This is a genomic window from Propionivibrio dicarboxylicus, assembly GCF_900099695.1.
Taxonomy (GTDB): Bacteria; Pseudomonadota; Gammaproteobacteria; order Burkholderiales; family Rhodocyclaceae; genus Propionivibrio; species Propionivibrio dicarboxylicus.
The window spans coordinates 1-57,671 of record NZ_FNCY01000018.1 but is presented as its reverse complement, the minus strand read 5'-3'; the positions used below and the strand labels follow the sequence as shown (position 1 = coordinate 57,671).

At 62.9% G+C, this 57,671-nt stretch carries 54 protein-coding genes, 1 tRNA gene and 1 rRNA gene; 40 read left to right on the top strand and 16 right to left on the bottom strand.

The genetic code is table 11. The features are described 5' to 3' along the window. Window positions 1-4: 4 nt before the first annotated feature. Together BLR25_RS17070 and BLR25_RS17065 are read right to left on the bottom strand one after the other, a co-directional pair. A complete protein-coding gene (locus BLR25_RS17070; protein ID WP_091939315.1) occupies window positions 5-589 on the bottom strand; it encodes a phosphatase PAP2 family protein in 585 nt (194 codons plus the stop codon). Window positions 590-914: 325 nt separating this feature from the next. After that, window positions 915-991 (bottom strand) — tRNA-Met (locus BLR25_RS17065). Window positions 992-1,076: 85 nt separating this feature from the next. Here BLR25_RS17065 and BLR25_RS17060 point away from each other — a divergent pair. The 16 genes from BLR25_RS17060 (at window position 1,077) to gloA (ending at window position 18,385) form a co-directional block, all read left to right on the top strand. Next, window positions 1,077-1,436 carry a hypothetical protein gene (locus BLR25_RS17060; RefSeq protein ID WP_143009902.1) on the top strand — a complete coding sequence of 120 codons (360 nt, stop codon included), beginning with the start codon at window positions 1,077-1,079 and terminating at the stop codon, window positions 1,434-1,436. A gap of 7 nt (window positions 1,437-1,443) precedes the next feature. Next, window positions 1,444-2,781: a tRNA (N6-isopentenyl adenosine(37)-C2)-methylthiotransferase MiaB gene (gene miaB, locus BLR25_RS17055; protein WP_091939311.1), complete on the top strand. Its 1,338-nt coding sequence runs from the start codon at window positions 1,444-1,446 to the stop codon at window positions 2,779-2,781. Window positions 2,782-2,801: 20 nt separating this feature from the next. Continuing rightward, window positions 2,802-3,833, top strand: coding sequence for a PhoH family protein (locus BLR25_RS17050; protein WP_091939310.1), 1,032 nt, complete (start codon window positions 2,802-2,804; stop codon window positions 3,831-3,833). After that, entirely contained in the window at window positions 3,814-4,299 is a 486-nt protein-coding gene (gene ybeY, locus BLR25_RS17045; RefSeq protein WP_091939308.1) for an rRNA maturation RNase YbeY, read from the top strand. Before BLR25_RS17050 ends, ybeY begins: the two co-directional genes overlap by 20 nt. Next, entirely contained in the window at window positions 4,299-5,144 is an 846-nt protein-coding gene (locus BLR25_RS17040; RefSeq protein WP_091939306.1) for a CorC family transporter, read from the top strand. The genes ybeY and BLR25_RS17040 overlap by 1 nt, the downstream gene beginning before the upstream one ends. Next, complete coding sequence (lnt, locus tag BLR25_RS17035; RefSeq protein ID WP_091939382.1) at window positions 5,128-6,639, top strand: apolipoprotein N-acyltransferase; 1,512 nt, start codon at window positions 5,128-5,130, stop codon at window positions 6,637-6,639. Before BLR25_RS17040 ends, lnt begins: the two co-directional genes overlap by 17 nt. A 24-nt stretch (window positions 6,640-6,663) precedes the next feature. Beyond that, complete coding sequence (locus tag BLR25_RS17030) at window positions 6,664-7,074, top strand: bacteriohemerythrin (RefSeq protein ID WP_091939304.1); 411 nt, start codon at window positions 6,664-6,666, stop codon at window positions 7,072-7,074. A 35-nt stretch (window positions 7,075-7,109) separates the two neighbouring features. Beyond that, window positions 7,110-8,021 (top strand): D-hexose-6-phosphate mutarotase, encoded by a 912-nt coding sequence (locus BLR25_RS17025; protein WP_091939302.1) that lies wholly within the window; start codon window positions 7,110-7,112, stop codon window positions 8,019-8,021. Between the two features lie 182 nt (window positions 8,022-8,203). Beyond that, window positions 8,204-9,106, top strand: a complete 903-nt coding sequence (gene glyQ / locus BLR25_RS17020) for a glycine--tRNA ligase subunit alpha (RefSeq protein ID WP_091939300.1) — start codon at window positions 8,204-8,206, stop codon at window positions 9,104-9,106. A 1-nt stretch (window position 9,107) separates the two neighbouring features. After that, window positions 9,108-11,192: a glycine--tRNA ligase subunit beta gene (gene glyS / locus BLR25_RS17015; RefSeq protein ID WP_091939298.1), complete on the top strand. Its 2,085-nt coding sequence runs from the start codon at window positions 9,108-9,110 to the stop codon at window positions 11,190-11,192. Beyond that, on the top strand, window positions 11,189-11,743 hold the full coding sequence (gmhB, locus tag BLR25_RS17010; RefSeq protein ID WP_091939296.1) for a D-glycero-beta-D-manno-heptose 1,7-bisphosphate 7-phosphatase: 555 nt from the start codon (window positions 11,189-11,191) through the stop codon (window positions 11,741-11,743). The genes glyS and gmhB overlap by 4 nt, the downstream gene beginning before the upstream one ends. A 6-nt stretch (window positions 11,744-11,749) precedes the next feature. Beyond that, the gene (locus BLR25_RS17005) at window positions 11,750-12,487 is read left to right on the top strand and encodes a lysophospholipid acyltransferase family protein (RefSeq protein WP_091939294.1); all 738 of its coding nucleotides are present in this window, start codon (window positions 11,750-11,752) and stop codon (window positions 12,485-12,487) included. 13 nt (window positions 12,488-12,500) lie between these two features. After that, on the top strand, window positions 12,501-13,283 hold the full coding sequence (locus BLR25_RS17000; RefSeq protein WP_091939292.1) for a M48 family metallopeptidase: 783 nt from the start codon (window positions 12,501-12,503) through the stop codon (window positions 13,281-13,283). A gap of 164 nt (window positions 13,284-13,447) precedes the next feature. Beyond that, entirely contained in the window at window positions 13,448-14,569 is a 1,122-nt protein-coding gene (locus BLR25_RS16995; RefSeq protein ID WP_091939290.1) for an ABC transporter substrate-binding protein, read from the top strand. A gap of 8 nt (window positions 14,570-14,577) precedes the next feature. Then, window positions 14,578-17,958, top strand: a complete 3,381-nt coding sequence (locus BLR25_RS16990) for a PAS domain-containing hybrid sensor histidine kinase/response regulator (RefSeq protein ID WP_091939288.1) — start codon at window positions 14,578-14,580, stop codon at window positions 17,956-17,958. A 34-nt stretch (window positions 17,959-17,992) separates the two neighbouring features. After that, window positions 17,993-18,385, top strand: a complete 393-nt coding sequence (gene gloA / locus BLR25_RS16985; protein WP_091939287.1) for a lactoylglutathione lyase — start codon at window positions 17,993-17,995, stop codon at window positions 18,383-18,385. Between the two features lie 83 nt (window positions 18,386-18,468). Here gloA and uxaC read toward each other — a convergent pair whose 3' ends face one another. Beyond that, window positions 18,469-19,893 carry a glucuronate isomerase gene (gene uxaC / locus BLR25_RS16980; protein WP_218122793.1) on the bottom strand — a complete coding sequence of 475 codons (1,425 nt, stop codon included), beginning with the start codon at window positions 19,891-19,893 and terminating at the stop codon, window positions 18,469-18,471. Window positions 19,894-20,192: 299 nt separating this feature from the next. On the opposite strand from uxaC, the gene BLR25_RS16975 reads away from it, so the two are divergent. The 5 genes from BLR25_RS16975 to BLR25_RS16955 all read left to right on the top strand — a co-directional run bounded on the left by BLR25_RS16975 (window position 20,193) and on the right by BLR25_RS16955 (window position 25,319). Further along, entirely contained in the window at window positions 20,193-21,107 is a 915-nt protein-coding gene (locus BLR25_RS16975; protein WP_176785959.1) for a LysR family transcriptional regulator, read from the top strand. Between the two features lie 155 nt (window positions 21,108-21,262). Then, window positions 21,263-22,222, top strand: a complete 960-nt coding sequence (locus BLR25_RS16970) for a Gfo/Idh/MocA family protein (protein ID WP_091939283.1) — start codon at window positions 21,263-21,265, stop codon at window positions 22,220-22,222. 206 nt (window positions 22,223-22,428) lie between these two features. Continuing rightward, window positions 22,429-23,397 carry a TRAP transporter substrate-binding protein gene (locus BLR25_RS16965; protein WP_091939282.1) on the top strand — a complete coding sequence of 323 codons (969 nt, stop codon included), beginning with the start codon at window positions 22,429-22,431 and terminating at the stop codon, window positions 23,395-23,397. A 78-nt stretch (window positions 23,398-23,475) separates the two neighbouring features. Next, the gene (locus BLR25_RS16960) at window positions 23,476-23,970 is read left to right on the top strand and encodes a TRAP transporter small permease (protein ID WP_091939280.1); all 495 of its coding nucleotides are present in this window, start codon (window positions 23,476-23,478) and stop codon (window positions 23,968-23,970) included. After that, window positions 23,961-25,319, top strand: a complete 1,359-nt coding sequence (locus BLR25_RS16955; protein ID WP_091939278.1) for a TRAP transporter large permease — start codon at window positions 23,961-23,963, stop codon at window positions 25,317-25,319. The genes BLR25_RS16960 and BLR25_RS16955 overlap by 10 nt, the downstream gene beginning before the upstream one ends. A gap of 79 nt (window positions 25,320-25,398) precedes the next feature. Here BLR25_RS16955 and BLR25_RS16950 read toward each other — a convergent pair whose 3' ends face one another. Next, window positions 25,399-25,893: a hypothetical protein gene (locus BLR25_RS16950; RefSeq protein ID WP_143009901.1), complete on the bottom strand. Its 495-nt coding sequence runs from the start codon at window positions 25,891-25,893 to the stop codon at window positions 25,399-25,401. 35 nt (window positions 25,894-25,928) lie between these two features. Beyond that, entirely contained in the window at window positions 25,929-26,786 is an 858-nt protein-coding gene (locus tag BLR25_RS16945; protein WP_091939378.1) for a DMT family transporter, read from the bottom strand. Window positions 26,787-27,013: 227 nt separating this feature from the next. Between BLR25_RS16945 and pta the strand changes: the two genes are divergently transcribed. Together pta and BLR25_RS16935 are read left to right on the top strand one after the other, a co-directional pair. Then, a complete protein-coding gene (gene pta, locus BLR25_RS16940; RefSeq protein ID WP_091939274.1) occupies window positions 27,014-29,071 on the top strand; it encodes a phosphate acetyltransferase in 2,058 nt (685 codons plus the stop codon). 61 nt (window positions 29,072-29,132) lie between these two features. Continuing rightward, on the top strand, window positions 29,133-29,876 hold the full coding sequence (locus tag BLR25_RS16935; protein ID WP_091939272.1) for a YdcF family protein: 744 nt from the start codon (window positions 29,133-29,135) through the stop codon (window positions 29,874-29,876). 8 nt (window positions 29,877-29,884) lie between these two features. Here BLR25_RS16935 and thpR read toward each other — a convergent pair whose 3' ends face one another. The 3 genes from thpR to BLR25_RS16920 are packed head-to-tail and all read right to left on the bottom strand — an operon-like array spanning window position 29,885 to window position 33,947. Beyond that, complete coding sequence (gene thpR, locus BLR25_RS16930; RefSeq protein WP_091939269.1) at window positions 29,885-30,415, bottom strand: RNA 2',3'-cyclic phosphodiesterase; 531 nt, start codon at window positions 30,413-30,415, stop codon at window positions 29,885-29,887. Window positions 30,416-30,426: 11 nt separating this feature from the next. After that, a complete protein-coding gene (ggt, locus tag BLR25_RS16925) occupies window positions 30,427-32,190 on the bottom strand; it encodes a gamma-glutamyltransferase (protein ID WP_245715594.1) in 1,764 nt (587 codons plus the stop codon). Between the two features lie 17 nt (window positions 32,191-32,207). Next, window positions 32,208-33,947, bottom strand: coding sequence for a bifunctional metallophosphatase/5'-nucleotidase (locus BLR25_RS16920; protein ID WP_218122792.1), 1,740 nt, complete (start codon window positions 33,945-33,947; stop codon window positions 32,208-32,210). A gap of 266 nt (window positions 33,948-34,213) precedes the next feature. Between BLR25_RS16920 and BLR25_RS16915 the strand changes: the two genes are divergently transcribed. The 7 genes from BLR25_RS16915 to BLR25_RS16885 all read left to right on the top strand — a co-directional run bounded on the left by BLR25_RS16915 (window position 34,214) and on the right by BLR25_RS16885 (window position 43,613). Continuing rightward, on the top strand, window positions 34,214-34,714 hold the full coding sequence (locus BLR25_RS16915; RefSeq protein WP_091939267.1) for a DUF3124 domain-containing protein: 501 nt from the start codon (window positions 34,214-34,216) through the stop codon (window positions 34,712-34,714). Window positions 34,715-34,731: 17 nt separating this feature from the next. Continuing rightward, window positions 34,732-35,889 (top strand): efflux RND transporter periplasmic adaptor subunit, encoded by a 1,158-nt coding sequence (locus BLR25_RS16910; protein ID WP_091939265.1) that lies wholly within the window; start codon window positions 34,732-34,734, stop codon window positions 35,887-35,889. 9 nt (window positions 35,890-35,898) lie between these two features. Next, a complete protein-coding gene (locus BLR25_RS16905) occupies window positions 35,899-36,597 on the top strand; it encodes an ABC transporter ATP-binding protein (protein ID WP_091939263.1) in 699 nt (232 codons plus the stop codon). Continuing rightward, a complete protein-coding gene (locus BLR25_RS16900; protein WP_091939261.1) occupies window positions 36,579-37,787 on the top strand; it encodes an ABC transporter permease in 1,209 nt (402 codons plus the stop codon). Before BLR25_RS16905 ends, BLR25_RS16900 begins: the two co-directional genes overlap by 19 nt. A gap of 4 nt (window positions 37,788-37,791) precedes the next feature. Beyond that, on the top strand, window positions 37,792-38,994 hold the full coding sequence (locus tag BLR25_RS16895) for an ABC transporter permease (protein WP_091939372.1): 1,203 nt from the start codon (window positions 37,792-37,794) through the stop codon (window positions 38,992-38,994). Window positions 38,995-39,201: 207 nt separating this feature from the next. Further along, window positions 39,202-41,394, top strand: coding sequence for an HDOD domain-containing protein (locus BLR25_RS16890; protein ID WP_091939259.1), 2,193 nt, complete (start codon window positions 39,202-39,204; stop codon window positions 41,392-41,394). Beyond that, window positions 41,391-43,613, top strand: coding sequence for a putative bifunctional diguanylate cyclase/phosphodiesterase (locus BLR25_RS16885; RefSeq protein WP_091939257.1), 2,223 nt, complete (start codon window positions 41,391-41,393; stop codon window positions 43,611-43,613). The genes BLR25_RS16890 and BLR25_RS16885 overlap by 4 nt, the downstream gene beginning before the upstream one ends. Before the next feature lie 49 nt (window positions 43,614-43,662). Here BLR25_RS16885 and BLR25_RS16880 read toward each other — a convergent pair whose 3' ends face one another. Continuing rightward, complete coding sequence (locus BLR25_RS16880; protein WP_245715593.1) at window positions 43,663-44,592, bottom strand: DMT family transporter; 930 nt, start codon at window positions 44,590-44,592, stop codon at window positions 43,663-43,665. Window positions 44,593-44,790: 198 nt separating this feature from the next. Here BLR25_RS16880 and BLR25_RS16875 point away from each other — a divergent pair, with 198 nt between their 5' ends. The 6 genes from BLR25_RS16875 (at window position 44,791) to BLR25_RS16850 (ending at window position 48,481) form a co-directional block, all read left to right on the top strand. Next, window positions 44,791-45,684, top strand: coding sequence for a LysR substrate-binding domain-containing protein (locus tag BLR25_RS16875; protein ID WP_091939254.1), 894 nt, complete (start codon window positions 44,791-44,793; stop codon window positions 45,682-45,684). 58 nt (window positions 45,685-45,742) lie between these two features. Continuing rightward, window positions 45,743-46,108, top strand: coding sequence for an arsenate reductase (glutaredoxin) (gene arsC, locus BLR25_RS16870; protein WP_091939252.1), 366 nt, complete (start codon window positions 45,743-45,745; stop codon window positions 46,106-46,108). A gap of 23 nt (window positions 46,109-46,131) precedes the next feature. After that, window positions 46,132-46,473 (top strand): hypothetical protein, encoded by a 342-nt coding sequence (locus tag BLR25_RS16865; protein ID WP_218122791.1) that lies wholly within the window; start codon window positions 46,132-46,134, stop codon window positions 46,471-46,473. A gap of 72 nt (window positions 46,474-46,545) precedes the next feature. Further along, window positions 46,546-46,752: a hypothetical protein gene (locus BLR25_RS16860; protein ID WP_091939250.1), complete on the top strand. Its 207-nt coding sequence runs from the start codon at window positions 46,546-46,548 to the stop codon at window positions 46,750-46,752. Continuing rightward, entirely contained in the window at window positions 46,749-47,612 is an 864-nt protein-coding gene (gene ypfJ, locus BLR25_RS16855; RefSeq protein ID WP_091939249.1) for a KPN_02809 family neutral zinc metallopeptidase, read from the top strand. The genes BLR25_RS16860 and ypfJ overlap by 4 nt, the downstream gene beginning before the upstream one ends. Continuing rightward, a complete protein-coding gene (locus BLR25_RS16850) occupies window positions 47,609-48,481 on the top strand; it encodes a M23 family metallopeptidase (protein ID WP_091939247.1) in 873 nt (290 codons plus the stop codon). The genes ypfJ and BLR25_RS16850 overlap by 4 nt, the downstream gene beginning before the upstream one ends. On the opposite strand, the gene BLR25_RS16845 is transcribed toward BLR25_RS16850, so the two are convergent. Next, window positions 48,453-49,235, bottom strand: a complete 783-nt coding sequence (locus BLR25_RS16845) for a hypothetical protein (protein ID WP_176785957.1) — start codon at window positions 49,233-49,235, stop codon at window positions 48,453-48,455. The genes BLR25_RS16850 and BLR25_RS16845 overlap by 29 nt on opposite strands. A 255-nt stretch (window positions 49,236-49,490) precedes the next feature. Here BLR25_RS16845 and BLR25_RS21570 point away from each other — a divergent pair, with 255 nt between their 5' ends. Both BLR25_RS21570 and feoB read left to right on the top strand, forming a co-directional pair. Continuing rightward, window positions 49,491-49,811: a FeoA family protein gene (locus BLR25_RS21570; protein ID WP_218122790.1), complete on the top strand. Its 321-nt coding sequence runs from the start codon at window positions 49,491-49,493 to the stop codon at window positions 49,809-49,811. Further along, complete coding sequence (gene feoB / locus BLR25_RS16835; protein ID WP_091939241.1) at window positions 49,808-51,700, top strand: ferrous iron transporter B; 1,893 nt, start codon at window positions 49,808-49,810, stop codon at window positions 51,698-51,700. The genes BLR25_RS21570 and feoB overlap by 4 nt, the downstream gene beginning before the upstream one ends. Before the next feature lie 39 nt (window positions 51,701-51,739). Here the strand turns inward: feoB and fur are convergent, their stop codons facing one another. From fur to BLR25_RS16820, 3 genes are read right to left on the bottom strand one after another with little or no spacing between them, the layout of a single operon-like run. Then, window positions 51,740-52,189: a ferric iron uptake transcriptional regulator gene (gene fur / locus BLR25_RS16830; protein ID WP_091939368.1), complete on the bottom strand. Its 450-nt coding sequence runs from the start codon at window positions 52,187-52,189 to the stop codon at window positions 51,740-51,742. A gap of 9 nt (window positions 52,190-52,198) precedes the next feature. Further along, window positions 52,199-53,206: a pseudouridine synthase gene (locus tag BLR25_RS16825; protein WP_091939238.1), complete on the bottom strand. Its 1,008-nt coding sequence runs from the start codon at window positions 53,204-53,206 to the stop codon at window positions 52,199-52,201. Beyond that, window positions 53,199-53,552, bottom strand: coding sequence for an FKBP-type peptidyl-prolyl cis-trans isomerase (locus BLR25_RS16820; RefSeq protein ID WP_091939236.1), 354 nt, complete (start codon window positions 53,550-53,552; stop codon window positions 53,199-53,201). The genes BLR25_RS16825 and BLR25_RS16820 overlap by 8 nt, the downstream gene beginning before the upstream one ends. Window positions 53,553-53,680: 128 nt before the next feature. On the opposite strand from BLR25_RS16820, the gene BLR25_RS16815 reads away from it, so the two are divergent. Together BLR25_RS16815 and tcdA are read left to right on the top strand one after the other, a co-directional pair. Next, complete coding sequence (locus tag BLR25_RS16815; RefSeq protein WP_091939234.1) at window positions 53,681-54,787, top strand: HD-GYP domain-containing protein; 1,107 nt, start codon at window positions 53,681-53,683, stop codon at window positions 54,785-54,787. Continuing rightward, on the top strand, window positions 54,787-55,560 hold the full coding sequence (gene tcdA / locus BLR25_RS16810) for a tRNA cyclic N6-threonylcarbamoyladenosine(37) synthase TcdA (RefSeq protein WP_091939231.1): 774 nt from the start codon (window positions 54,787-54,789) through the stop codon (window positions 55,558-55,560). The genes BLR25_RS16815 and tcdA overlap by 1 nt, the downstream gene beginning before the upstream one ends. Here the strand turns inward: tcdA and BLR25_RS16805 are convergent. The 3 genes from BLR25_RS16805 to rrf all read right to left on the bottom strand — a co-directional run bounded on the left by BLR25_RS16805 (window position 55,542) and on the right by rrf (window position 57,535). Then, window positions 55,542-56,492, bottom strand: a complete 951-nt coding sequence (locus BLR25_RS16805; RefSeq protein WP_091939229.1) for an MBL fold metallo-hydrolase — start codon at window positions 56,490-56,492, stop codon at window positions 55,542-55,544. The genes tcdA and BLR25_RS16805 overlap by 19 nt on opposite strands. Before the next feature lie 55 nt (window positions 56,493-56,547). Then, window positions 56,548-57,297 carry a DUF2189 domain-containing protein gene (locus tag BLR25_RS16800; protein ID WP_091939227.1) on the bottom strand — a complete coding sequence of 250 codons (750 nt, stop codon included), beginning with the start codon at window positions 57,295-57,297 and terminating at the stop codon, window positions 56,548-56,550. A gap of 124 nt (window positions 57,298-57,421) precedes the next feature. Continuing rightward, window positions 57,422-57,535 (bottom strand): 5S ribosomal RNA (gene rrf / locus BLR25_RS16795). Window positions 57,536-57,671 lie beyond the last annotated feature (136 nt).

Below are 57,671 nucleotides of genomic sequence, written 5' to 3'. Positions count from 1 at the left end.
ATGATCACCACGTTGAACTGACTTGCGCGTATGCAGATTTCTGACCGAATAGAACACTAAATTTTGTTTTTTCGTTGGTATCGGTAAAGTAATAGCTTGTACCAATCCCGAGTGCCGCGCCGGCTACTACATCCTTCCAACGATGCTCATTTGAGTGGACGCGACTGTATCCAACCGCTGTCGCAGCGATATAAGCCGGAACACCAAACTCCCACCCGCCTTTCATTTGCATAAATTGCGCAGCGGAGAATGCAACTGCTGCATGTTCGGACGGAAAACTCTTGTTGTCGCTGCCATTTGGCCGCGTCTCGTGAACCGTATGCTTGAGGGCTTGGGAAGCGAGGATCGTTGCCGCCTCAGATTTCATTAACTGGAAGAAACCAGAAGCGTCATCTTGCGCAACAGATATGCCAGCGGCAACCACAGGCAGTCCCACTGAGAGAACACTTCCAGCAGTCTTTAACCCTCCGTCCGCCACCGATACACCAGGCAAAGTAGAAAGCCCCACTAAAACAAGCGCTACACAAGAGAATCGCAAGAACATATAGAAGTCACTCAAGAATGGAATAACGGAAGGACGTTGATGCATTAAGTTTTAGCTTTCCGACAACGGCTTACTGTCTCTGGGAGAAAAAGGACAAATACTAGCGCCTTGTCATGACATCGTCGATACCATCGGTATGTTCACGATGTCAGAAAAACATTCAAAGCATCGAACAGAGGGGGAATAAGAGAGCGCCCCGAACCATTCAAATACCAAAGTCCTGCCCTCGATCCGCAAGACCGGCGGGTATCGCCAATTTTGTCTGCCTCGCGTCACTTCGCGTTGGTTCGCAAAACCTACACCTTGCCTACACGAACGCAAGAAAGCAAAAAGGCCAACCCAACGGGTCGGCCTAAGTGCTTGAATATACTGGTGGTGATGGGCAGAATTGAACTGCCGACCTATGGGTTATGAATCCATCGCTCTAACCGACTGAGCTACATCACCACGAAGGGCGCGAATTATACGAGCAGCAACCGGGTTCGGTCAAGCCCACAAAAACAGGTGGCTTGACTATAATACGGCGATGCCATTGTCCGCCACGCTCATTGCTTCGATCGTCAGCGCCGTCCTCGAAGCGGCGTCGCTCAGCGCGACTACGCCAACCCGGAGTCCGCAGCAGTACGAAAGCTATGTGATGAAGCGCAAGCTTCCTCCCGAAGCAAAGCTCGGCGTCATGGCACCGCCGGCCGGAAACGGCCGGATCGTCATCAATGGAACAGACCTCGCGCTTTCGCCAGTGGCACAATTCCGGAATTCGCAGAATCTGATCGTCCAGCCCATGACACTGCAGGAAAACCAAACCGTCGTTTACATCAACGATCCCTTCGGCGCGGTCTTCCGCGTCTGGATGGTCAGCCAGGCCGAGCTATCGGCGCTTCAACAGAACTGAACCTTTTATGGCAAAAAAATTGTTCATCCGCACTTTCGGGTGCCAGATGAACGAGTACGACTCGGACAAGATGGCCGACGTACTCGGCGCTTCCGAAGAAATCATCAAGACCGACCGCCCCGAGGATGCAGACATCATCCTGTTCAACACCTGCTCGGTGCGCGAGAAGGCACAGGAACGCGTCTTCCACGACCTCGGCCGCGTGCGCCTGCTGAAACAGGAAAAACCCGACCTGATCATCGGCGTCGGCGGCTGCGTCGCCAGCCAGGAAGGCGACGCGATCATCCGCCGCGCGCCCTATGTCGACGTCGTTTTCGGCCCGCAGACGCTGCACCGCCTGCCGCAACTGATCGCCGAAAAACGCCGCCAGGGCAAGGCCCAGGTCGACGTCTCCTTCCCGGAAATCGAGAAATTCGACGCCATGCCGCCGGCCAAGGTCGAGGGCGCCGCCGCCTTCGTCTCGATCATGGAAGGCTGCAGCAAGTTCTGCACGTACTGCATCGTCCCCTACACCCGCGGCGACGAGGTCTCGCGCCCCTTCGACGACATCCTCACCGAAGTCGCCGGCCTTGCCGCGCAAGGCGTCGGCGAAGTGACGCTGCTCGGGCAGAACGTTAACGCCTACCGTGGCGCCATGTCCGGCAGCGACGAACTCGCCGACCTCGCCATGCTCATCGAATACATCGCCGAAGTACCAGGTATCGAGCGTATCCGCTACACCACCTCGCACCCCTGCGAGCTATCGCAGCGGCTGATCGACGTCTACGCCCGTGTGCCGAAGCTCGTCTCGCACCTGCACCTGCCGGTCCAGTCCGGTTCGGACCGCATTCTGGCGGCGATGAAGCGTGGCTACACCGCACTCGAATACAAGAGCCTCGTGCGCAAGCTGCGCGCGGCGCGCCCCGACATCTCGCTGTCGTCCGATTTCATCGTCGGTTTTCCGGGTGAAACGGAGGAGGATTTCGAGAAGACCATGAAGCTGATCGAGGACGTCCGCTTCGATGCCTCCTTCTCGTTCATCTTCAGCCCGCGCCCCGGCACGCCGGCCGCCGAAATGCACGACGACACTCCGCGCGAACGTCATCTCGAACGCCTGAACCGCCTGCAGCAACGCATCGACGCGCTCGCCCAGGAGGTGTCCGAATCGATGGTCGGCACGATCCAGCGCGTCCTCGTCGAAAGCCTGTCGAAAAAGGACGAGAACGAACTCGCCGGACGCACCGACAACAACCGCATCGTCAACTTCGAGGGCCCGCGCCGCCTGCTCCACCGCTTCATCGACGTGCGCATCACCGCCGCCCTGCCGCATTCGCTGCGCGGCGAGGTGGTCACCCGCGAATCGTGACCGAAAGGAATGCCACAGGAATGAGTCCCAGAAACGGGGGCGCCCCCGCCAAACCGCGCGCCATCGAGTTGCTGCTGTCGCCCGTCAACAATCTGCACCTCGCCAATCTCTGCGGCGCGCTCGACGAGAACCTGCGCCAGATCGAAACGGCGCTCGATGTCACCATTGCCCGGCGCGGCGAGCGCTTCACGCTGCGCGGCGAACCGGCACACACCGCCCGCGCCTCCGAAGCCCTGCAGACTTTCTATGCGCAGGCCAAGGACCCGATCTCGATCGATGACATCCAGCTGGGCCTGATCGAGCTGATCAACCGCCCGCCCCGCCGCAATAGCACAACGCCGAGCGCCTCGCCCGGCGCCGCACCGACGCTGATGACACGCAAGACCGACCTGCACGGCCGCACGCCGCGCCAGGTCGACTACCTGAAGCAGATCCAGGAACACGACATCACCTTCGGCACCGGCCCGGCCGGCACCGGCAAGACCTACCTGGCCGTCGCCTCGGCCGTCGATGCCTTCGAGCGCGAACTGGTGCAACGAATCGTCCTCACCCGTCCTGCCGTCGAAGCCGGCGAACGACTCGGTTTCCTGCCCGGCGACCTCACCCAGAAAGTCGATCCCTACCTGCGCCCGCTCTATGACGCGCTCTACGACCTGATGGGCTTCGACAAGGTCGGCAAGCTGTTCGAGCGCGGCGCCATCGAAATCGCCCCGCTCGCCTACATGCGCGGCCGCACCCTCAACCATGCCTTCATCATTCTCGACGAAGCGCAGAACACGACGCCGGAACAGATGAAAATGTTTCTCACGCGCATCGGCATCGGCGCCAAGGCAGTCGTCACCGGCGACGTCACCCAGATCGACCTGCAACGCGGCCAGAAGAGCGGCCTGATCGAAGCCCGGCAGATCCTGCGCGAAGTGCGCGGCATCGCCTTCACTGAATTCCAGAAGGACGACGTCGTCCGTCATCCGCTCGTCGCCCGTATCGTGTCGGCCTATGAAGCGCATACCGCCGCCGAGGAGAGCAAGCACCATGGCAAGCAAACGTCTTAACCTGAGCGTGCAGTACGCCTGCGGCGGCGAACTTCCCTTGCGCCCGGCGATCCGTGCCTGGGTGCGCCAGGCGCTCGACATCGACGCGCCGCGCGGCGGCCAGATCACGATCCGCTTCGTCGACGAGGAAGAATGCCGCTCGCTCAACCGCGACTTCCGCCACAAGGACTACGCCACCAACGTGCTGTCCTTCCCGTATGACGACGATCCCGTCGTCTGCGGCGACCTCGTCATCTGCGCCCCGGTCATCTGGCGTGAGGCCGAGGAGCAAGGCAAGACGCCCGAAGCCCACTGCGCTCACCTGATCGTGCATGGCGTCCTGCATCTGCAAGGCTACGACCACGAAACCGGCGACGCCGATGCCAAGATCATGGAAGACAAGGAGCGCATCATCCTCGCGGCGCTCGGCTTTGGCGACCCTTACGCAGAAGAAGCCGCCTCGTCGCCGGCCCGGAAACGCCGCTGATGGAAAAGCCGAATTTCTTCGAACGCCTGTCGTCGCTGCTGCTGCGCGAACCGGAAGACCGCGAGCAGTTGATGGCGCTGTTGCACTCGGCGCACGAGCGCAAACTGCTCGACGCCGATGCCCTGTCGATCACCGAAGGCGCGCTGGCGGCCTCCGAGGTCAGCGTCCGCGACGTCATGGTGCCGCGCCCGCGCATGGAGGTCATCAGCATCGACGATCCGCTCGACAAAATCGTCGCGCAGATCAACCGCACCGCCCATTCGCGCTTCCCGGTCATCGACGGCGACCGCGACAACATCATCGGCATCCTGCTCGCCAAGGACCTGCTGCGCGTCGAGGCCGGCAGCGCATTTCACCTGCGCGACTGGCTGCGCCCGGCGATCTTCATTCCCGAATCGAAGCGCCTCAATGTGCTCCTGCGCGAGTTTCGTGTCTCGCATAACCACATGGCCATCGTCGTCGACGAATATGCCGGCGTCAGCGGTCTGATCACGATCGAGGACGTGCTCGAGCAGATCGTCGGCGAGATCGAGGATGAATACGATTTCGACGACACCGAGGACAACATTCGCATCGATCGCACCGGCCGCCACCGCATCAAGGCGCACACCCCGATCGGCGACTTCAACGCGTCGCTCGGCACGCAATTCGACAGCGCCGATTACGAAACCGTCGGCGGCTTGATCCTCAGCCACCTTGGCCGCGTGCCCCGTCGCAACGAACTGATCGAGATCGACGGCATCCTCTTTCAGGTACTGCGCGCCGACAGCCGACGCATCTACACGCTTTTCGCCAGCCCGATCGCCTGCCCGCTACCGCCGGATGACCATGCCAAGGCTGACTGAGCTGCGCTGGCGTCCGTTGCTGCTCTCTTTCGCACTCGGCCTGCTGAGCGTGGCGGCTTTTGCCCCGGTCGGCGCCTTTCCGCTCATCGTCGCGACGCTGGCCGGGCTGTTCCGGCTGCTCGACAATGCGGCGCGCGAGACACAGGCGATGCCCGGCGCGAAGATCGGATTCGCCTTCGGCACCGGCCTGTTCCTCGGCGGCGTCTCCTGGATCTATGTCAGCCTCAGCACCTTCGGCGGCATGCCGGCGCCGGTCGCCGGCCTGGCGACGCTGCTTTTCTGCCTCTTTCTCGCGCTCTATCCGGCCCTCGCCGGCGCCGTTTTCACCCGTTTCGCTCCCGCCCCCGGCTGGCGGCGCCCGCTCTTCTTCGCCGCACTCTGGGCGCTCAGCGAGTGGCTGCGCGGCTATCTGCTGACCGGTTTCCCCTGGCTCGCGGTCGGCTACACGCAGACGCCGCCGAGCCCGCTCGCCGGTTTCGCCCCGATCCTCGGCGTATTCGGCATCTCCGCGGCCGCCGCCTGGCTGGGCGCCAGCCTTGCTCTGGCATACGCGACCTGGCGCGCGCGCGGCACGACCGCTGCGCTGCGCGGGCCGCTGCTGGCCATCGTCCTGGTCCTCGCCAGCGGCGCCTTGCTGCGCGAAATCCGCTGGACCGAAGCGCGCGGCGAGCCGCTCAGCGTGACGCTGATCCAGGGCAACATCCCGCAGGAACTCAAGTGGCGGCCCGAGTGGTTCAACGAGTCGCTGCGCACCTATTTCCGCCTGGCCGAAGAGAATCCCGCCCAGCTGACCGTCTTGCCGGAAACCGCGATTCCCGCGCTTTACGACCAGTTGCCGCCCGGCTTTATCGACGCCCTGCGCGGCCTGGCACTGCGCCAGAACGGCGAACTGATCCTCGGCGTCGCTACCGGAAACGCCCAAGCCTATGCCAACTCGGCCATCGCCGTCGGCGCCGCCGGGCTACAGCGCTATGACAAATCGCATCTCGTCCCCTTCGGTGAATTCGTCCCGCCCGGCTTCCGCTGGCTGATGGATCTCGCGCAGATTCCGATGTCCGACTTCACGCCGGGCGCCGCCAGACAAGCGCCCATCCGCATCGGCGCGCTGAACGCCGCGCTCGATATCTGCTACGAAGACGCCTTCGGCGAGGAAATCATCCGCGCGCTGCCCGACGCCGATCTCCTGATCAATCTCTCCAACGTCGCCTGGTTCGGCGATTCGCTGGCACCGGCACAGCACCTGCAGATCGCCCGCATGCGCGCGCTCGAGACCGGTCGCATGATGCTGCGCGCCACCAACACCGGCATGACGGCGATCATCGCCGCCGACGGCCGCGTCGTCGCCAAGCTGCCGCCATTTACCCGCGCGGCATTGCGCGGCGAAGTCCGCGCCTACATCGGCACCACGCCTTTCGTCCGCGGCGGAAATGGGCCGATCGTCATGCTCTGCCTGCTTTGCGTCGCTTTGCTCTGGCGCCGCAACACGGTATCCTGAGCGCCCACCCCAGGAGAATCACCGATGGCCCTGATGTCATGGTCGCCGCAACTTGGTATCGGCGACACCACGATCGACGCCGAACACCAGGAACTGTTCCGCCTCATCAACACGTTTCACGACCACTGGCTCGAAAACCGCGACCGTCAGGAAATCGCGAAAGTCCTCAACCAGCTGATTACCTATGCGCAGAATCATTTCCAGCACGAGGAAGCGATCATGCAGCGTCACGGCTATCCGCAACTCGCCGACCATCAATTCATCCACGAACTCATGGTCGACACCATCTTCAAGCTGAGGAAGTCGTTCGAGGAACATGACCACCACCTCGAAATCGATACGATGCACTTCGTCCGCAGCTGGCTCGTCGATCACATCGCCAACCACGATTTTCTTTTCCGCAACTTTCTGGCGCGCAAAAAAGCCGCCGCGTGAGCTGCTCATTTTCCCCGCCCCAAGAGACCCTCATCATGCCCAATCCAACCACCCTGAAGCAGATCTCCCAGACCTCCGGACTGAGCCTCGTCTCCTCGACCGCGCTCTATCCCGCCCAGCATGCGCCCGGTGACACCGGTCTGCCGATGCTGGTCGTCGAGAACGCGCTCGGACGCGCGGTCATCGCGCTGCAAGGCGCCCACCTGATGTCTTTCGTGCCGGCCGGCCAGGCTGAAATGTTCTGGGCATCGCCGAAAACCGCACTCAAGGAGGCCACGCCGATCCGCGCCGGCATCCCGCTCTGCCTGCCCTGGTTCGGCCCCGGCCCCGACGGCAAGAGCATGCACGGCTTCGCGCGCACCGCCGAATGGACGCTCGTCGAGGCCTGCCTGCTCGACTCGGGCGAAACCGAACTCGCGCTGGAACTCGCCGGCGATGCGACGACCAATGCGCTCTGGCCGCATGCTTTCGTCTTCCGCCTCGATGTCCGCGTCGGCAAGACACTGACGCTCGGCCTGACGGCGACCAATACCGGCGCCCTCGACGCCCCGCTGGCCTTCGCCTTCCACAGCTATTTCGCCGTCCCCAACGTCGCCGCCGCGCGCGTCAGCGGCCTCGAAGGCACGACCTACATCGACAAGATGGACAACTTCGCGCGCAAGCAACAAAACGGCGAGGTCGTCATCACCGGCACCACCGACCGCATCTACCTCGACGTGCCGGCACAACAGACGGTCCGCTCCGCCGCCGGCGACATCCTCGTCGAGTCCGACGCCCGCTGCGCCGTTGTCTGGAACGCCTGGACCAACGACAAGAACATCGCCGATCTCGGCGAGGGCAACCACGTCGGCTACCTCTGCGTCGAACGCGGCGACGTTGCCGACTACGCCGTGACGATCGCACCGGGCGGCCGCTATCGCACCTGGATGATCCTGGCACGCGCCTAAGCAGTCGCACCGAGGCCGCCGGCCGCGCGCCGGCGGCAGCGTCTGTCAGACGCCACGCCAAATTTTCCTGCCGTTTTCCCGTCCCGCCGACCGGCGCAGCGCCTCGATCGGCGTCGGCGCGTTCTCGTCATGTCAAAAACCAAGTAAAATCGCGGTTTTTCCGCGTTTTCACGAAGCCTGACATGCCTACCATTCAGCCGACTTTCCAGGAAGTCATTCTGCGTCTCCAGAAATTCTGGGACAAACAGGGATGCGCGCTGCTCCAACCTTATGACATCGAGGTCGGCGCCGGCACCTTCCACACCGCCACCTTCCTGCGCGCAATCGGTCCGGAACCGTGGAACGCCGCCTACGTGCAACCCTCGCGTCGCCCGAAAGACGGCCGCTATGGCGAAAACCCGAACCGGCTGCAGCACTACTACCAGTATCAGGTGGTGCTCAAGCCTTCGCCCGACAACATCCAGGACCTCTACCTGCAGTCGCTCGAAGCGCTCGGCATCAACCTCAAGGAACACGACATCCGCTTCGTCGAGGACGACTGGGAATCGCCGACCCTGGGCGCCTGGGGCCTCGGCTGGGAAGTCTGGCTCGACGGCATGGAAGTGACGCAATTCACCTATTTCCAGGAAGTCGGCTCGCTCACCTGCAAGCCGGTACTCGGCGAAATCACCTACGGCCTCGAGCGCCTGGCGATGTACCTGCAGGGCGTCGAAAACGTCTATGACCTCGTCTGGACCGAAGCCAACGGCCAGGTGCTGACCTATGGCGACGTCTATCACCAGAACGAAGTCGAGCAATCGAAGTACAACTTCGAGCACTCGAACGTCGAGATCCTCTTCCGCCATTTCAGCGACCACGAATCGGAAGCCAAGCGCCTGATGGGCCTCAACCTGGCGCTGCCGGCCTTCGAACAGGTGATGAAGTGCTCGCACTGTTTCAACATGCTCGACGCCCACGGCGCCATTTCGGTGACCGAACGCGCCGCCTACATTGGCCGCGTCCGCGCCCTGGCGCGCGAAGTCGCGCAGTCCTACTACAACTCCCGCGAAACGCTCGGCTTCCCGATGTGCAAGGGGGACAAATAACATGACCACCGCCACCCTCCTCGTCGAACTCCTGACCGAAGAACTGCCGCCGAAGGCCCTGTCGAAGCTCGGTGAAGTCTTCTCCGCCCAGATCCACACCGGCCTCGCCGCGCGCAAGCTGACCACCGCCGGCGACGCCTACCAGTGGTTCGCCACGCCGCGCCGTCTGGCCATCCAGGTCCCCGGCGTGCTCGCCGTCGCCCCCGACGCCAAGGTCACCGAAAAGATCATGCCGGTCGCTGTCGCGCTTGACGCTGCCGGCCAACCGACCCAGGCGCTGCTCAAGAAACTCGAAGCCAAGGGCATCCCGACCAGCGAAATCGCCAAGTTCGAGAAGCGCATGGACGGCAAGGCCGAAGCGCTGTTCTACGAAGCCACGGTCAAGGGCGTTGCGCTCGACGACGTGCTCGCCGGCATCGTCGCCGACGCGCTCAAGAAGCTGCCGATTCCGAAGCTCATGCGCTGGGGCGATTCCGACCACCAGTTCGTGCGCCCGGTGCACGGCCTCGTCCAGCTGCACGGCAGCCGCGTCGTTCCCGGCGAGGTGCTCGGCCTCAAGAGCCGCGCGATCACGCTCGGCCACCGCTTCCTGTCGTCGGGCGAGATCGCCATCGGCAATGCCGATGCCTATGCCGACCTGCTCAAGACGCAAGGCAAGGTCGTCGTCAGCTTCGCCGAACGCAAGTCGATCATCGCCGCCCAACTCGATGCCAAGGCCGCCGAACTCAAGGCGACGATCAACCCCTCCGAGGGCCTGCTCGACGAAGTCAGCTCGCTGGTCGAATGGCCGGTCGTGTATGTCGGTGAATTCGAGGCTGAATTCCTCGATGTGCCGCAGGAATGCCTGATCCTGACGATGCAGCAGAACCAGAAGTATTTCCCGCTGCTCGACGCCGGAAAGAAGCTGCTCAACAAGTTCCTGATCGTCTCGAACATGCAGGTCGACGATCCCAAGCACATCGTCGGCGGCAATGCCCGCGTCGTGCGCCCGCGCCTTTCCGACGCCCGCTTCTTCTTCAACCAGGACCGCAAGGCGACGCTCGCCTCGCGTCTCGACAAGCTGGCCAACGTCGTCTACCACAACAAGATCGGCTCGGTGCTGCAGCGCGTCGAGCGCCTCGAAGCGCTGGCGCAGAAGATCGCCGTCCGGCTCGGCGCCAACGCCTCGCTGGCAGCCCGCGGCGCGCGCCTGGCCAAGGCCGACCTCGTCACCGACATGGTCGGCGAGTTCCCCGAACTCCAGGGCATCATGGGCCGCTATTACGCCTTGCATGACGGCGAAGACGCACAGGTCGCCGACGCGATCCAGAGCCACTACCAGCCGCGCTTTGCCGGCGACGCTCTGCCGCAAGGCCCGGTTGCCTGCGCCGCCGCCCTCGCCGACAAGCTCGACGCGATGACCGGTTTCTTCGGCATCGGCCAGGTACCGACCGGCGACAAGGATCCCTTCGGCCTGCGTCGCGCCGCGCTCGGCGTGTTGCGCATCCTGATGGAAACGCCGCTGCCGCTCGACCTCGCCGACCTGATCGCCGACGCACAAGCCGGTTTCGCCGCCGGCGTGCTGACCCAGCCGGTCGCCGAACCGCTGCTCGACTTCATGCTCGACCGCCTGCGCGGCCTGCTCAAGGACGCCGGCTACGCCCAGGACGTCATCGACGCCGTGCTCAGCCAGCGTCCGACGCGCATCGACCTCGTCCCGGCCAAGCTGTCGGCCGTGCGCGACTTCCTGCAACTGCCCGAAGCGCTGGCTTTGGCCGCAGCCAACAAGCGGATCGGCAACATCCTCAAGAAGGCTGAAGGCGCGACGCCGGCACCGGTGTCCGACCTGCTCAGCGAGGACGCCGAGAAGGCGCTGTTCGCGCGCGTCGAGGCGATCGCCCCGGTCGTCGCCGCTCACGTCGCCGCCGGTTCCTATGCCGATGCGCTGAAGGTGCTGGCGACGGTGCGCGCCGAAGTCGACCATTTCTTTGATAAAGTGATGGTTAACGTCGACGACGCCGCGGTCCGGGCCAACCGCCTCGGCCTGCTCAAGGCGCTGTTCGATCAGCTCAACGCAGTCGCTGACATCTCGAAACTGGGCGTATGAAACTCGTCATCCTCGACCGTGACGGCGTCATCAACTACGACTCCGATCACTTCGTCAAATCCGCTGCCGAATGGAAAGCCATTCCCGGCAGTCTCGAAGCGATTGCCCGCATGAACCAGGCGGGCTTCAAGGTCGTGGTGGCGACCAACCAGTCCGGCATCGGCCGCGGGCTGTTCGACATGGATACGCTCAACGCGATGCACGAAAAAATGCATCGCGCCGCGCAGGCCGTCGGCGCCCGCATCGATGCCATCTTCTACTGCCCGCACGCGGCCGACTCCAACTGCGAATGCCGCAAGCCGAAGCCCGGTATGTTCCGTCGCATCGCCTCGTGCTTCAACATCGACCTGCACGGCGTCTTTGCCATTGGCGACTCGCTGCGCGACCTGCAGGCCGCCGCAGCCGCCGGCGCCACGCCGGTGCTGGTGTTGACCGGAAAGGGGCAGGACACCCGCGACAACGAAACGCTGCCGGAAAGCACGCTGGTCTTCGACAGCCTCGCGCACGCTGTCGATCACGTCCTCGCGAACACACCGCGCACGAGCAAATAAGGCCGCATGATCGCATTCCTCCGCACCCTGGTTTTCGCCCCTTTCGCCATTGCCGTCACGGCGCTCGCCAGCGCGCTGGTAGCGCTCGGCATCGTTTTGCCGCTCCGCGTCCGCTTCGCCTTCATCCGCATCTGGTACGACGTGCTGCTCGGCCTCTGCGCCCTGATGCTCGGCCTGCGCTATCGCATCGTCGGACGCGAGAACATCCCGAAGCAGGCCTGCGTCGTCCTGGCCAAGCATGAGTCCGCCTGGGAAACCATCGCCCTGCAGCAGATCTTTCCGCCGGTTGTCTTCGTCCTCAAGAAATCGCTGATGTCGATTCCGCTGCTCGGCTGGGCCTTCGCCGCCTGCCGCATGATCTCGATCGATCGCAGCGCCGGCAAGGACGCCTTGCGCCAGGTCGCCGTGCAAGGCAAGGCCTGTCTGAAGGACGGCATCTCGGTCGTCGTCTTCCCCGAAGGCACACGCACCGCACCCGGCGAATTCCGCCGCTTCAAGCCCGGCGGCGCCCATCTGGCGGTCAGCGCCGGCGCCCTCGCCATCCCGGTCGCCCACAATGCCGGCGAATTCTGGACCAAGCGCTTCGCCAAGCGCGCCGGCGAAATCGTCGTCAGCATCGGCCCGGCGATCGACACCACCGGAAAAACGACCGAAGAAGTGAACCAGTTGGCAGAAGCCTGGATACACGAGGAAATGCGGCGGATCGCCCCGCACCGGTACCCGGCCACGCCCGCCCAGGCCTGACGGGTGTTCGCAATTGAGCCCCCTCTCCGGGCAAACTGAACTGCCCTTCGGCGACCGAACGCCGCTGGCCGAAAACGAAGTCGCACGCACGATCGCCCTCGGCGACCGCATCGTCCCCTATGTCCTGCGCCGCAGCCGGCGTCGCAGTATCGGCCTGCAAATCGATCATCGCGGCCTGCGCATCGCGGCGCCGGTGCGCGCCTCGCTCGTCGACGTCGAAGCGCTGATCCGCAAACACGGCGACTGGGTCGCGCAAAAACTCGACGCCTGGCGCAGCCGGCGACGCGCCGAGCCGCTCAGCATTAGCGACGGCGTCCAGCTACCGCTGCTCGGCGAAACACTGACGATCCGTACCGCGCCGGGCAACAACCGTTTCGTCTGGCATGATGGCGAGAACGGCTCGCCGCCCGGCCTGACGCTCCAGTTGCGCGCCCCGACCGACGCCGGCCGCGTGCTGGAACGCGCGCTGCGAGAGCGAGCGCTCACCCTGTTTCCCTCGCGCCTGGCCGAATACGCCCGCCGTCTCGAGCTGCCGACGCCGCCGCTGGCGCTGTCCTCGGCGCGCACGCGCTGGGGCAGCTGCAGCCGGGCGACCGGCATCCGCCTCAATTGGCGCCTCGTCCATTTCCCGCTGCACATCGTCGATTACGTCGTCGCCCACGAGCTCGCCCACCTGCTCGAAATGAATCACAGCCGCCGCTTCTGGGCGCACGTCGCGACGCTCTATCCCGACTATCGCGCCGCCCGCGCCGAACTCAACGCGCTGGCTGCCACCTGCCCGCAGTGGCAGCGCTGAACGCCCGCACGTCGCGCCAGCCCGTCGCACTTCAACTACGTAGTTTCCGAAATTCGCTGCATAAACTACGGATGCACAGCGACCCGGAGTTCTGACACGATTGACGGGCGATAGGCTTTTCCGCGTCTGCCAACCACGACACTTCTACCGACATAACACCCTCCATGATCGCCGTGCGACACCTGCCGATGTTGCTGACCGTGCTGACCGTGCTGATCGGGCTGGCTGCCTGCGCGCCGCCGGAACCCGTCCGTGTCGGTTATATCGGCGGACTCTCCGACCGCGTCTCCGACCTCGGCATCGGCGGTCTCCAAGGCGTGCGGCTGGCCGTCGAACTGCGCAACAAGGCCGGCGGCATCAAGGGACGCCCGATCGAACTGATCGAAAGCGACGACCAGCAAACCGCGGATATCGCCGTTCAAGCCTTCGATTCGCTCGTCGAACGCCACGTCCTCGCCGTCGTCGGCCCGATGACCAGCTCGATGGCGATGGCCATCGTCCCGCGCGCCAACGCCGCAAAGATGCTGATCATGAGTCCGACCGTCACCACCGGCGACCTGCTCGGCATCGACGATTATTTCTTCCGCGTCATCCCGGCGACACAGGAATTCGTGCGCACCAACGCTGAATACTACTATCAGGTTCTCGGCCTGCGCCGCGTGCGGCTGGTCTTCGACATCCGCAACCGGTCCTACAGCCAGAGTTGGCTCGACGAATTCAGCAAATCCTTCTCGGCGACCGGCGGCACCCTGTTGACGCCGCTGCCATTCACCTCAAGCGAGGAGACGGCCTTCTCGACACTGGCCCGACAGGCACTCGCCGACCGGCCCGACGGCATCGTCCTCGTCGCCAACTCGGTCGACGCGGCGATGATGAGCCAGGCGATTCGCCGCCTCGACACGCGCGTCGCGGTCGGCACCTCGGAATGGGCAGCCACCGAACGACTCGTCGAAATCGGCGGCAAATGGACCGAAGGCATCACCGTCGCCCAGTTTTTCGAACGCGATGGCCGCATGCCGACCTATGTCACCTTCCGCAATGCCTTCATCAGCCGATTCAACCGGGAACCCGGCTTTCCCGAGACGTTCAGCTACGACGCTGCCAATGTCATTTTCGACGCGCTCGCGGCCCGGCAAGGCAATCAAACGATCAAACAAGCGATCCTGGCGCGTCGTCACTTCGTCGGCGCGCAACGACCGATCGATTTCGATGACTATGGCGACACGCAGGGAAAGACTTTCATGGTCGGCATCCGTAACGGGGCCTTCGTGCCCATCAAACACTGACTGACGACGTGACGCCCGACGAGCCGCTCGCCCCAGACCGACTGTCCGCATTCGCGGCGAGGATCGCCGTTTTCGCCGCCCTGCTCTGCCTCGCCATCGGCAGCATGGTGCTGACAGGCTACCTGCAGAACGACCCGGGATTGAAAAACCTGCTATCAGGCTGGATCCCGATGAAGCCGAACACCGCACTCTGCTTCATCTTCAACGCCATTGCGCTGCTCTGTTTGCAGGCCCCCGACGCCAGGTCCGGAATCCGGCGCGGCACGGTCCTGGCCATCTTGCCGATCAGCATCGGACTCGCCACCCTCGCGGAATATGCCAGCGGAAAAAGCCTCGGAATCGATTCCCTGCTGGTTCAGTGGCCTTACGACCAACTCCCCCCGGAACAGAACTATCGCATGACAATCGAAACCGCCGTGTGCCAGATCTTCATCGGCAGCGCGCTCATCCTCAACGTCATCCGCCGCCGTCGCCGCTCCGCCGTCCTGACCGCCACCGTCCTCGCGCTGATCGTGCTTGCCGTCGCCACCGCCGCGCTCGGCACCTATCTGTCGCCGCTGCTCGGTATGCTCGGCTGGATCGGCCTGCCGATGATGGCCGCCGACACGGCCTTGCTGTTGCTCGTCCTGAGCCTCGCGGTATTCCTGGTGTCCTGCACACGACGCGCCTTTTCCTGGATGCTGAGCCGGCGCGTGACCGGCGCGTTCATCGTCGGACTGGTCACCCTGGTCGTCATTTTCCTGACCGCTTTGCGCTCCCAATACCAGGTAACGGCCATCAACGCGCAAATCGAAAACGGCGAATCCCTGTTCGCCAAAGCCGCCGACACGCTCGCCATGGCCTCGCAGCAGCACAGCCTGACGCTCGTCTTTCTGGTCAGCGACGACCTCAACCACCTCAACGCGGCCCTGATCAATGCCGACCTGACGCGCATCCGTCTCGACGAATTCGACCAGTACCGGCAACACCACGGCGACAGCGAAACCTGGCAGTTCCTGCCCATCGTGACGCGCGCGCAGGCCATGCTCGAATGGTCGTCGGCGGCGCTCGACAGCCATCGCCGGGGCATCTCCGCCGCCGAATCGCGGGCACTGATGCGTCGCGGCAATGCCCTGCTCGCCCAGATGAAGCTCAGCTTCGACCAGACCGAGAGCGAGCACCGGCATATCGTCTCGGAAATGCGCTACAAATCCGATCACGTCCGCCGCACTGCCTTCCTGACGATTGCCGGCGGCATGCTCGGCAATCTGCTGGTGTTCAGCCTGGTCTGCCTCCACCTCAACCGCGTGATGGCCGAGCAACACCGGATCAAGAACGAACTCATCGAAAACGAGCAGCGTTACCGCACGCTCGCCAACACGGGGCAGGCACTCATCTGGACGGCCGGCACCGACGCCTTGTGCAACTACTTCAACTCCATCTGGCTCGAATTCACGGGACGCACGCTGGAACAGGAACTCGGCAACGGCTGGGCCGAGGGCGTCCATCCCGACGACATGCAGCGCTGCCTGGAGATCTATCTCGGCGCCTTCGAGAAACGGCAGAAGTTCAGCATGGACTACCGGCTCCGGCGCCACGACGGCGAATATCGCTGGATCCAGGACGAAGGCAGCCCACGCTACGACGCGCAAGGCAACTTCATCGGCTACATCGGCTTCTGCCTCGACATCACCGACCGCAAACTCGCCACGGCGGCGATGGAAGAGAGCGAACAGCGCTTCCGCAAGCTTTTCGGCGAGATCCCCTCGGTCGCCGTTCAAGGCTATGGCCCGGACCTCGTCACCCACTACTGGAACCGGGCTTCGGAACGCCTGTACGGCTACACGGCCGAGGAAGCGATCGGGCGCAAACTCACCGACCTCATCATCCCGCCGGAAATGCGCGCCGCGGTGCATTCGGCGGTCAGCGCGATGATGGCCTCCGGCCAGGCCAACCCGACCGAGGAACTGGCCCTGATGCGCAAGGACGGCAAGCCTGTCAATGTCATTTCCAGCCACGCCGTGGTAACCGTCCCCAGCAAGCCGCCAGAACTCTTCTGCGTCGACATCGACATCTCCGAGCGCAAGAAGGTCGAGGCCGAACTCAGCCAATACCGCGAACATCTCGAAACGCTGGTCGAGGAACGCACGGCCGAACTTGAGAACGCGCTCGACGCCGCCGAAGCGGCAAACCGGGCGAAGAGCAGTTTCCTCGCCAACATGAGCCATGAAATCCGCACACCGATGAACGCCATCATCGGCTTCGGCCATCTGCTGCGGCGCGATCTTGCCAACACTCTTGCCAACACGCATGGCAATGCTAATGGCGGCACGCCCGGCGACAATTCGGCGCAGGCCAAGGTCGACAAAATCATGGATGCGGCGCAGCACCTGCTCGGCATCATCAACAACATCCTCGACTTGTCGAAGATCGAAGCCGGCAAGCTGAGCCTCGAGAAGAAACTGTTTTCGCCGGCGCAGACGCTCGCCAACACGCTGACGATGGTCGACGAGCGCGCCAACGCCAAGGGCCTGCGTATTCTCCGGGCGATCCATCCAAACGTTCCGGCCGAGGCCATCGGCGACGAACTGCGCGTGGCACAAATCCTCCTCAATTACTTAAGCAACGCGATCAAGTTCTCTGAACAAGGCACGATCCGCGTCCGCCTGACGGTCCAGCATGAAAACATCCACAGCATCCTGCTCCGCCTCGAAGTCGAGGACGAAGGCATCGGGCTGACGCCCGAGCAGCGCGACAGCCTGTTCCAGGCCTTTGTCCAGGCGGACGGATCGACCACCCGGCGCTTCGGCGGCACCGGTCTCGGCCTCGTCATCAGCCGGCACCTGGCGCGCAACATGGGCGGCGATGTCGGCGTCGACAGCACGCCGGGCGTCGGCAGTACCTTCTGGGCCACCTTCCGTCTGGGCAAGACGACCGTTGCCGCGCGCCCGGTCGCCGCTTCCGAGCACCCGAAGAACGCCGAAGACATCCTCCGGCAACGCTTCGCCGGCATGCGGGTGCTGCTCGTGGACGACGATCCGACCGGACGCGAAATCGCCACCGAACTGCTGTCGATCGCCGATTTTCACGTCGACACCGCCTGCGACGGCTTCGACGCGGTGCGCAAGGCGACGCAAACCGCCTACCCGCTGATCCTCATGGACATGCAGATGCCCGGCATGAGCGGCATCGAGGCGACGCAAACGATTCGGCGACTGTCCGGCGAGTCGGCCAAGGCGATCGTGCTGGCCATGACGGCCAACGCCTTCGACGAAGACCGCCGCGATTGCCTCAATGCCGGCATGAACGACCACATCGCCAAACCGCTCGATGCCGACGTCCTGTACGCCACGCTGCTGAAGTGGCTCGACTGGGCGGCAGCCGAACTGTCGCGGCCGCGATCGCAGTAAAATCGCGCTTTACCCCATCGGAGACCGTCTTTTCATGAGAATCCTGCACACCATGATCCGCGTCGGCGACCTCGACCGGTCGATCGCTTTCTACACTGAAATCCTCGGCATGCGAGTACTGCGCCGCACCGACTACCCCGAAGGCCGCTTCACGCTGGCGTTCGTCGGCTACGGCGAGGAAAGCGATGGCGCCGTCATTGAATTGACGCTTAACTGGGACACGCCGTCCTACGATCTGGGCAACGGATTCGGGCACATCGCGCTGGAAGTTCCCGATGCCTACGCGGCCTGCGCCGAGATCAAGAAGCGCGGCGGTCGCGTCACGCGCGAAGCCGGACCGATGAAGCACGGCACTACCGTCATCGCGTTCGTCGAAGACCCCGACGGCTACAAGATCGAACTGATCGAGCGCAAGCCCGCCGCATAAAAAAGGCGGCTCGCCTGCCGGCCAGCCGCCTCTCTCGAAACACATCGTCCCGACCGGATCGCTCCGTTCGGGACGTTTCCTTTTCAGTCCTCGACGCCCGGAATGGCGAAGTACTGCTTGGCGTTGCGGAAACAGATGTCCTGAACGTAACCGCCGAAGGTCTCGAAATCGGCCGGGACCTCGCCGTTCTCGATCCAACCGCCGATCAGCGCGCACAGAATGCGACGGAAGTACTCGTGGCGCGGGAACGAGAGGAAGCTGCGCGAATCGGTCAGCATGCCGACGAAGCGCGACAGCACGCCGAGATTGCCGAGACTGACCATCTGGCGGCGCATGCCGTCGATATGGTCGTTGAACCACCAGGCCGAGCCGCACTGGATCTTGCCCGGCACGGTGTCATCCTGGAAGCAGCCCATGATCGTGCCGAGCACCTCGAGATCGTTCGGGTTGAGCGAATAGAGAATGGTCTTCGGCAACAGGCCATCGACCTGCAAGGCATTCATGAAGAGACCGAGATTGCGCGCGATGCGCTCGTCGGTGACCGCGTCGAAGCCGGTATCCGGCCCGAGCTTTGCAAACATCGGCGCGTTGAGGTTGCGGATGCAGCCCATGTGCAACTGCATGGCCCAGCCGCGACGCGCATTCATGCGCCCGACTTCGAGCAGCAGCGCCGTGCGGAAGGCATCGATCTCGTCCTGGTCGGGCGTCACCTTGTTGAGCAGCTTGGCAAAGATCGCCTGCAGGCGCTCCGCCGTGACGAAGGTCGCCACCGGCGCGATCAGCGCATGGTCGGAGGCACGGCAGCCGAGCGCATGGAACGCGGCATGCCGCTTGTCGAGCGCCGATACCAAATCGGCATAGCTGCCGATCGTCTGGTCGGCGGCGATCGCCAGACGGGCGATGTAGGCATTCCAGGCAACGGGGTCTTCCGCCGCCAGCGCCTTGTCGGGACGATAGCTCGGCACCATGACGGGATCGCCGGGCTGGCGCTTGGCCGCGTAGGCGATGTGGTGTTCGAGCGTGTCGGCCGGATCGTCGGTCGTGCCGACGGCACGCACCTTCATGCGCTTGAGCAGGGCGCGCGCGCCGAATTCCTGACCGGCAAGCTGCGCATTACAGGCTTCCCAGATCTTGGCGGCGGTCTTCTCGGACAGCGGCTCGTCGATGCCGAAATAACGCTGCAGTTCCAGATGCGTCCAGTGGTAGAGCGGGTTGCCGATCAGGCGCGGCACCGTCCGCGCCCAGGCGAGGAAGGTCTGGTAGTCGGGCTCGTGCCCGGTGATGTCGGCTTCCGGCACGCCGTTCGAACGCATCGCCCGCCACTTGTAGTGATCACCGCCCAGCCAGGCGTGCGCCATGTTGCGGAAGTGCGCATCCGTGGCGATGTCGGCCGGCGGCAAGTGGCAGTGATAATCGATGATCGGCATCTGCGCCGCATAGTCGTGATACAGCCGCCGCGAACTTTCGTCGGGCAAAAGAAAATCCGCATTGAGGAAGGATTTCATCATGAATCTCCGTAATTTGACGCGCGCCCCTCAAGCCTCCCGGGGGGACTGCCGGTTATAAAAAACCCATACTACCATACCACAAATGGGCTACCACAGAAGATGCCAAGGAAATGTTGTGTGCGGGATTCGTCCCGACGTCATATTCTTTTTAGATTATGCGAAAGATCGCTGCAGGCGGCCAATGCTAATAAGGCACGACCCCATACAAAAAGAGCATGGGTCGGGGCGACAAACCGCCGTTTCGGCTGCGCGGGCTGATATATTTACTCCTTGGACAAAGCGCTGTCTGGAGAACCCCCATGGATGTCCGGCGTCTCAAGTATTTCATCGTCACCGCCGAAGAGCGGAGCATCAGCCGCGCGGCGGAGCGGCTGCACATCACGCAACCCCCGCTGACTCGCCACATCCAGTCGCTCGAAGAAGAACTCGGCGTCCTGCTGTTCACACGGACCAGTTGGGGCGTCGAACTGACGCAAGCCGGCGCCGCCCTGCTCAAGCACGCACACAACATCAGCGCCCACATCGAACTCGCCACCGAGCAAATCCGTCGCGTCGCCACCGGCCAGGCCGGCCGCATCGACATCGGCGTCTTCGGCTCGGCCATGCTGAGCATCATCCCCAAACTCCTGCGCTCGTTTTCCGCCACCCATCCCGACGTCAAGGTCGTGCTGCACAACACGCCGAAGGAACGCCAGATCGGCGCGCTGCACCAGGGACGCATCCTCGTCGCCTTCGACCGTTACTTGCCGGAGTTCCCGAACATCACCTCGGAACTCGTCTACCGCGAGCCGCTCTACGTCGCGCTGAACCAGAGCAACCCGCTGGCACAACAAACCGAGATCAAGCTCGACGACCTGCGCAACGAACCGCTGATCGACGAGCAGGACCAGAGCGTCTTCATTGCCTGTCGCACCCTCTTCAAGCGCCACAGCTTCGAACCCATCGTCGCGCAAAAGGCGGGCGACCTGATCGCCGCCACCATCATGGTATCCGGCGGCTTCGGCACGGCGCTGGTGCCGGAATCGATCCTCAACCTGCAGTTGCCCAACGTCGTCTTCCGCCCGCTGGCCACCGACGTCGAGTGCCTGATCGACCTGCACTGCGCGTACCGCAAGGACGAGGATTCGCGCCTGCTCAACGACATGCTCGACTGCGTCCGCGCCTATCAGCGCGACCAACTCCCGCCCGCCGCCGGCACACCGACCGCCGCCTGAAGTCTGGCATGATCGCCATACCAATCCAAGCATGACGGTCATGCTTAATAGCATTGGCTCATGCCAACAATTTTCACCATAATCGCCGCCACTCAGGGTTAAGAACATTGTCTGTCCGATGGCGAGTTCCAGAGCGCGCTGTCAGAGGGGAACACATGGCTCACCAGGTTCGTTGGGGCATACTCGGCTGCGCTCGCATCGCTCGCTTGCAGGTCATTCCGGCCATCATGCGCTGCGCCAACGCGCAGTTGCAGGCCATGGCGTCGCGCGAACCGGCACGGCTGGCGGAATGCCTGACACAGTTCGGCCCCTTCACCGCCCATACTTCCTACGACGCGCTGCTCGCCGACCCGGCGGTCGACGCCGTGTATCTGCCGCTGCCGAATGCCCTGCACTGCGAATGGGCCATCAAGGCCATGCGCGCCGGCAAACACGTCCTCTGCGAAAAGCCCCTCGCGCTGAACGCGGCGGAAGCCGAGCGCATGGTGGCGGTCGCCGGCGAATGCGGCGTGCTGCTCATGGAAGCCTTCATGTACCGCTATACCGACCGCGTCAGCAAGATCCGCGCGGTCCTCGACAGTGGCGTCCTCGGCGACATCCGCAGCATCAATTCGACCTTCCGTTTCCTGCTCGACCGCGTGAACACGATCAAGGAACAGCCCGAACTGGGCGGCGGCGCCCTCTACGACGTCGGCTGCTACCCGCTCAACCTGATCGGCATGATCGCGCAGGAGGAACCGATCGACACCGCCGTCACCTGCGACCAGGCCCACGGCGTGGACGTCAACCTCTCGGCGGTCCTCCGCTACCGCAGCGGACTCGTCGCTTCACTGCACTGCGGCTTCAACGCCTTCGGCCGCATGCACAGCGAAATCACCGGCACGCAAGGCACACTGCTGGCGCCCGATACCTTTCTCGACGACGCCGGAGAGCTGCAACTCATCACCGCCAAGGGCAGCGAAACGATCGCGGTCGCGGCATCGGATCGCTATGCCAGCGAAATTGCCGATTTTTCCGACGCTATCCTGCAAAAACGCCCGCCGGCGCTTGCTCTCGAGGAATCGCTGCGCAACATGCGCGTTCTCGAAACCCTTGTAAAACAGCGCAATAGCTGACCACCACAACGCAAGCATGCAGATCAGGACATTAAAATTGGTCAGGTATCTAAATACGCCTTGTCCCACCCCCACCCATGGAGTATATTGCCCTCAAGGCATGCACCGGGGCCTCTTTCAACATGGTTTTGTAGCACCCGATCTTCATCGGTTTTTCTAATTATTCACCGGTTGCAATAACTTTAATTTCTATCGAGGAGGAAATTATGCTTCTGAAAAAACTGCTGGGCGTCGTGCTGGCATCCGCCTTCGCCATGACCGCCGCACAAGCGCGCGACTTCCGCTCTGCCGACGTGCACCCGCTCGACTATCCGACCGTCATGACGGTGAAGAAGATCGGCGAAATCGTCAGCCAAAAGACCAACGGCAAGTACAACATCAAGGTCTTCGGCAACAGCTCGCTCGGTTCCGAAAAGGACACCGTCGAACAGGTCAAGATCGGCGCGCTCGACATGGTTCGCGTCAGCACCGCCGCGTTCCACGGCATCATCCCGGAAACGATGGTTCCGTCGTTCCCGTTCATCTTCCGTGACCTCAACCACTTCCGTAAGGCCATGGCAGGCCCGGCCGGCGACAAGATTCTTGCCGCTTTCGAAAAGCATGGCTTCATCGGCCTCGCCCTGTGGGAATCGGGCGCCCGCTCGATCTACGCCAAGAAGCCGGTGCGCAACCTGGCTGATGTCAAGGGCATGAAGATCCGCGTGCAGCCGTCCGACCTGTGGGTCAGCATCGCGCAAGCGATTGGCGCCAACCCGACGCCGATCCCCATGGCTGAAGTCTACACCGCGCTGAAGACCGGCCTGGTCGACGCCGCCGAAAACAACTATCCGTCGTACGAAACGGCCAAGCACTTCGAAGCCGCTCCGGTGTATAGCGAAACGCAGCACGTGATGTCGCCGGAAGTGATCGTCTTCTCGAAGAAGGTCTGGGACACGCTGACCAAGGAAGAGCAGAAGATCATCCGTGACGCCGCCAAGGAAACGGTGCCGTACTACATCGATCTCTGGACGAAGAAGGAACAGGCCTCCAAGGAAATCACCATCAAGGCCGGCGCCCAGTACATCAACGATGTTAACAAGGCTGAATTCGTCGCCGCCGTCAAACCGGTGTGGGAAAAGTTCTCGCCGACGCCTGAACTGAAGGCCCTGGTTCAGGAAATCGTCAACACGAAGTAATACCCGCTCGGGGTTTCACCTCCAATAGGCCCGAAGTCGCCTCAATCCTGGCTTCGGGCCTTTTTCTGGAAGATAGTAATGGAATGGTTAACTCAGATTAATTCCCGGCTCTCGCGCTGGGGAATGTACGTCGCCGTCGCCGGTCTGCTCGGCATCGTCGCCGTCGTCGTCGGCTCGGTCATCTGGCGCTACATCCTCAATGACGCGCCGGCCTGGTCAGAACAAGTCGCCCTGTTGCTCGTCATCAACGTCGCCATGTTCGGCGGGGCCGCCGGCGTCCGCGACGAAGGGCACATCGGCATGGAATCGCTCGTCGGCCTGGCGCCCAAAAACGTCCAGTTCTGGGTCGGCAACATCGTCGGTTTTTTCTCGATCGTCTTCGGCATTGCTCTGGCCTGGGGATGTTCGATGATGGCCATCTCGGTCTGGTCGAACGCCATCCCGACGCTCGGCATTTCCGAGGCATGGCGCTATATTCCCTGCGTCATTTCGGGCGTCCTGATCATCCTGTTCTCGATCGAACACCTGATCGCAATGTTTTCTGACAAGGAAGTGGTTCCATCATGGCACTGACCGTACTCTGCATCAGTTTCACGCTATTCCTTCTGCTCGGGGTGCCGGTCGCCTTCTCGATCGCCCTGAGTTGCCTGGCAACCTACTGGGTCGAAGGTTTCCCGTTGGAACTCGCGTTCCAGAACATGATTTCCGGGATGAATGTCTTCTCCTTCCTGGCCATCCCGTTCTTCGTCTTCTCCGGTGAATTGATGCTGCACGGCGGCATCGCCGACAAGATCGTCAACTTCGCCCGCAACCTTGTCGGTCACTGGCGCGGCGGTCTGGGCATGGCGAACGTGGTCGCCTGTACGCTGTTCGGCGGCGTCTCCGGCTCGCCGGTTGCCGACGTCTCGGCGATGGGCGGCGTCATGATCCCGATGATGAAGAAGGAAGGCTACAGCGCCGACTACGCCGTCAACGTCACGACGCACGCCTCGCTCTGCGGCGCCCTGATGCCGACCTCGCACAACATGATCATCTACGCCTTTGCGGCCTCGAGCACGGCTGGAATCCTCGCTGGGCCGAACATCCAGGTCAAGGGCGCCTCGATCGGCGAACTGATGTTCGCCGGCCTGATGCCGGTCATGGTGTTGATGGTCTGCATGCTCGCCGCTGCCTACTGGGTGGCAAAGAAGGAAGGCTATCCGCGTCGCGCCGACGGTTCCAGCACGCTCGACCCGTTCGCCGGCTGGAAAGCGGTGTTCACCTCCCTCATCGCTGCCATCCCGGGAATGTTCGTCGTCATCATCATTCTCAGCTGCATCATTTTCGGCATCACAACGGCCACCGAAGCGGCCGGCATCGCGGTGACCTACTCGCTGTTCCTGACCTTCGTCGGCTATCGCACGATGAACTGGGCCAAGCTGATGAAGGCCGCCGCCAAGGCTGCCAAGACGACCGGCGTCGTGTTGCTGCTGATCGGCGTGTCGACGATGTTCCAGTACATCATGGCCATCCTCGAGATCCCGGACAAGACGGCCGAAGCGCTGCTCTCGGCGACGAGCAATCCGTACATGATGTTCTTCCTGATCAACCTGATTCTCTTCCTGCTCGGCACCTTCATGGACATGGCCTCGACCATCCTGATCTGCACGCCGCTGTTCCTGCCGCTCGCGCTCAAGATGGGCATGGGTCCGGTGCAGTTCGGCATGGTCATGCTGCTCAACTGCGCACTCGGCCTCAACACGCCGCCGGTCGGCACGACGCAGTTCGTCGGCTGCGCCATCGGCGAGGTCTCGGTCGAACAGGTGATGAAGAGCATCCTGCCGTTCTATGGCGCGCTGTTCGCCGTGATGGCCGTCGTCACCTACTTCCCGTGGTTCTCGCTGTGGATTCCGACGCTGATCAAGGGCGCGCCGGTTTACTGACACGCACGCGTAATACTTTCTCTCTCTTGTGGCGGAACCTCCGGGTTCCGCCTTTTTTTTGCCGCGGCGCGGCAGCGGCTCACTTCACCTCGTATTCGAAATCAGCGGCCAGCGCACCTTCGACGAACACTTGCAGATGCCGTCGTCCCGGCGGTTCGCCGGGTCCGATTTCCCATTCGCCGATGATCCGCCCCTCCTGCGGCACCAACTGGCGTTGGCTTGCCTGGTTGCGCCGCTCCATCGGGATGACCAGCACGCCATTCGCCTCGCCACCTTGCACGGCGCTCGGCAACAGGTATTCCTCGCGCACACTGACGCTCCGCTGCCGGGTGTTGAGATCGATGATCCAGCCATAGCGCTGACCGACACGATGCGGCACGGTCAGCGTCGGCAAGAAGCGGATCTCATTGGCACGACTGGCATCGAAAACGCCGAACTCGGCGTCGACGATCTCAAGCGACGCCCCCCACGCCACGAACGGCTGACAGGTGAGCAAGACGACACCGGCACAGCGGGCGAGCACGCGCCGGCGCTCGGGTGAAAAACGCGGTAACAACGAGGAAAAGCAGACCATTCGAACATCCTTTCTCGCCGGGCGGCGACGAACGCTCAGCGTTGCCGCTGCAGCACCAGGCTGATCCCCGACACGACAATGACCAGCATCCCGACCAGGGAGAGCGAATCCGGATACTGGCCGAACACCGCCCACCCCAGCAGCGACACCCACACCAGCTGAAAATACATCATCGGCGACAAGGTCGACGCCGGCGAATCGCGAAATGCGCGGATAAAGAAAAAGTGCCCGACGCCGGCCAGGATACCGAGCGACAAGGCCAGCAGCGACAAGCCCCAGGTCGGCGGCATCGCAATCGGAAACATGCCCAGCACGGGCAGCATGACGATCGTGCCGACCAAGGCCGTATAGAACAACTGCCGCATGACCGGTTCGCTCGCCGACAGTTTGCGCGTCAGCACCTGATAAATCGAATAGCATAAAGCCGCGCACAGGGTCAGGGCGACGCCTTCGCCGACGAGCGCGCCGCCCGGACGCGCAACCAGCAGCGCACCGGAAAAGCCGGCGCCGATCGCGATCCAGGTGCGCAGCCGCAACTTCTCGCCGAGCATCGGTCCGGCCATCAGCGCGACGATCAGCGGCGTGACAAAGAAAAGCGAGGTGGTTTCCGCCAACGGCATGCGTTTGAAGGCCAGTTGCAGCAACAGGCTCGAGCAGACGAGCATCAGGGCGCGAAAGATCATTACCCAGGGACGCTGCGTCACGACAAGCTCCCAGCCGATCCGGGGGGCGACGACCGCCAGCATCGATACCAGGTGCACGACGAAGCGCAACCACAGCAATACGGGGACCGCGACATACGCTGACAGATACTTGATCGACGTGTCGATCACGGCAAACAACAGCAAGGCAGACAAGAACAGCAGAACGCCGTGAAGATGTCGGACATTCATGAAGACCATCGATCCCAGGAGAAACGCCGCAACGGCAGAAGGAAAACGCTATTGTCCCACAGACCGCCACGCCACTCGGCGAACGCCGCAGATTTAACACGTCTGAGTGCAACTTCAAACGCAAGAAATTATTCGTTCAGATATCACGAAAGTGCACTTTATAGCGGCGCGACGAAAGAGGATAATTACATGTTTTCGCACACATTGTTCCTCCGGGGAGAAAAAATATGACTCAACGCAAGACGCAAGCCTTCCTTGTCGCGCCGGTACATCAAGACGCCGGCCTTACCTCGGTCGCACTCGGCATCGTCTGCACGCTGCAACGACTGGGGGTCCAGGTCGGTTTCGCCAAGCCCGTCGGTCAGGAAGCGGAAGACAATTCCAGCGGATTCATCCGCCAGATCTTCAACATCGAAGCCCCCGATTCGATCCCGCTGAACACCGTCGCCGAACGCATTGCCTCGAATCAGAGCGCCGACGTCCTCGAAGACATCGTGGCGCTGTGCATGAACGCCAGCAAGGATGCCAACATCCTGGTCATCGAAGGTCTGCACGCCGATGCGACGCACACCTTCACGTCGCAACTCAACATCGACATCGCCAACAGTCTCAAGGCGGAAGTGATTCTCGTCGGCAACGGCGCGCAGCCGAAAGCCGTCGCCGACCTCAAGCTGAGCGCGCGGCAATTCGCCCGCGAAGGCTGCAAGGTCGCCGGCGCCGTCCTCAACATGGCGCCCGAAGAATTCGACAACCAGGCCGCCGCGCGCGACCTGGCGCCGATGAAGCTCTGGGGCGTCATCCACGAAACGCCGGAACTGCAGGCACCGCGCACCCTCGACGTCGCCCGCCACCTCAAGGCGACGATCGTCGCCGAGGGCGAAATCGCCACGCGTCGCGTCAGCAACGTCGTCGTCGCCGCCCGCTCCGCCACCCAGTTCATCCCGCACCTGCGTCCGGGCTCACTCATCATCACTTCCGGCGACCGCGATGACATTATCCTGACCACGTCGCTGGCCGTCAGCCGCGGCATGCCGATCGCCGGCATCCTGCTCACCCACTCGAGCACCATCGACCCGCAACTCATGGAACTCGTCGGGCCGGTACTTGAAACCGGCGTACCGATCCTGCGCACCGATTCGGACACCTTCCGCACCGCACGCCGCGTCATCGAAACCCCGGGCGCCGTCCCCGACGACGACATCGAGCGCATGAACGCCGTGCTCGAAACGGTCGCCGAACATCTCGACGCCGACGCCATCGCCGCATCGTTCCACATGCCCGAAACGACCAAGCTGTCGCCGCCGGCGTTCCGTTACCAGCTGATCCAGAAAGCCCGCAGCGCCGTCAAGCGCATCGTCCTGCCGGAAGGCGAGGAGCCGCGCACCGTGCGCGCCGCCGCGATCTGCGAGGAAAAGGGCATCGCCCGTTGCGTGTTGCTCGGCAAGCGTGCCGCGATCGAAGACGTCGCCGCGACGCAGGGCATTTCGCTGCCCGAATCGCTCGAAATCATCGATCCGGACGACATCCGCGCCAAGTATGTCGGCCCGATGGTCGAGTTGCGCAAGTCCAAGGGCCTGACGCCGGAGCAAGCTTCCGCGCAGCTTGAGGACACGGTCGTGCTCGGCACCATGATGCTCGCCGTCGGCGACGTCGACGGCCTCGTCTCGGGCGCCGTGCATACCACGGCCAGCACCGTGCGGCCCGCGCTACAGCTGATCAAGACGGCACCGGGTTCGTCGATCGTCTCGTCGGTCTTCTTCATGCTGATGCCCGAACAGGTCCTCGTCTACGGCGACTGCGCGATCAACCCGAACCCGAGCGCCGAAGAACTCGCCGAAATCGCCTGCCAGAGCTCGCAGAGCGCCGCCGCCTTCGGCATCCAGCCCAAGGTCGCGATGATCAGCTACAGCACCGGCACCTCGGGCGCCGGCAACGACGTCGAGAAGGTGCGCCAGGCGACCGAACTCGCCAAGACCACCGATCCGAGCCTCGTCATCGACGGGCCGCTGCAGTACGACGCCGCTTCGGTCGCCGAAGTCGGCAAGCAGAAGGCGCCTAAGAGCTTGGTCGCAGGCCAGGCGACGGTCTTCGTTTTCCCCGACCTCAACACCGGCAACACCACCTACAAGGCGGTCCAGCGCAGTGCTAACGTCATCTCGGTCGGCCCGATGCTGCAAGGCCTGCGCAAGCCGGTCAACGACCTCTCGCGCGGCGCTCTGGTTGATGACATCGTCTTCACCATCGCGCTGACGGCGATCCAGGCCCAGACCACGCCGGTGGCGTAATCGGCACGGGAGGACGGTTCGCCGTCCTCCCGAAACGTCTTGCTCCGGACGCCGACATTCCATGTTCCTGCTCAAGAAAATTCTGTCGGCACTGGCCGTCCCGCCATTCTCGCTAATCCTGCTGGCGCTCGCTGGCGTGCTGCTCTCCCGCCGTCACCCTCGCAGCGGTCGTTGGCTGGCCGGAGTCGCCCTCGCCGCCATGCTGCTGATGTCGATCCCGACGGTATCGATTCTGCTGATGCAGAGCCTCGCCCTGCCCCCCCCGATCACCACGGCGCAGCTCCGCGGCGTCCAGGCGATTGTCATCCTCGGCGGCGGCGTCGATGACGACGCGCCCGAATACGGCACCGACACGGTCGGCCGCGCGACGCTGCAGCGGCTGCGTTATGGCGCTTGGTTGCAAAAATCGAGCGGGCTGCCGATTCTCGTTAGCGGCGGATCGCCTTTCGGCAGCCGTCCCGAAGCCGAAGCCATGAAAGAGACGCTGGAACGCGAATTCGGCGCCAAGGTCCGCTGGGCTGAAGCGCACTCACGCGACACCGCCGAAAATGCCAACCTGTCGGCGGCCATGCTCTGGCCGGCGAAGATCACGCGCATTGCGCTGGTCAGTCACGCCTGGCACCTGCCGCGCGCCGTGCCTCTGTTCGAACGCCAGGGCCTCGAGGTCGTCGCAGCGCCGACCGCCTACGACACCTGGCCCCGCAGTTATGCCGAGCGAATCCTTCCGTCGGCCGAGGCCTTGCACCGCAGCAGCACCGCGCTGCGCGAATGGATCGGCATCGCCGTCCAGCGTCTGCGCAAGTAAAGGCGGCGTCAGCCGCGCGCCGGAAACTCGGCGACCCGACGATAGCCGGCACCGTCCGGCAACCTTTGCGACTCGACCAGGACAAAGCGCTCGCAACGCCAGACGCGAGGTACCAGGCTGGGCGTCGACACGGGGAAAGCCGAGGCCGGCACCGAGCGCAGCAAGGTCACATGCGGATTGAATGGCCGCGACTCCGCCTCGAAGCGCACATCCGCCTGTGCCAGCACCGCATGCAGTCCGGTCGCCAGCGCAGACAAGGCGTCAGGGGCCGCCCGACAGCCCGCCCACAGCACGCGGTTGTGCCGCCAGGCGCCGAGCCGGTCGAGAGGCAGGTCGAAGGGCGCGAAGGCGAGGGTGTTGGCGGCGGCAACGATATCGGCCAGGCGAACTTCCGGCTGCTCGCCAAGGAAAGCCAGCGTCATATGCACCGTCTCCGCCCGCGTCGGTCGGCCGCCGAAGCGCAGCGCGCAATCGCGGGCGACGCCGGCCAGCGACTCGGCACTTTCCGGTGACGGCCAGAGGGCGAAGAACAAACGCATTCGCCGCGCCCTCAATAGCCGAGTGCCGCCCCCGCCGGACGGCGCGGATCGGCGGCACCGTAGAGAAATCCGGCACGCAAGGCGCCGGATACGGCCGCGTCGTTACCCGAACTTGCAGTTCCCCGAGCGGCATCGGCCACCCCGCCGACGACGATGAGGCCGAGCGCGCCCCAGGGCGACTGTTCGAGCAGCGCATAGCCCCGCGCTTGCAGCGCCTCGCGCGTATCAGGCGACAGGCCGCGCGTTTCGTAATACACCGTATCCGGCAACCATTGGTGATGAATGCGCGGCGCATCGACGGCTTCCTGCGGCGCCATGCCGTGGTCGATGACGTTGAGCAGCGTCTGCAACACGATGCTGATGATGCGCGCCCCACCCGGCGATCCGAGCGCCATGAACAGCCGATCGTCGCGCGTCACCAGCGTCGGCGCCATCGACGACAAGGGTCGCTTGCCCGGCGCGATCGCGTTCGCCGCTCCCTGGACGAGTCCGTACAAGTTCGCCGTCCCCGGTGCGACAGTGAAATCGTCCATTTCGTTATTCAGGAAGAAGCCCGTCCCCGGCGCGATGACGGCGGCGCCGAAACGCCCGTTGATCGTCGTCGTCACCGCGGCGGCATTGCCGTCGGCATCGACGATCGAATAGTGGGTCGTTTCGCTTGACTCCTTCTGCAGGCGTGCCGGCGCCAGATCCGCCGAAGACCGCGCCCGCCCCGAAATGTTGGCGACAATGCTTTTCGCATAGTCGCGCGAGAGTAGATGCGGCAGCGGCACGTCGACGAAGTCCGGATCGCCGAGAAAGGTGTTGCGATCGAGAAAGGCCTGGCGCATCGCCTCGGTCATCACCGCCAGCGTCTGCGCCGACCCGGCGCCCATGCTTTTCAGATCGAAACCTTCCAGCACGTTGAGGCTCTCGCACAGCGTCGTCCCGCCCGAACTCGGCGGCGGCGCCGAATGGATGACAAAGCCTCGATACGCGCAGCGCACGGGCGCGCGTTCGGCGACCGCATAGGCGGCGAAATCGGCGGCACTGAGGATGCCGCCCTGACGCCTCGAGGCGCTTTCAACCGCCTGCGCGATACGTCCGCGATAAAACGCCGGCGGCCCGTGCCGGGCGATCGCCGTCAGCGTGCGGGCGAGATCGGTCTGTACCAGGCGGTCACCCGGCTGCAGCGGACTGCCGTCGGGACGCAGGAAAATACGCGCGGCCTCGGGGTCGCGGCGCAAGCGCGCCACCGTCGTATCGAGAATATCGGTATCGCCGCGCGTCAGCACGAAACCCTCGCGCGCCAGGCGGATCGCCGGCGCCATCACCGTCGCCCGCGACAAGCGTCCATAGCGACGCCACGCCGTGTCGAGACCAAGCACGCTGCCAGGCACGGCTGCGGCGCGATAGCCGTCAAGACTCGCGTTCCGGAGGACCTTGCCGTCGGCATCGAGATACATATCCGACGCGGCGGCCGCCGGCGCCTTTTCGCGGAAGTCGAGGAAAGTCGTGCGCCCGTCGGCCAGGCGCAGCGTCATGAACCCGCCACCGCCGAGATTACCGCAGCAGGGATGCACCACCGCCAGCGCATAGCCGACGGCGACGGCGGCGTCGATCGCATTGCCGCCCTGGCGCAGGATGTCGACGCCGACCGCCGACGCCAGTCGCTGCTCACTGACGACCATGCCGTGGCGCGCCTCGACCGCCGGCAAGGACGCCGACAAAGCGTTCGCAGCGCCAACAGCGAGGATGAGCGCGACGCCTGCATTCCGTAGTTTTCTCGCGATCACGACCGCTCCCGATTCGATCAGTTGCGACGGCCAATCCGGTCGAGCGCCGGCGCCTGCACCACGCCCTGCGCCCGGAAATACGCCATCAGCACATCCAGGTCACGCTCGCTTTCGGCCAGCGTCGCCGCTTCGCTGAAGACGCTGAAATTGTCGCCACCGTGCGCGAGGAAGGAATTGACCGTAACACGATAATTCACCGTCGGATCGATCGGCACGCCATGCAAGCGCATCGATCCGGGCACGACGCGCCGGCCTTGCCCCGGCGCCGCGCCGATCGGCTGCGCCGCATCCCAGGCATAGGTGAAACCGGCCGAGACCGCCAGCACGTTGCCACTCGGCGGCTGCGGCGACTCCCACTGCTGTTCGAGCACGCGGCGCAACTGCTCGCCAGTCATCGACAGGGTCGGCAGCGTATTGCCGAAGGGATGCACGGCGTACAACTGCCCGAAGCTGACATCGAGTCCGCGGACCGGATCACCGGACAACTCGGCACGAATGCCGCCGGGATTGACGAAAGCGATCTGCGCCGCCTGATCCGCCGGTACGCCGGCCTGTCCGCCGAACAGATACGCATCGGCCAGCACATTGCCGAGCGGCCGTTCGCCCGTCCGATTGGCGGCCCGCGACAAGGGCGCCGCCAGATGTCCGACGATCGCCTGGGCGCGTTCGGCGGTCAGCGCCGCGTAACGGCCGACCATCCCATCAACATCGTCGTCTTTCACCGCCCCCCGGTTCGCAGCCACGTGCGTCCGCGCCGACTTGGCGAGCACGCGGCCCGAACCCGGCTCGACGACGAGGTCGATCTTGGTCGCCATCCGTCCGTAATTGCCGGCCTGCGTCATCAGGCGCCCGTCGGGACGGGTACAGACGTACTCCTCGTGCGTATGCCCGGTCATCACCACCTGTACCGCCGGATCGAGGCGGTCGACGATGCGCAGGACCGCACCGGAGAAACCCGGACACGCCGTATCGTTGATCGCGCGCGCCGTCGTCTCGCCGCCCTGATGCAGCAGAGCGACGACAAAGGCAACCCGTTCGTCATGAAGCAGCGTCGGCACCAGCGCATTGATCGTCGCCACCTCGTCGGCGAAGTCCAGCCCCTCGACCAGCTTGCGCGGCATCGTCGCCGGCGTTTCCCTGAGCGTGACGCCGACAAAGCCGATGCGGACGCCGCCGATTTCGCGCACGGCATAGGCGGGAAGCAAGGGGCGTCCGCTCTGCCGGTCGATGACATTGGCACCGAGATAGGTGAATTTCGCGCCTTCGAAGCGCCCGTCTGTCATGCAGGTGTCGCGTCCGACCACGCCCTGGGTGCCGTCCGCCGAGACCGGATGACAACCACCGCGCTGCAGGCGGAACAACTCGTTGCGCCCTTTTTCGAATTCATGGTTGCCGACCGAGGAGACCGAGATGCCGATGCGGTTGAGTACCTCGATCGTCGGCTCGTCATGGAACAGGCTGGACACCAGCGGCGAGGCCCCGATAAGATCACCGGCGGCGACGACCAGCGTGTTGTCCGGATTCTCGGCACGCAAGCGCTTGATCAATGCGGCCAGATAGGCGGCGCCGCCGGCCGGCACCCGCTCGACCGCGTCCGTGCCATCACGAGCGACCGGTACGCTGCCATTGCCCGGCAGCAGTTGTCCGTGGAAATCGTTGAAGCCGACGAGGGAGACCGTCACCGTCGACGCCGGACGCGGCGCCCCCTCGTTCGCACAGCCGACGAGCAGGCTCAGCGCCCACAGCAGGCTCAGCACCACCCCACACCTTTTCCGCCACCACCGCATGTCATCCCTTTCCGCCGCCCGGAACAGCGTCCCGTTCGAGCGCATTATCCGCCAAGCGCGGCGAATGCGCGCACCCCGCCTGCGTATGCTTCCGGCAACCTCGGCACCTGCCCGCACCGACCACAACGCGCGCCGCAGCAGATCAATGCGCTACACTTGTCGACAGTGTTGCTTCTGTCCCGCCGCAACGACGTCCCGCCATCGCAACGGCCGGACACTCGCACAAGGAAACGCCCATGCCGTCCAGCGCTTACCGCTTCGTCCGCCATCTTGCTGCCGCCCTCGCCGCGCTGTCGCTCGTCAGCGCGGCGAATGCCCAGTCGCTGCCCTCGGTGATGAGCCAACTGCTCTACCTGCCGATCTACTCGCACATCTACCACGGCGACCTTGATGCGCAGGGCAAGCCGGTGCAAACACTGCTCTCGGCCCACGTCGCCATCCGCAACACCAACAGCGGCAAGCCGCTGACACTCCACTACGCGCGCTACTACGACACCGACGGCAAGCTGATCAAGGACTATGTGCCCAAGGCTGTGACCATCCCGCCGCTCGGCACGCACGAACTCTTCGTCCCGCGCAGCGATGTCACCGGCGGGTCGGGCGCCAATTTCCTGATCTCGTGGAGCGCCGATACCACCGTCAATCCGCCGCTGGTCGAGGCGTTGCACGCCGACATCCAGCCGGAGCGGACGCTGACCTTCATCACCTCGGCCCGCCCGATCCACCCCCGTAACTAATTCCCTCCGGACGTCCCATGTCACCGCTCGCCCGTCGCTCCCTGATCGCCCTGTCAGCCATCGCCGCCATCGCCGCCGCTATCGCCTGGTTCGGCCGCCCCCAGCCGATTGCCGTGCTGGTCAAGGAAATCGATCGCGGCAAAGTCGAAGCGAGCATCGCCAACACGCGCGCCGGCAGCGTCGAAGCCTGCCAACGCACCAAGCTGTCGACGATCATGGGCGGACGCATTGAAATTCTCGCCGTCAAGGAAGGCGACCGCGTCAAAAAGGGACAGCTGTTGATAAAACTCTGGAACGACGACCAACAGGCGCAGCGCGTACTCGCCGAAACCCAGGTCGCCACCGCCCGCCAGCGTGTCGCCGAAGCCTGCTTCCAGGCCGACAACGCCGAACGCGAAGCCACCCGCCAGACCTCGCTGCGGGAACGCGGTTTCGTCTCCACCTCGAAGGAGGAGTCGGCCCGCACCGAAGCGCAGGCCCGCCGCGCCAGCTGCGACGCCGCCAAAGCCGACGTCATCCAGTTCCAGGCGAAGGTCAATGCCACGCGCGTCGAGCAAGGGCGGACGGTGCTCTACGCGCCCTTCGACGGCACGATCGCCAAGATCGTCGGCGAAGTCGGCGAATACTCGACGCCCTCGCCCCCCGGCGTGCCGACCCCGCCGGCAATCGACCTGATCGATGACAGCTGCCTCTACGTCAAAGCGCCGATGGACGAAGTCGATGCGCCCAAGATCGTTGCCGGACAAGCGGTGCGCATCAGCCTCGATGCCCTGCCGAAAAAAAGTTTCCCGGGCAAGGTGAAGCGCGTCGCCCCCTACATCACCGCCGTCGAAAAGCAGGCGCGCACCGTCGACATCGAAGCCACCTTCGACGACCCCAGCGCGCCGGGCAAGCTGCTCGTCGGCTATAGCGCCGATGTCGAAGTCGTCCTCGACGCCCGGCCCGACGTCGTGCGCGTGCCGACCTCGGCGCTGCTCGAAGGCGGACGCGTCCTGATCGCCGGCAACCAGGGCAAGCTTGAAGACCGCGCCATCAAGACCGGACTCGCCAACTGGGAATATACCGAGGTCATCAGCGGCCTGACGGCCGGCGAACGCGTCGTCACCTCGCTCGAGCGCGTCGGCGTCAAGACGGGGGTCCCGTACGTCGTCGAAGCGACGCCCGCCGGCAAGTAGGCCCGTGTCATGGCGGCCCTGATAGAACTCTCGGGTATCGAGCGCGTCTTCCAGCTCGGCGACAGCGCGGTGCATGCCCTGACCCACCTCAATCTGACGGTCGACGCCGGTGAGTACGTCGCCGTCATGGGACCGTCGGGATCGGGCAAGTCGACGCTGCTCAATCTGCTCGGCTTGCTCGACCATCCGAACGCCGGCAGCTACCGCCTTGAAGGGCGCGACGTCACGACGCTGTCACCGGAGGAACAGGCACGCGTGCGCAGCCAGCGCATCGGTTTCGTCTTCCAGAGTTTTCACCTGGTGCCGCGCCTGACCGCCGCCGAAAACATCGCGCTGCCGATGACGCTGGCCGGCATTCCGCCGGACGAACGCCAGCGTCGCGTCACCCGTGCGCTCGCCGACTACGGCCTCGCCAACCGCGCCAGTCACCGCCCGAACGAACTTTCCGGCGGACAGCGGCAGCGCGTCGCCATCGCCCGCGCGACAATCATGCAGCCGGCGATGATTCTCGCCGACGAACCGACCGGCAACCTCGACCGGGCCACCGGCGAGGATGTCATGCGCCTGCTCGAGGAACTCAACGGTCAGGGCGTGACGCTGATCATCGTCACGCACGATCTGGTGCTCGGCGCCCGCGCGCGCCGCCAACTGCACATGGAAGACGGCAGCCTGCGCCGCGACGAACGCACATGCGCCTCCCCGACCTGATCGGCTTCGCGCGCGGTGCCGCCGCCGGCAATCCGCTGCGCACCGCGCTGCTGATCCTGGCGATGGCCATTGGCGTCGCCGCCGTCGTCGTGCTCACCGCGCTCGGCGACGGCGCCCGGCGCTATGTCGTCGGCGAGTTCTCGTCGCTCGGCACCAACCTCGTCATTGTCCTGCCCGGGCGCTCGCAGACCGGCGGTTTCAACCCCGGCAACGCCATCACCAACACGCCACGCGACCTCACCGTCGACGACGCCCAGGCCTTGCTGCGCGCCAGCGCTGTACGTCGTCTGGCGCCGCTGGCGGTCGGCACGTCCGAAATCAGCGTCGGCGGCAAGCTGCGCGAAGTCATGGTCGCCGGCACCACTGCCGAATTCATCGACGTGCGCCGCCTCGAACTCGCCCAGGGACGTTTTCTCGCCGCCGGCGACTGGCGGCGCGGCGCCAACGAAGTCGTCATCGGCGCCAAGGTGCGCGAGGAACTGTTCGCCGCCACGCCGGCGCTCGGTCAACTCGTCCGCGTCGGCGACCGGCGCTTCCGCGTCGTCGGCGTCATGGCAGCCACCGGCCAGGGGCTGGGCATGAACACCGATGAACTCGTCATCATTCCGGTATCGCTGGCCCAGGCCATGTTCAACAGCAATACGCTGTTCCGCATCCTCGTCGAAGCGCACAGCCGCGAGTCGATCGAACCCGCCAAGACGCAGGTCACCGACATCATCAAGCAGCGCCACGAAGGCGAAGAAGACGTCACCGTCATCACGCAGGACGCCGTCCTCGCCACCTTCGACAAACTGCTCGGCGCCCTCACCCTGGCGGTGGCCGGCATCGCCGCGATCAGCCTGGCGGTCGCCGGCATCCTGGTGATGAACGTGATGCTCGTCTCGGTCACCCAGCGCACTGCCGAGATCGGCCTGCTCAAGGCGCTCGGCGCCACCGCCGCGACAATCCGGACGGCCTTCATCGTCGAAGCGGCGATGCTCTCGATGACCGGCGCGCTAATCGGCTATCTGCTCGGCGAAGGCGGCGCGGCGCTGCTGCGCCAGCTGTACCCGACCTTCCCGGCCTACCCGCCCGACTGGGCGATCCTGGCCGGTCTCGGCACGGCGCTGGTCACCGGCATCCTGTTCGGCGTGTTGCCGGCGCGGCAGGCCGCCCGGCTCGACCCGGTCCTCGCCCTGGGCAGGCGCTGACATGATCCGCCCCATCGACGCCATCCACCTGGCCCTGCGCGCAATCGTCGCCCACCGCCTGCGCAGCTTCCTGACGCTGCTCGGCATCGCCGTCGGCATTGCCGCCGTCATCCTGCTCACGTCGATCGGCGAAGGTATCCACCGCTTCGTGCTGTCCGAATTCACCCAGTTCGGCACCAACCTGATCATGATCGAACCGGGCAAGGTCAAGACCACCGGCCCCAATCCCACCGGCATCCCGTCCTCGGTGCGGCCGCTGACGCTCGACGATGCGCGCGCCCTCGAACGCCTGCCTCATGTCGCCGGCATCAGCGGCGTCGTCTGGGGCAACACCGAAGTGCGCGGCAATGGCCGCGTCCGCCGCACCTCGGTCTATGGCGAAGGCGCCGACATGCCGAAGATCTACCAGATCCGGATCGCCTCGGGCCAGTTCTTCCCGAAAGAGGAAAGCGAAAATGCCCGCCCCTTCGTCGTCCTCGGCGCCAAGCTGAAGAACGAACTCTTCGGCGCCGAAAACGCCCTCGGCGCACGCATCACCATCAGCAACTACCAGTTCCGCGTCATCGGCGTGCTCGAACCCAAGGGTCAATTCCTCGGCATCGACCTCGACGAACTCGCCTACATCCCAACCGCCCGGGCGCTCGAAATGTTCAACCGCGACGGCCTCATGACGCTCGTCCTCTCCTACGAGGAAGGCGTTGCCGCCTCGCGCGTCGCCGCCGCGGCCAAGGTGCTGCTCAAGGCACGCCACGGCCGAGAGGACTTCACCCTGACGACGCAGGAAGACATGCTGCGCACGCTCTCGAAAATCCTCGACATCCTGACGCTGGCCGTCGGCGCGCTCGGCAGCATCTCGCTGCTCGTCGGCGGCGTCGGCATCGTCACGATCATGACCATCGCCGTCTCCGAACGCACCAGCGAGATCGGACTGCTCGTCGCCCTCGGCGCACCGCGCCGGACAATCCTCGGCCTGTTCCTCGGTGAAGCCGTCGCGCTCTCGGCCCTCGGCGGCGCCGTCGGACTGGCCCTCGGCATCGGCCTTGCGCAACTCATTCACCTGCTTGTACCGGCCCTGCCGGTGCACACGCCACCCGCCTTCGTCCTCATGGCCGAACTCGTCGCCATCACCATCGGACTGCTTGCCGGCGTGCTGCCGGCACGACGGGCGGCACGACTCGATCCGGTCGACGCGCTGCGCGCCGAATAGACGACGATTTTGGTAGAAATCGTGCGTTATGTCGCGCGCTGGCAACACTGACAAAAATTACAGAAAACTGTGAAAAAACGCCTTGAAATGCATGATTTCAGGCCTATAATCCGCGACTGAACGTCATTAGACGTCTGTCATCTGGTCGCGATACGATGCCTTCCCGAACAGACGTTTTCGCAGTCTTTCGCTGGTACAACGAGAACGATGCAACAGGTCCCCACGGATATTCGCAGCCGCTTGCTCTCTGCCCGCTTGCCGGCCATGCCGCAGATTCTCCTCAAGCTGATGGAACGCTGTCAGAACGAGGACACTGGCATGAGCGAACTCGCCGACCTGATCGCCAAGGATCCCGGCATCACCAGCAAGGTGCTCGGCGTCGCCAACAGTTCCGCCTTCCATCGTAGCGGACGGGCGCTCGGCCTCGAATCCGCCCTGGCGACGCTCGGCACCGACATGATCCGGACCTTGGTCATCAACGAGTCAGTCTCTCAGGTCTTCAACTCGCTGAACCAGTCCAACGGCATCGATCTCCGCGCTTTCTGGAAGCACTCGTTGACCGTCGCCGTCATCGCCAAGTCCCTCGCTGCCGAATCGGGCACCGTCTCCCCCGAAGAAGCCTACTTGGCGGGATTGCTCCACGACGTCGGGCGACTGGCGCTGCTCTCCGCGACCGATCGCGAATTCGCCTTTCTTTTCTTCGCCAGCGACGACGACCGCCTCCCCGACATTGAACACGGACAGCTCAACCTGAATCACACCGAGGCCGGCGCCATCCTCGCCGACCGATGGAATCTCGATTCCTTCCTGTCCGATTGTCTGCTCTATCACCATCGCAGCGCCGCCATCGACGACGCACACCCGCTCGTCGGCACCATCATCCTCTCGCATCTGATCAGCCAGCGCCCCGATGACGACGAGCTGCTGGCGGGCACCGCTGCCGCATGCGGCGTCGCCCTGGCCGACATTGCCGCAATCCGCGAGAAAAGCCACGATAAAGTCCGCGATTATGCCGAAGCGCTGGGCATCGACCTCAACGGCGCCGACGATCTCATCGTTCCGGCCGATGGTTGGGAAATTGCCGGACAGTTGGCGCAACTTGCCGAAAAGAATGCCGGCGCGCATCCCGTCGCACCCGGCGCCACGCCGCAATCGCCACAGGAAAGCATCCAGCAGGCCCTCGCCGAAGAAGTGCGCAATGCCATGCTGACGAAGGAACTGCATCAATCGCTCGTGGCCCGGCCGAAACCGCTGGCGGCGGCGATGGAAGCCATTGCCGGATCGGTCAGGATCCTGTTCGGCATCGAGGAAATCATCCTTTTTCGCAAGAATGCCAACGGCGATGCGTTGATCGGCACGCCGACGACGGAACACCGGCAACGCCTCAAGGGATTCACCCTCCGGGCTACCGGCGCCAGCCGACTATCGCAAGCGGCAAGATCGCAGCAAGCCATCATCATCGAGCACGACCCGGACTCACTCGACCTCGCCGAAAGCCAGCTCATGCGACTGCTTGGCTGCGACGGCCTGATCAGCATCCCGGTGACGCACACAGGCAATCCTATCGGCATTCTGATCGGCGGCATCCACCGCGCTCAGGTTCCGGCGCTGCGCAGTCGCGAACGTTTCCTGCACACCTTTGGCGCCCAGGCCGGGGCGGCCTTGCATGGATCCGACCTCGTCGCCAAAGAAACGTCCGACACGCATCGGAGCGCCGATGTCGCGACGATGCCGAGAAGGATCGTGCATGAGAGCAACAATGCGCTTTCGATCATCAAGAACTACCTCGGCGTTCTCGAAGGCAAGCTCGACAAGCACCAGATCGCCGCAAAGGAAATCACCGTCCTGCACGAAGAGCTCGACCGTGTCAGCCATCTCATCAATGCCGACGGCGACGAATCGCCGGCAACCGATGCCAATGCAATCATCGGCAATGTCGTTCGCATGTTCGTGGACACACGCGAATCGCAAGCCGCGACCCTGGTGAGCGCCGAGATCGAGGAAGAACGCTGCGAGGTCGCCTGCCCTCCGGGCGCACTCAAGCAAATTCTCATCAATCTCGTCAAGAATGCCATCGAGGCCATTCCCGAAGGCGGCGATGTCGTACTCGCCAACAAGGGGAGCGTCCATCGCGACGGGCAACGCTACGTCGAACTCAGCGTACGCGACAACGGCCCGGGAATTCCGCCGGCAACGCTGTCCTCGCTGTTCGCGCCGGTCGCCTCAGGCAAAGGCGGCACCCATCAAGGACTTGGCCTCTCCATCGTCCATGACCTCGTCAAGCAAACCGGCGGGCATATTTCCTGCCGCAGCAGCGCTCGGGGAACAACTTTCGACATGATCATCCCCGCCGCCACCAACGTCAAACCGGAACCCTTTGCCGGGGAGATCGCACCATGATTCACCTGATTTCGACTGAAGATTCCGCCGCCATCGAAGCGGCTCTCCGGCCCCGCGAACCGGAAGCCGCGGGTGACACTGCCGGCGCCGACGAAAAGCCACGGCTGCTGCTCGTCGACGATGAACCCCGCATGCTCGACAGCCTGGCTGCCCTGCTCGACGACGAACCTTACGAACTGTCGACGGCAAGTTCGGGCGCCCAGGCGCTCGCCCATCTGGATCAACGCCAGTTCGACCTGATCCTGCTCGACCTGCGCCTGCCCGACTGCAGCGGCCACGACATCATGGCCTTTGTCCGCGCCAACGCGCCGGCGACCAAGGTCATCGTCATCAGCGGCGAAACCGACATCGAAGGCGCAGTATCGGCGATGAAACGGGGCGCCTACGATTACCTGCGCAAACCCTATTCGCGTGCCGACCTGCTCAAGACAATCCGGCATGCGCTCGTGGAAAAACACCTCGAAGCTGAAAACCAGCGGATTTCCTGGCAACTCGAATGCTCCGAGAAGCTCTACCGCTACCTCGTCGATAGCTCTCCCGACATCATTTACACCCTCGACCCCGACGGCCGGTTCACCTACGTCAACAGCCGCATCGAGAAGCTGCTCGGATACACGGCGACGGAACTGGTCGGCGAGCACTATTCGGCGATTGTTCACGACGAGGATCTGGAACGCGCCCGTTACGTCTTCAACGAACGGCGCGTTGGCGAACGTGCCTCGCGCAACATCGAATTGCGCCTCAAGAACCAGCACCAGGACGACGAGCGCACCTTCGAAAACACCTTCATGACCATCTCCTTCAATTCGATGGGCATGTACTCGCAAGACCGGATGGCGCAGAACAGGCAGTATTTCGGGACCTACGGCGTCGCGCGCGACATCACTGAACGCAAACGCGCCGAGCAGTTGATCTCCTACCAAGCCTACCACGACATCCTGACCGACCTGCCTAACCGGATCCTGTTCAAGGATCGCTTGGGACTCGCCATCGCACAGTCGCAGCGGAACTGCTGCGACGTCGCGGTGATGTTCATCGACCTCGACCGTTTTAAGCTGATCAACGATACGCTCGGACACGTCAAGGGCGACGAACTGCTCCAGCAAGCGGCCATGCGGCTCAAGGACTGCCTGCGCAAGAGCGACACGCTGGCCCGCGTCGGCGGCGACGAATTCACCGTCGTCCTGCCCGAACTGCACAGCCGGCAGGATGCCGAGATCATCAGCGCGAAATTCCTCGAAGCGCTCCGCCACCCCTTCTTCCTCGATGGCATCGAGCTTTATATTTCGGCCAGTATTGGCATCGCCGTGTACCCGCACGACGGCGAGTCGATCGACGAACTGCTTCGTCATGCCGACATCGCCATGTACCACATCAAGGGCGGCGGCAAGAACGGTTATTCCTTCTTCGATCCCTCGATGCTCGCCGCCACCTACCAGAAGGTCGTCCTCGAAAAGGATCTGCGGCACGCGCTGGAAAACAACCAGTTCGAACTGTATTACCAGCCGCATGTCGACAGCCGCAGCGGCGAAATCATCGGCGCCGAGGCGCTGATGCGCTGGAATCACCCGGAACGCGGGCTCGTCAGCGCCGGAGAATTCCTCCCGTTCGCGGAAGAAAACGGTTTGATGATTCCGATCAGCGACTGGATGCTATCGGCATTATGCCGCGACCTTCTCAAATGGAAGGCAGCGGGGCTCGACAGAATGCCGGTATCCTTCAACATCTCGCCGCAGTACCTCGACCATCGCGACTGTTTCGACAAGATCAGCGCCACGCTCGCACATTACGGTATATCGCCGTCGCTGGTCGAAGCTGAAATCACTGAAAATCTCTGCATCCGCAGTCCTCAGCACGCCATCGAGCAACTGCACAAGCTTTCGTCGCTCGGCGTCAATATCGCCATCGACGACTTTGGCACCGGCTACTCGTCGCTGTCCTACCTGCACCGATTCCCTGTGCATAAAATCAAGATCGACCAGGCCTTCGTTCGCGCCATCGAAAGCGAGCAGGGCCACTACCCCGTCATTCTTGCGATCATCTCGATCGCTCGCGGACTCAATCTGCAACTGGTGGCCGAAGGCGTCGAGACGGAAACCCAGATCGTCTATCTTGAAAACAACGGCTGCACCACGATCCAGGGCTATTTCTATTCGCCGCCGATCCCGTGCCAGCAATTCATCCGTATGGCACAGGAAAAAAGGGCGAGGCGGGCCTAGGGGGTGTTCACAATCAAGCCTTGGTTGCGCAAGGGACTGGCGGCGGGGTTCAGCGCCGACGATTGACCAGCCAGATTCCCGAGCAGACGAGCAGCAGGGCCAACAGGTTTTTCCATTCCAGGACCGATTCGTTCAGGAACCAGGCCGACAGCAGCGCACCAAAAATCGGCACGAGGAAATTGAAGACGCTGATCATGCCGACGCCGTTGTACTTGAGCAGCACGCTCCACAGTGACAAAGCCACCGACGAGTTGAACACCAGGAAGGCCATCAACGCGGCAGATGCCGGGGTCAATGCCGCGAGATGCCCGCCCGAGACGGTGCCGGCGAACAGCAAGACGCTGCCGCCGATGAACAACTGATACCCCGTCATGACGGTTGAATCGAGCGTCCGCGAAATGCTTTTGCCATGGACCATGCCGGCTGCCATGATGAACGCTGCGATCAGGACGAAGCCCTCGCCGAGGAGCGTGAAGCTGAGGTCGAGCAATTCCGGATTGAAATTGACGGCCAGCACACCGAGGAATCCGACGATGCAGCCGACGACCTTGGCCAAAGTGACGCGCTCACCCTGGACGAAGAAATGCGCGAGAAACACGCCGAAGAAGGACACCGCACCATTAAGCACCGAACTCTTGACGCCGGTGGTATTGGCGAGACCGACGTAGAAAAAGACGTAATGCACCGTCGTCTGCCCCAAACCCAGTGACACGACGCCTTGCCAATGCCGCCGCGACAGGCGCAAGGACGCCCCGCCGATACGGGCGAACGCGAGCAAGACGAGCCCCGCCAGGGTAAACCGCCAACCGGCGAACAGCAGCGTTGACGGGATGTCGCCACGCACGACCTCGAACAGCGCATAGCCCCCTTTGATCGCCGGATACGAACTCCCCCAAAACAGGCAACACAAGGTTGCCAGCGCAAACACCAGCGAGCGGTTCGAGAAAATCGGATGGGGCGCGTCAAGCGCGGGATTCAATGAGTAAGAGGCCATGGCAGGAATAAAAAGACCGACGACACGGGCAACAGCTTTTTCGAGGAGGATGTCTGCCCTTCAGGGCGGCGCCGGAAAGAAATCGTTTCACAAGTCGCCATTATCCGGCTTTTATATCCACTATCAATTGTATTAAAACACCATTATTGATACGATAAACTTATCAATAAAACAGGGAAGCTCATGGATTTCCGGCAATTCCGGTACTTTGTGACCACCGCCGAAGAATTGCACGTCGCGCGCGCCGCCGAGCGTCTGGGCATTGCGCAACCTGCCCTGAGCCAGCAGATCAAAGCGCTCGAAACTCAGCTCGGCACTCGACTCTTTCTGCGAACAAAGCGACGCATCGAACTGACGGAAGCCGGGCAGGCATTTTTCGACGAAGCGCGTAACGTACTCGACCATGCCGAGCGTGCCACGCGCCGGGCGCGCGACATCGGGCGTGGCGAAGCCGGACGCATCGATATCGGCATCGTCGGATCGGCGATGTTCGACCAACCCTTTCCTCACCTTCTCTCGGCCTTTCGCAAGCAGCACCCCAAGGTCCATCTGGCCATGCACGAACTGCCGATTCTCCGGCAAATCGACGCCCTGCCGCAGCGCGAACTCGATGTCGCCGTCGTTCGCGCCCCGCTCCCCCACCGCCTGCCTGAGGGAGTCGAACATTTTCCCTTGTCGCGCCAGCGCATCCTCGCGGCCATCCCGGACAGCCATCGACTCGCGTCGGCCGCGTCGATCTCCCTGGCCGAACTCGCCGACGACGACTTCGTCTCCTTTCTCGATCCGGAAGGTATCGGCCTGGGGCACGACCTCATCGATGTCTGCCGCCGATCCGGCTTCACGCCGCGCGTCACCCAGCACGTTACCGAGATCGGCACCATGATCAGCCTGATTGCAGCGGGCTTCGGCGTCAGCCTGCTGACCGATATCCTGACCCCGATCCAGTTTCCCGGCATGTGTTATATCCCTCTCAACGAAGAACATTACTCGTGGCTGGTCGTCGTGCATCGGCGCTTCGAACGCTCCGCCACCGTCCAGTCGCTCCTCGACGGGCTGAGGTCAATCGCCCGCGACTGACGAACCCCACTGCGCCGCACCTGTCCAAGCGACCTCCAACCATAAAAAAGCGAAAGCCATGGAACACCCGACACTCGTCATCTACCACAATCCCCGTTGCTCGAAGAGCCGCTCCGTCTGCGACCTCGTCGCCGGCCGTGCGCTCGAGGCTGAAATCATCGACTACCTCAAGACGCCGCCGAGCCGGGAGGAACTGCGCGCGCTGCTCGACAAGCTCGGCATGAAAGCGTCGGAACTCGTTCGACGCGGCGAAAGCGTTTACCAGGAACACTACGCCGACAAGACACTGGACGAAACCGAATGGCTCGACGCGCTCTGCCAGCATCCGATTCTGATCGAACGCCCGATCGTCGTCTGCGGCGACCAGGCCGTCGTTGGCCGCCCGCCGGAAAAAGCCCTGGCGCTCATCGAATCGCTTCTCTGATCGCCGCGTGAGCGCCAAGCACGGTGAATGACGAACGCGAATACACCATCCGGCTCCACCCGGCGGCGCCGGAAAAGCCTGCTTACGGCGCGCCCTGCAACCGTTGCGGCGTGTGTTGCGCGGCCGAACCCTGCCCGATCGGCCGCCTGCTCTTTGCCCGACGACGCGGACAGTGCCCGGCCCTCGATTGGGACGGCAGCACCTACGCCTGCGCTTTGATCGTCGCCCCGGAGCGCCACCTCACATGGTTGCCGAAAGGCTTGCGGCACATCGCAGCACGCGTGTTTGCCCGCTCGATTTCGGCTGGCAAAGGCTGCGATTCCGCCGACGAGGTCGTCACCGGGAACGGCCCCGGCAACAACTGACGCCGAGAAGGCCGAAGACTTGTACGAAGACAGCCGGCCGGAGAAAATAGGACACTTTTTGAAGGGACGACGATGCCAAGCGCAGGATGGGGATGCCCCCACGAAGTCAACGGTCGTTGCAGCAAAATCAACGACCTGCCCTGCGACCCGGGCATGAAGGGTTGCCAGCTATTCGGCCGTTACGTCTTCTTTGACGACAGCAAGAACGCCCGCTTGCGGGAAAAGCAGGCGCGCGAACACCAGCAGAACACGGTCAAACAAGAGAAAAGCGAAGAATGAGACTCGACGATCAGGAAGAAAGCGGTAACGTCGAAGACCGCCGTGGCGAGTCCTATGGCGGCGGCATCGGCGCCGGTGGACTCGGCCTCGGCACCGTCATCCTGGCACTCGCCGCCGGTTATTTCCTCGGCATCGACCCGATGGCCATCCTCGGCATGGCTTCCAACCTGCAAGCGCCATCAAGCCCTCATGTCACGGCCCACAAGCCGCCACCCGACGACCCAGCGGCACGCTTTGTCTCCAAGATTCTGGCCAGCACCGAAACCACCTGGGACCGGATATTCCGCGAGCATGGTGAAACCTACCTCCGCCCCAAACTCGTCCTCTTCTCTGGCGCCACGCCAACCGCCTGCGGGACCGGCCAATCGGCGATGGGACCGTTCTACTGCCCGGGCGACCGGCGCGTCTATATCGATCTCTCGTTCTACCGCGACCTGCGCACGCGCTTCCACGCACCGGGCGAATTTGCCCAGGCGTATGTCATCGCGCACGAAGTCGGCCATCATGTACAGAATCTGATGGGCATCTCGGACAAGGTCCACCGCGCCCAGCAAGGCAGCAACCGCACCCGCGCCAATGCCTTGTCGGTCCGCCTGGAACTCCAGGCCGACTGTTTCGCCGGCGTGTGGGCGGCTCGGGCCGACGCAGCCAAACACATCATCGAACCGGGCGAAATCGAGCAAGCCCTGCGTGCCGCTTCGGCCATCGGCGATGACCGCCTGCAGCAGCAATCGCAAGGACGTATCGTTCCCGAGACCTTTACCCACGGCAGCTCCGAACAACGGGTCCGCTGGTTCAAACGCGGCATCGACAGCGGCGACATCCGCCAATGCGACACCTTCAAGGCCGCGTCGTTATGAGCGCTCGCAAAGGCTTTGCCGGTCTGCTGGCACTGATGCCTATGATCGCCCTGGGGCTGCCGCTCGAATCGCGGGTACCCGGCGGCATTGCCCTGCTGCCGCTCGGCAAGGTCGAGGTCCATCATCAGGCGCCGCGCGCGTGGCTCGACCAGCAACCGGTGTGGGTGACGCGCGACCGTGGAGAATGGATCGCGGTGGTCGGCATCGCCCTCGACACACCCACCGGCCCCCATACGTTGCGGGTGAGCGACGGCGCCGACGAGAAATCGCTGTCCTTTGAAATCCAGGCGAAGCACTATCCCGAACAACACGTCACGCTCAAGGACATGAGCAAGGTCCGACTGTCCCCCGAAGACGAGACGCGGGCGCTCGCCGAAATCGCCAGGATCAAGGAAATCCGGCAACACTGGCGCCCGACACCCGATGCCGATGGTCACCTGACCTTACCCGCCGACGGCCTGTTTTCAGGACGCTTCGGCAACCGTCGGATATTCAACGGCGAACCGCGCGCGCCGCACAGCGGTGCCGACATCGCCATTCCCCGCGGCACCGTCGTCAAGGCCGCCGCCGCTGGAACGGTTCTCGCCGTCGACGACTATTTCTTCAACGGCAAGACAATCTTCATCGACCACGGCAACGGACTCATCACCCTCGTCTGTCACCTCGACCGTATCGACGTCGCTCTCGGACAAAGCGTGTCATCCGGCCAGGAAATCGGCCGCTCGGGCATGAGCGGCCGCGCCAGCGGCCCGCATCTGCACTGGAGTGTCTACCTCAACGGCGTCGCCGTCGACCCGGCGCTGTGGGTACGCCCAACAAAGACCGGTTCGTCAGGAAAGGTCAAAACGCCGTCGACCAAACGGCTTTGATCACCGCCTTTTCGGGCGCGTCGCGATCGCCGTGGCCGATACCGACGTGCAGCGAACTCTCGCCCGGCAGCTCGAATTCGCCGACCAGATAGAACACCCGGTCGCGGCTTCCGGGGTGCAAGTCACCCAGTTTGCCCCAGCGAGTATAGGTTTCCATGCCGAGCGCCATCGACTCGCTGATCTTGCGCACGACCTTGGCGTCGAGACGGAACTCATACTTGCTGCTTTCCTCGTCGCCGCCCAAGCCACGGGCAAGTACCGGGTTCAGCGTCATCCGGTAATTGTCGGTTTCCCGACCGACGATGCCGCGAAACTCAAGCCCTCGCGGCGCCGAATCAAAGCGACGCGCAAACGTGTCGTACTCATTGTTGAAACCGTAGAAAAACCCGTTTTCCAGCTTTGTGACATGCTTGATCCGGAGCATCACCCCGGACGCGCCCCAGGCACCTGAACGCGAGGATTCGCTATCGATACCGGCACGACGGATCGGCAAGTGAATGCCCACTTCCCAGCCCGGACCCAAGCCGGTGGCGAATTCGGCCATCAGGTTCGTCTGCCGCTGCTCCGGCCAGGTACCGTCATCGGTCGCCTTGATCCCGCGCACCGTGTAATTCGAATGCAGCGACGCCACCAACTCGCCTTTTTCCGCCGTGTCGTTCTCGTGCAGCATGATTTCCGGATCCGTCGCCATGGCTACACCGCTGGCCATCAAGGCCAGTGCGGCAAGCCCGCGTACCAAATGCCGTACTGTCAAAACACTCTTTCTTTGCATTGTCGTCCGTGTCCCGTTTGGAGAGGTCATAACAACCGTTCCCGCGCATCACTGACGGCTTTGGCGATCTCCACAGCATGGACCACGCCAACGCCTTTTGGTTGTCACCCCGGAACGATATATTTTTTCAATGATAACTGTTCTCGTTTTAAATGGGAACTGTTATCATTGAAACAAATCAATACACACGTCGTCCCGACGGCGACGCAATGCCCCACTTTCGCGAGGACTCCCATCGTGCCTACCCCCTCTCAACGGCAAAACGAAACCTCTCTCGACCAGGCAAGCATTGGCGAGAAACTGCTCGTCACCCGCGTGCGCCCCTCCCCCATCGCCAGTGAATGGGATCGCTGGCTTGGAGAAATCGGCTTTTTCCCTGGCGAACGCGTCGAGTTGATGGCCAAGGCCATTCCCGGCGGCGACCCGCTCGTCATCCGGGTCGGGCAATCAACATTTGCGCTACGCTGCGCCGAGGCCGCCTGCATCGACGTCATCCCGCACGAAACGACGGCGGCAACACAGACGCAAACGCTGGCCATGGAAGGAAGCGGGGCATGAGACAAGCGGTCATCAAACTGCATCCGCCCGGCGCGCTGCTGGCGCTGGTTGGCAACCCTAACTGCGGCAAGACGGCACTGTTCAACCGCCTGACCGGCAGCCATCAGAAAGTCGCCAACTACGCCGGGGTCACCGTCGAGCGCAAGGAAGGTCGGTTTTCGACCCCCTCCGGCAAGAATCTACGCATCCTTGATCTACCCGGCGCCTATAGTCTTTACCCCCGCTCCCCGGACGAACGCGTCACCTGCGATATCCTTTTCGGACAAGCACGCGACGAGAAACGCCCTGACCTCGTCATCTGCGTTGTCGATGCGACCAACCTGCGCCGCAACCTGCGCCTCGTACTCGCCGTCAAGCGCCTTGGCTTGCCCTGCGCAGTCGCGCTGAACATGGCCGACCAGGCCGAAAGTCGCGGCATCACGATCGACGCCGACGCCTTGGCCGCAGAACTCGGTCTGCCGGTCGTCAGCACTGTCGCGATCCGACGCGACGGCATTGACGCCCTGGTCAAGCTGATCGACACCCCGACAGCCTGGCGACGTCCTGCATCCGAGAAAGCGACGGGCAATGCCGTGAATCACGACGCTGGCGACCATATCGAGATCAAACGGATTCTCCAGCGCCTCGGGCTCGACGAGATCGTCCCGCACACGACCAGTGACCGCATCGATCGCTGGGTGTTGCACCCTGCGCTCGGTCCCCTGCTGCTGACGGTCGTGCTATTTCTGATGTTCCAGGCCGTCTTTGCCTGGGCCAAATGGCCGATGGACCTCATTGAGTCGGCAACCGGAGCGCTCGGCACACTGGCTGGCGACCACCTCGCCGACGGCTGGTTCAAGAGCCTGCTCGTTGATGGGGTTATTGCCGGCGCGGGCGGTGTGCTGGTATTTCTGCCGCAAATCCTGATTCTGTTTTTCTTCATCCTGGTCCTCGAGGAATCGGGCTACCTGCCGCGCGCCGCCTTCCTGCTCGACCGTCTCATGGGCTGGGTTGGACTGAGCGGCCGCTCCTTCATCCCGATGCTCTCGAGCTTCGCCTGTGCCATCCCCGGCATCATGGCCGCACGCACCATCGCTGATCCGCGCGACCGGCTCGTCACCATCATGATCGCGCCGCTGATGACCTGTTCGGCCCGTCTTCCGGTGTACGCCCTGTTGATCGGCGCTTTCATTCCGGCGCGTGAAATCGGCGGCCTATTCGAACTCCAGGGGCTCGTGCTGTTCGGTCTCTATCTGGCGGGAATTGTCGGCGCGATGGGCGTCGCCTGGCTGCTCAAACACTTTACCGCCAGCGGCCGGCAGGTTCGGCCGCTGATGATGGAACTACCCAGCTACCACCTGCCGACGGCGCAGAATATCGCTATCGGACTATGGCAGCGCGCGGCCGTCTTCCTCAAGCGCGTCGGCACCATCATCATGGCGCTGAGCGTTGCGCTCTGGTTCCTCGCCAGCCACCCCGTTGCTCCGCCGGACGCCCAGGAATCGGCAATCGAATACAGCTATGCCGGACGGATGGGCAAAGTCCTGGCGAACGTGTTCGAACCGATCGGTTTCAATTGGCAGATCAGCGTGGCGCTGGTCCCCGGCATGGCCGCGCGTGAAGTCGCCGTCAGTGCCCTGAGCACCGTCTATGCCCTCTCGGCCGAGAGCGACGACGAAAAAGCCGAGGCACTGGCACCGGTCATCGCGGAAAAATGGAGCCTGGCGACGGCGCTGGCCTTGCTCGCCTGGTTCATCTTCGCTCCCCAGTGCCTGGCAACGCTGGCGACCGTCAAGCGCGAAACCGGTGGCTGGACGATGCCGCTGGTAATGGCGGCCTATCTCTTCACATTGGCCTGGGTGGCGGCATGGATCACGTTCCATACCGCCGTTGCGCTGGGGTTCGGCTAAGCGGCCCCCGCGACGACACGCGCCGCTTTACGCAACCGCCTAGTGCTTGCCTTCGTCCTCGCCATGACGGCGGGGACACGCGTCGTTGAGACAATCGACAAACAAGTAGAGCGCGTGCTCGTTGATTTCAAAGCCGCGATCCTTGGCGATTTTGTTTTGGCGTTTCTCCAGACTCTCGTCATAAAACTCCTCGACGTGTCCGCAGGTCGAGCAGACGAGATGATCGTGGTGCTCCCCGGCCTTCAGTTCATAGACCGATTTACCGGACTCGAACTGATGACGCTCAAGCAGACCACTCTCCACGAACTGCGTCAGCACGCGATACACCGTTGCCAGGCCGACGTCGCTGTTTTCCTTCGCCAGCAGACGATGAACATCATCGGCTGACAGATGCCGCTGCGAACAGGTGCGAAAAAGCTCCAGAATTCTAAGGCGCTGACTCGTCGCCTTGAGCCCCAGTGCCTTGAGATCTTTCAAATCATTGGTCATGACCATCCCTCAGAATTTTTCGCCCTCGCGCAAATAACGCCACTTACCCAGAGGCAAATCGCCCAGCATCACGCGTCCCGTGCGCACGCGCTTGAGACCGACCACCCGCAAACCAACCAGTTCGCACATGCGCCGAATCTGCCGCTTACGCCCCTCCTTCAGGACGAATCGCAGTTGATCGTCATTGAGCCATTCGACGTCGGCGGGCTTGAGCGCGCGTCCGTCCAGACTGAGTCCGTGACGCAACAACGCCAACCCGTCGGACGCAAGAGTCCCTTCGACGCGAACCAGATACTCCTTCTCGACCTTCGAGTCTTCGCCGATGAGTTGACGCGCCACACGCCCGTCCTGAGTCAGCACCAGCAATCCGGTCGAGTCGATATCGAGGCGACCGGCAGGCGCCAGCCCCCGGAGATGCCCTGGCTGAAACCGCTGCCCCGCAGCCGTGGCATGCTGGTTTTCCGGCAGGATCAACTTCACCGCCGGAACGCAGCCCGGCTCGGGCTGTCCGGACACATAGCCAACCGGCTTATGCAGGATGATCGTCACGAGGTCCCGCTGCGACACTTGTGCGGCCCGATCGAGCGTAATCTCGTCGGTGACGGCGGCGCGCGTACCCAATTCGGTCACGCGGACGCCATTGACGAAGACCCAGCCGCGTTCAATGTAGGCGTCCGCCTCACGCCGCGAACACAAGCCACGCTCGGCCAAGAGTTTGGAAACCCTGATGCCGCTGGGAGGCTCCGTCCTCGACACGCTTGGACGAGCGACAGGCTTTTCTTCCCGTACCGGCCGTTTATGCGTTGGCGCCGGGTGAGCGGACTTAGGCCTCGGCTCTTTATGGCCGTCCCGCTGACGCCAATCCTTCTTCTTCGGTGTTTCTTCCGGTTCCGGCGTTGGCGCTGCATCCGGCTTGCGCCGGGCATTCGGCGAGCCACCACGAACAGGGCGCCGTTTCGGATTGACCTCAACCACCTTGTCCGGCAAACCAAGCGGCTTGCGCGACGACTCAGTCATCCTCGGAAACTTCCAGAAGCTCGACTTCGAAAACCAAAGTCGCATTCGGCGGAATGACGCCACCTGCGCCGCGACTCCCATAGCCCAACTGCGGCGGAATCGTCAATTTCCGGATACCGCCGACCTTCATTCCCTGGACGCCTTCATCCCAACCCGCGATCACCATGTGCGCGCCGAGCGAAAACTCGAATGGTTCATCCCGATCCTTACTTGAATCGAACTTCGAGCCATTGGTCAGCCATCCGGTGTAATGAACGGTAACGAAATGACCGGCCTCGGCCGTATCGCCAGAACCGATCTTGACTTCTTCGATATGCAAACCCGACGGCATTGTCATGCTGGTCATGGCGAATTCCCTTCTTAAAAGCCGGAGTTTAGCCCAGAGCTTCGCATCGAGCCAGTTTCGACGAGAAATGACGATGCACAAGCTTTCGGCTACACTTTGGCGAGACCCCAAAAACAAGGCGAATCCTCATGGACATCAGCACGATCATCGCTCCGGTCATCACGGACAAGCAAGCCCTTGAAGAGTTCATCGAATCCCTGACCGACCTTGCTCCCAGCATCGAAAGGGATGTCGCCCGCTTGAAGGCATCGCCGGACGATCGTGAAATCATCGCCAGCCTGTTCCGGGCGGTACACAACATCAAGGGAGACGCAACGCTCTGCAAGGTGGAACTTGCCGTCAGCATCGCGCATCCGATCGAAACCGTTCTGTCGCGCCTACGCGATGGTGAAATCGAATTTTCCGATATCCTCGCCGAGGCAATCCTGCTCGCCATTGACCGCCTGGAACTCGCGGTCGAATCGCTGTATTCCGGAAGGTCGCTCGCCAACCTGCAACTGCTCGATCTCCTTCAGCAACTGGGCCAGCTTTCGCAAACGGCGCCGAGCGACATCATCGCCGCAGCAAGCACGCTGATCGAAAGCGTTACCGGGTTCCGCCCCGCCGCGGAAAACTCTCAGCTCTTGCGTGCACTCAGTCCCGCACACGGCCTCAGGACAAAGCAGCAGGCCAATGAAGACCTGCGTTTCTTCCGCACACTGGCGGGACAACTCGAAGCCCGCTCGCCGCTATTCAAGGGACGGACGACGAGACTTCTGCGCTTAGCCAGCGAAACGAATTACGAGATGGGCAAGCCTGTCGACCCGGTACAACTCGAAGCCGCAATTTACATTCACGACATCGGCATGATGTTCCTGCCCGAATCGGTCTGGCTCAAGGTCGGGCGCATCACCGACGAAGAAAAGTCGGCTTTACGTGCCCACCCGGAACTCGCATACGGCTTTTTGTCGCGCATCCCCGGCTGGGAAGTAGCCGCCGAGATCGTATTACAGCATCATGAAATGCCTGACGGCCAGGGCTATCCGAAGAGCATCACCGGCGCACAAATATGTCCCGGCGCGAAGATCCTGTCGATCGTCGACGCATTCGAGTCAGTCATGCTCAAACATATCCACCGCGGGCGAAACCGCTCCGTCCTACGCGCCATCGCTGAAATCAACGCATGTGACAATCAATTCGCCCCGGAATGGATTGCTCCCTTTAACCACATCATCCGCCGGACTGTCGAAGCCTGATGTCCGGAGAAGACACTGATATCGCTAGGCGATTTGGGGGCGTTCGCAGGCTTTATGGCGAAACCGCCTTGGCGCGTTTCCGATCTGCACACGTCGCCGTCATCGGCATTGGCGGCGTCGGATCCTGGGCGGCCGAGGCGCTCGCCAGATCTGCGATCGGCAAAATCACGCTGATCGACCTCGACATGGTCGCGGAATCGAACGTCAATCGCCAGATTCATGCGCTCGATGATGCCTTCGGCAAGGCAAAAACGACCGCCATGGCCGAACGCATCCGTGCGATCAACCCAAGCTGCGAGGTCATCGAGATCGAGGACTTCGTCACGCACGAGAACATCGACGCGATGCTCGATCGTAAATTCGACTGCGTCATAGACGCCATCGACCAGGTGCGAATCAAGATCGCGTTAATCGCCTGGTGCCATTCACATAGCATCCCGATCGTCACATCGGGCGGCGCAGGAGGACAAACCGATCCGACCCGCATTACGATATCGGATCTGTCGCGTACGATTCAGGATCCCCTGCTCTCAAAGGTACGGTCGGCGCTACGCAAACAACACGGTTTCCCGCGCGACCCTCGGCGAAAGTTCGGCGTTCGTGCGGTATATTCGACAGAGCCTGTCCGCTATCCGGAAAGGAGCGACAGTTGCGAAGCGATCCCATCGCTCACCGGACTGAATTGTGCGGGGTTTGGCTCGTCGGTCTGCGTCACGGCGCCATTCGGCTTGTTTGCAGCATCAGAAGCCCTGGCTCAGCTTACCGCAACCTGACCCTCAGCCCAGACGCACAACCCCTGCGTATTGAGATCGATATCGTTGGCCAAGAGCGCCAGAACTTGCGCCTCGGGCAGTTCGCACCCCACCGCCCGAACCTCTGCCAAGGCAAAACCGGCCAATACCTCGCGCAATTCCTTTTGACGCTGTTCACCGGTCGATGCGATCTGCAGTGTCATTTGGACGAAAGCATCAATCTGTCGATGCAAGGCCTCGCCGCAATACGCCACCTCGGTCAAACGACCGAAATGCGTCAGGTAAACCGCCGGCGGACGATAGGCCAGCAAGCGATCCATTGACGCATGCAAGGCTGGCGGATCGAGTTGAACCGGCGTCGTAGTCGGAAACACAAACGGACGGTCAGGGCCGGTCAGTTCGGCATAGCTGAGCCCGAAAGTATCGCCTGTAAAAATACCGCCAGAGAGCTCATCGACAATGGCGATATGATGCTTTGCATGCCCCGGCACGTCCAAACACAAGAGTTGCCTGCCCGCGAGGCTGACCGAAAAACCATCCTGGGCTTCGATGATCCGATGCGCATCGATCGGCAGGATCTCCCCGTACAAGCGAGTAGTTTCCTCGGCGCCGTAAACACCAATCGTCCCGGCGACCAGTTTAGAGGGATCCGCCATATGACGAGCGCCTCGAGGATGAACCACGAGTTGCGCATTGGGAAACTGGCGCATCATGGCACTGGCACCGCCGGCGTGATCGAGATGGACATGCGTCGGGATAACGAAATCGACCGCATCCGGTGAAATGCCAAGCTGCTGAAGCGCAGCCATCACCCGCACCATCGAACGATTGCAGCCCGTTTCGACGAACGCGGCGCGACCGTTTTGAACAATCAAATAAATCGCGGCCAGTCCGTCGCGAACATAACCGGAGTCGATCGCGTAAATCCCCTGCCCGAAAGACACCAATGACATTAGATTGCCTCACGAAAAGGCGACATTATGCCTGCGTTTCGCGGCCTGAACAGGATTACGAGGGGAAGACCTCGCGATAAAGCGAATGACTTGCGTAGGCCAAAACGGGGAAGGCCACGAGGAACAGCGGAAAGATCACAATGCTGATGACAATTGAAATCGTCAAAACAGCCGACCAAAGGAGACAGGGAACGAAATTTCGAAAGACCGCCGTGACGCTAAGGGAAACGGCACGCAGGAGCCCCGCGCGCCGATAGTAAAGCAGGGGGACTGAAAAAGCGGAAACAGCAAACACACCAAACGCCAAAAGGGCGCCGACGACGAAACTCCACATCAGGAACGCCAACACATTCGCACTGGGCGCGATCAGATTGAAGATCGGCTCCGGGACCCGACCGATGATGCTACCGTACTGGTACGCTGCATTGATCACCCAGAAGACAAACAGAATCGTGCAAAGCAAGGCGATCAGAGATATCCCGAAATTCGTGCGGGAAAAACCATGGCGGATATCGGCAGCGCTGCACGCTTGGCCAATCGACACTTTGTCAGCAATCGCGAAAAAACCGCCCAACAAGCAGGGGCCGAGCAACATAAATCCGCCGGACACCGGAAAAATAAAAGGGGCATAACTCGCACGCATGATGCTGGCAAGAATCGCCACCCCGATCAGCGCGAATATCATCGAAAACGACACGCTCAACGGGCGAGTTCTGACAAACATCGCCCAACCGCGGCGCACGACTTGGGGGAGGATACTTACGGGAATCTTGACGATCGTCACTTCATTGGCCGAATGACTCATATCGCGCTCCGGAAAGTTGTCAATATTTTGACAGATTTATGCGCAACTGCGTTATGTCGTAGCGCTACGACCGGCCAATAAAAAACCCCAATCTTAGGTAGATTGGGGTTTTTTGGTATGGGGAGCCTGGCGGTGACCTACTTTCGCACACGGGAAGTGCACTATCATCGGCGCAACTTTGTTTCACGGTCCTGTTCGGGATGGGAAGGGGTGGGTCCAAAGCGCTATGGCCGCCAAGCATAACTTGTTCGCTCGTCGCTGGTTAAAGCGCCGAACGCAAAATCGGAAGAAGGTGGTATTGGTTGTGATTGTATCTTGAACAAACGGTGTTGCTTAAGGTTATAGGATCAAGCCTCACGGGCAATTAGTATCAG

Coding starts and splice junctions, on each gene's coding strand:
- BLR25_RS17070 (WP_091939315.1), bottom strand. CDS start 589: ATGCATCAACGTCCTTCCGTTATTCCATTCTTGAGTGACTTCTATATG.
- miaB (WP_091939311.1), top strand. CDS start 1,444: ATGGCAAAAAAATTGTTCATCCGCACTTTCGGGTGCCAGATGAACGAG.
- BLR25_RS17050 (WP_091939310.1), top strand. CDS start 2,802: ATGAGTCCCAGAAACGGGGGCGCCCCCGCCAAACCGCGCGCCATCGAG.
- ybeY (WP_091939308.1), top strand. CDS start 3,814: ATGGCAAGCAAACGTCTTAACCTGAGCGTGCAGTACGCCTGCGGCGGC.
- BLR25_RS17040 (WP_091939306.1), top strand. CDS start 4,299: ATGGAAAAGCCGAATTTCTTCGAACGCCTGTCGTCGCTGCTGCTGCGC.
- lnt (WP_091939382.1), top strand. CDS start 5,128: ATGCCAAGGCTGACTGAGCTGCGCTGGCGTCCGTTGCTGCTCTCTTTC.
- BLR25_RS17030 (WP_091939304.1), top strand. CDS start 6,664: ATGGCCCTGATGTCATGGTCGCCGCAACTTGGTATCGGCGACACCACG.
- BLR25_RS17025 (WP_091939302.1), top strand. CDS start 7,110: ATGCCCAATCCAACCACCCTGAAGCAGATCTCCCAGACCTCCGGACTG.
- glyQ (WP_091939300.1), top strand. CDS start 8,204: ATGCCTACCATTCAGCCGACTTTCCAGGAAGTCATTCTGCGTCTCCAG.
- glyS (WP_091939298.1), top strand. CDS start 9,108: ATGACCACCGCCACCCTCCTCGTCGAACTCCTGACCGAAGAACTGCCG.
- gmhB (WP_091939296.1), top strand. CDS start 11,189: ATGAAACTCGTCATCCTCGACCGTGACGGCGTCATCAACTACGACTCC.
- BLR25_RS17005 (WP_091939294.1), top strand. CDS start 11,750: ATGATCGCATTCCTCCGCACCCTGGTTTTCGCCCCTTTCGCCATTGCC.
- BLR25_RS16995 (WP_091939290.1), top strand. CDS start 13,448: ATGATCGCCGTGCGACACCTGCCGATGTTGCTGACCGTGCTGACCGTG.
- gloA (WP_091939287.1), top strand. CDS start 17,993: ATGAGAATCCTGCACACCATGATCCGCGTCGGCGACCTCGACCGGTCG.
- uxaC (WP_218122793.1), bottom strand. CDS start 19,893: ATGATGAAATCCTTCCTCAATGCGGATTTTCTTTTGCCCGACGAAAGT.
- BLR25_RS16975 (WP_176785959.1), top strand. CDS start 20,193: ATGGATGTCCGGCGTCTCAAGTATTTCATCGTCACCGCCGAAGAGCGG.
- BLR25_RS16970 (WP_091939283.1), top strand. CDS start 21,263: ATGGCTCACCAGGTTCGTTGGGGCATACTCGGCTGCGCTCGCATCGCT.
- BLR25_RS16965 (WP_091939282.1), top strand. CDS start 22,429: ATGCTTCTGAAAAAACTGCTGGGCGTCGTGCTGGCATCCGCCTTCGCC.
- BLR25_RS16960 (WP_091939280.1), top strand. CDS start 23,476: ATGGAATGGTTAACTCAGATTAATTCCCGGCTCTCGCGCTGGGGAATG.
- BLR25_RS16955 (WP_091939278.1), top strand. CDS start 23,961: ATGGCACTGACCGTACTCTGCATCAGTTTCACGCTATTCCTTCTGCTC.
- BLR25_RS16950 (WP_143009901.1), bottom strand. CDS start 25,893: ATGGTCTGCTTTTCCTCGTTGTTACCGCGTTTTTCACCCGAGCGCCGG.
- BLR25_RS16945 (WP_091939378.1), bottom strand. CDS start 26,786: ATGAATGTCCGACATCTTCACGGCGTTCTGCTGTTCTTGTCTGCCTTG.
- pta (WP_091939274.1), top strand. CDS start 27,014: ATGACTCAACGCAAGACGCAAGCCTTCCTTGTCGCGCCGGTACATCAA.
- BLR25_RS16935 (WP_091939272.1), top strand. CDS start 29,133: ATGTTCCTGCTCAAGAAAATTCTGTCGGCACTGGCCGTCCCGCCATTC.
- thpR (WP_091939269.1), bottom strand. CDS start 30,415: ATGCGTTTGTTCTTCGCCCTCTGGCCGTCACCGGAAAGTGCCGAGTCG.
- BLR25_RS16915 (WP_091939267.1), top strand. CDS start 34,214: ATGCCGTCCAGCGCTTACCGCTTCGTCCGCCATCTTGCTGCCGCCCTC.
- BLR25_RS16910 (WP_091939265.1), top strand. CDS start 34,732: ATGTCACCGCTCGCCCGTCGCTCCCTGATCGCCCTGTCAGCCATCGCC.
- BLR25_RS16905 (WP_091939263.1), top strand. CDS start 35,899: ATGGCGGCCCTGATAGAACTCTCGGGTATCGAGCGCGTCTTCCAGCTC.
- BLR25_RS16900 (WP_091939261.1), top strand. CDS start 36,579: ATGCGCCTCCCCGACCTGATCGGCTTCGCGCGCGGTGCCGCCGCCGGC.
- BLR25_RS16890 (WP_091939259.1), top strand. CDS start 39,202: ATGCAACAGGTCCCCACGGATATTCGCAGCCGCTTGCTCTCTGCCCGC.
- BLR25_RS16885 (WP_091939257.1), top strand. CDS start 41,391: ATGATTCACCTGATTTCGACTGAAGATTCCGCCGCCATCGAAGCGGCT.
- BLR25_RS16875 (WP_091939254.1), top strand. CDS start 44,791: ATGGATTTCCGGCAATTCCGGTACTTTGTGACCACCGCCGAAGAATTG.
- arsC (WP_091939252.1), top strand. CDS start 45,743: ATGGAACACCCGACACTCGTCATCTACCACAATCCCCGTTGCTCGAAG.
- BLR25_RS16860 (WP_091939250.1), top strand. CDS start 46,546: ATGCCAAGCGCAGGATGGGGATGCCCCCACGAAGTCAACGGTCGTTGC.
- ypfJ (WP_091939249.1), top strand. CDS start 46,749: ATGAGACTCGACGATCAGGAAGAAAGCGGTAACGTCGAAGACCGCCGT.
- BLR25_RS16850 (WP_091939247.1), top strand. CDS start 47,609: ATGAGCGCTCGCAAAGGCTTTGCCGGTCTGCTGGCACTGATGCCTATG.
- feoB (WP_091939241.1), top strand. CDS start 49,808: ATGAGACAAGCGGTCATCAAACTGCATCCGCCCGGCGCGCTGCTGGCG.
- fur (WP_091939368.1), bottom strand. CDS start 52,189: ATGACCAATGATTTGAAAGATCTCAAGGCACTGGGGCTCAAGGCGACG.
- BLR25_RS16825 (WP_091939238.1), bottom strand. CDS start 53,206: ATGACTGAGTCGTCGCGCAAGCCGCTTGGTTTGCCGGACAAGGTGGTT.
- BLR25_RS16820 (WP_091939236.1), bottom strand. CDS start 53,552: ATGACCAGCATGACAATGCCGTCGGGTTTGCATATCGAAGAAGTCAAG.
- BLR25_RS16815 (WP_091939234.1), top strand. CDS start 53,681: ATGGACATCAGCACGATCATCGCTCCGGTCATCACGGACAAGCAAGCC.
- tcdA (WP_091939231.1), top strand. CDS start 54,787: ATGTCCGGAGAAGACACTGATATCGCTAGGCGATTTGGGGGCGTTCGC.
- BLR25_RS16805 (WP_091939229.1), bottom strand. CDS start 56,492: ATGTCATTGGTGTCTTTCGGGCAGGGGATTTACGCGATCGACTCCGGT.
- BLR25_RS16800 (WP_091939227.1), bottom strand. CDS start 57,297: ATGAGTCATTCGGCCAATGAAGTGACGATCGTCAAGATTCCCGTAAGT.